58 protein-coding genes and 2 pseudogenes (1 of these 60 cut by a window edge) are annotated in these 56617 nt (G+C 53.7%); 44 read left to right on the forward strand and 16 right to left on the reverse strand.

The features are described 5' to 3' along the window. Positions 1 to 16: 16 nt before the first annotated feature. Positions 17 to 457, forward strand: a complete 441-nt coding sequence (locus tag CAF73_RS05135; RefSeq protein ID WP_139834808.1) for a hypothetical protein — start codon at positions 17 to 19, stop codon at positions 455 to 457. A 130-nt stretch (positions 458 to 587) separates the two neighbouring features. On the opposite strand, the gene CAF73_RS29615 is transcribed toward CAF73_RS05135, so the two are convergent. Genes CAF73_RS29615 through CAF73_RS05150 form a run of 3 tightly spaced genes read right to left on the reverse strand, consistent with a single transcriptional unit; the run spans position 588 to position 4290 of the window. Continuing rightward, entirely contained in the window at positions 588 to 1607 is a 1020-nt protein-coding gene (locus tag CAF73_RS29615) for a TniQ family protein (RefSeq protein ID WP_139834809.1), read from the reverse strand. Further along, positions 1607 to 2467, reverse strand: coding sequence for a TniB family NTP-binding protein (locus CAF73_RS05145; protein WP_085702122.1), 861 nt, complete (start codon positions 2465 to 2467; stop codon positions 1607 to 1609). Before CAF73_RS05145 ends, CAF73_RS29615 begins: the two co-directional genes overlap by 1 nt. Positions 2468 to 2472: 5 nt before the next feature. Further along, complete coding sequence (locus tag CAF73_RS05150) at positions 2473 to 4290, reverse strand: Mu transposase C-terminal domain-containing protein (protein WP_085702123.1); 1818 nt, start codon at positions 4288 to 4290, stop codon at positions 2473 to 2475. Positions 4291 to 5427: 1137 nt separating this feature from the next. Here CAF73_RS05150 and CAF73_RS05155 point away from each other — a divergent pair. Next, positions 5428 to 8652 (forward strand): autotransporter domain-containing protein, encoded by a 3225-nt coding sequence (locus CAF73_RS05155; protein WP_085702124.1) that lies wholly within the window; start codon positions 5428 to 5430, stop codon positions 8650 to 8652. 88 nt (positions 8653 to 8740) lie between these two features. Here the strand turns inward: CAF73_RS05155 and CAF73_RS05160 are convergent, their stop codons facing one another. The 6 genes from CAF73_RS05160 to CAF73_RS05185 form a co-directional block, all read right to left on the reverse strand. Next, positions 8741 to 9160, reverse strand: a complete 420-nt coding sequence (locus CAF73_RS05160; protein WP_085702125.1) for a DUF6691 family protein — start codon at positions 9158 to 9160, stop codon at positions 8741 to 8743. A 2-nt stretch (positions 9161 to 9162) separates the two neighbouring features. Beyond that, positions 9163 to 9597 (reverse strand): YeeE/YedE family protein, encoded by a 435-nt coding sequence (locus CAF73_RS05165; protein WP_085702126.1) that lies wholly within the window; start codon positions 9595 to 9597, stop codon positions 9163 to 9165. A 137-nt stretch (positions 9598 to 9734) separates the two neighbouring features. After that, positions 9735 to 11120 carry a GntP family permease gene (locus CAF73_RS05170; protein WP_085702127.1) on the reverse strand — a complete coding sequence of 462 codons (1386 nt, stop codon included), beginning with the start codon at positions 11118 to 11120 and terminating at the stop codon, positions 9735 to 9737. A gap of 293 nt (positions 11121 to 11413) precedes the next feature. Continuing rightward, entirely contained in the window at positions 11414 to 12259 is an 846-nt protein-coding gene (locus tag CAF73_RS05175; RefSeq protein ID WP_085702128.1) for an amidohydrolase, read from the reverse strand. Positions 12260 to 12288: 29 nt separating this feature from the next. Next, positions 12289 to 13578, reverse strand: coding sequence for an MFS transporter (locus tag CAF73_RS05180; protein ID WP_085702129.1), 1290 nt, complete (start codon positions 13576 to 13578; stop codon positions 12289 to 12291). Positions 13579 to 13710: 132 nt separating this feature from the next. Further along, entirely contained in the window at positions 13711 to 14442 is a 732-nt protein-coding gene (locus CAF73_RS05185) for a GntR family transcriptional regulator (protein WP_085702130.1), read from the reverse strand. Between the two features lie 450 nt (positions 14443 to 14892). Between CAF73_RS05185 and CAF73_RS30760 the strand changes: the two genes are divergently transcribed. Further along, positions 14893 to 14994 carry a hypothetical protein gene (locus CAF73_RS30760; RefSeq protein WP_371918959.1) on the forward strand — a complete coding sequence of 34 codons (102 nt, stop codon included), beginning with the start codon at positions 14893 to 14895 and terminating at the stop codon, positions 14992 to 14994. Here the strand turns inward: CAF73_RS30760 and CAF73_RS30425 are convergent. Then, positions 14975 to 15181: pseudogene (locus CAF73_RS30425) on the reverse strand (IS3 family transposase); the annotation flags it as partial. The gene CAF73_RS30760 and the pseudogene CAF73_RS30425 sit on opposite strands and share 20 nt — an antisense overlap. 357 nt (positions 15182 to 15538) lie before the next feature. Between CAF73_RS30425 and CAF73_RS05195 the strand changes: the two are divergent. The 3 genes from CAF73_RS05195 to CAF73_RS29620 all read left to right on the forward strand — a co-directional run bounded on the left by CAF73_RS05195 (position 15539) and on the right by CAF73_RS29620 (position 16851). Further along, positions 15539 to 15856 (forward strand): hypothetical protein, encoded by a 318-nt coding sequence (locus CAF73_RS05195; protein WP_085702132.1) that lies wholly within the window; start codon positions 15539 to 15541, stop codon positions 15854 to 15856. Positions 15857 to 16073: 217 nt separating this feature from the next. Further along, the gene (locus CAF73_RS05200; RefSeq protein ID WP_085702133.1) at positions 16074 to 16367 is read left to right on the forward strand and encodes a hypothetical protein; all 294 of its coding nucleotides are present in this window, start codon (positions 16074 to 16076) and stop codon (positions 16365 to 16367) included. Between the two features lie 112 nt (positions 16368 to 16479). After that, a complete protein-coding gene (locus tag CAF73_RS29620) occupies positions 16480 to 16851 on the forward strand; it encodes a hypothetical protein (RefSeq protein WP_139834810.1) in 372 nt (123 codons plus the stop codon). Between the two features lie 35 nt (positions 16852 to 16886). Here the strand turns inward: CAF73_RS29620 and CAF73_RS05205 are convergent, their stop codons facing one another. Continuing rightward, positions 16887 to 17696 (reverse strand): helix-turn-helix domain-containing protein, encoded by an 810-nt coding sequence (locus CAF73_RS05205; protein ID WP_085702134.1) that lies wholly within the window; start codon positions 17694 to 17696, stop codon positions 16887 to 16889. Positions 17697 to 17971: 275 nt separating this feature from the next. On the opposite strand from CAF73_RS05205, the gene CAF73_RS05210 reads away from it, so the two are divergent. The 21 genes from CAF73_RS05210 (at position 17972) to CAF73_RS05305 (ending at position 36089) form a co-directional block, all read left to right on the forward strand. Next, positions 17972 to 18226, forward strand: coding sequence for a hypothetical protein (locus CAF73_RS05210; RefSeq protein WP_085702135.1), 255 nt, complete (start codon positions 17972 to 17974; stop codon positions 18224 to 18226). 88 nt (positions 18227 to 18314) lie between these two features. Then, positions 18315 to 19241, forward strand: coding sequence for a LysR family transcriptional regulator (locus CAF73_RS05215; RefSeq protein ID WP_085702136.1), 927 nt, complete (start codon positions 18315 to 18317; stop codon positions 19239 to 19241). A gap of 214 nt (positions 19242 to 19455) precedes the next feature. Beyond that, positions 19456 to 20151 carry a hypothetical protein gene (locus CAF73_RS05220; RefSeq protein ID WP_085702137.1) on the forward strand — a complete coding sequence of 232 codons (696 nt, stop codon included), beginning with the start codon at positions 19456 to 19458 and terminating at the stop codon, positions 20149 to 20151. Positions 20152 to 20261: 110 nt separating this feature from the next. Continuing rightward, positions 20262 to 20480, forward strand: coding sequence for an AlpA family transcriptional regulator (locus CAF73_RS05225; protein WP_085702138.1), 219 nt, complete (start codon positions 20262 to 20264; stop codon positions 20478 to 20480). Between the two features lie 8 nt (positions 20481 to 20488). Beyond that, positions 20489 to 22054, forward strand: coding sequence for a ParB family protein (locus CAF73_RS05230; RefSeq protein ID WP_085702139.1), 1566 nt, complete (start codon positions 20489 to 20491; stop codon positions 22052 to 22054). Continuing rightward, a complete protein-coding gene (locus CAF73_RS05235) occupies positions 22051 to 22611 on the forward strand; it encodes a DUF2857 domain-containing protein (RefSeq protein WP_085702140.1) in 561 nt (186 codons plus the stop codon). The genes CAF73_RS05230 and CAF73_RS05235 overlap by 4 nt, the downstream gene beginning before the upstream one ends. Before the next feature lie 218 nt (positions 22612 to 22829). Then, entirely contained in the window at positions 22830 to 23624 is a 795-nt protein-coding gene (locus CAF73_RS05240) for a PFL_4669 family integrating conjugative element protein (protein ID WP_085702141.1), read from the forward strand. Beyond that, a complete protein-coding gene (locus tag CAF73_RS05245; RefSeq protein WP_085702142.1) occupies positions 23624 to 24136 on the forward strand; it encodes a DUF3158 family protein in 513 nt (170 codons plus the stop codon). Before CAF73_RS05240 ends, CAF73_RS05245 begins: the two co-directional genes overlap by 1 nt. After that, positions 24136 to 24513, forward strand: coding sequence for a single-stranded DNA-binding protein (locus CAF73_RS05250; protein ID WP_085702143.1), 378 nt, complete (start codon positions 24136 to 24138; stop codon positions 24511 to 24513). The genes CAF73_RS05245 and CAF73_RS05250 overlap by 1 nt, the downstream gene beginning before the upstream one ends. Positions 24514 to 24819: 306 nt before the next feature. Beyond that, positions 24820 to 26832 carry a DNA topoisomerase III gene (locus tag CAF73_RS05255; RefSeq protein ID WP_085702144.1) on the forward strand — a complete coding sequence of 671 codons (2013 nt, stop codon included), beginning with the start codon at positions 24820 to 24822 and terminating at the stop codon, positions 26830 to 26832. A 462-nt stretch (positions 26833 to 27294) separates the two neighbouring features. Beyond that, positions 27295 to 28527 (forward strand): DNA cytosine methyltransferase, encoded by a 1233-nt coding sequence (locus CAF73_RS05260; RefSeq protein WP_085702145.1) that lies wholly within the window; start codon positions 27295 to 27297, stop codon positions 28525 to 28527. Positions 28528 to 28756: 229 nt separating this feature from the next. Continuing rightward, positions 28757 to 29155, forward strand: a complete 399-nt coding sequence (locus tag CAF73_RS05265; protein WP_085702146.1) for a hypothetical protein — start codon at positions 28757 to 28759, stop codon at positions 29153 to 29155. A 105-nt stretch (positions 29156 to 29260) separates the two neighbouring features. Continuing rightward, positions 29261 to 29746: an STY4534 family ICE replication protein gene (locus CAF73_RS05270; RefSeq protein WP_085702147.1), complete on the forward strand. Its 486-nt coding sequence runs from the start codon at positions 29261 to 29263 to the stop codon at positions 29744 to 29746. Positions 29747 to 29879: 133 nt separating this feature from the next. Then, entirely contained in the window at positions 29880 to 30182 is a 303-nt protein-coding gene (locus tag CAF73_RS05275) for a hypothetical protein (protein WP_085702148.1), read from the forward strand. 162 nt (positions 30183 to 30344) lie between these two features. Then, entirely contained in the window at positions 30345 to 30857 is a 513-nt protein-coding gene (locus tag CAF73_RS05280; RefSeq protein WP_085702149.1) for a PilL N-terminal domain-containing protein, read from the forward strand. Further along, positions 30854 to 31498: a hypothetical protein gene (locus CAF73_RS05285; protein WP_085702150.1), complete on the forward strand. Its 645-nt coding sequence runs from the start codon at positions 30854 to 30856 to the stop codon at positions 31496 to 31498. Before CAF73_RS05280 ends, CAF73_RS05285 begins: the two co-directional genes overlap by 4 nt. Before the next feature lie 8 nt (positions 31499 to 31506). Next, positions 31507 to 32226, forward strand: coding sequence for a TIGR03759 family integrating conjugative element protein (locus tag CAF73_RS05290; RefSeq protein WP_085702151.1), 720 nt, complete (start codon positions 31507 to 31509; stop codon positions 32224 to 32226). A gap of 2 nt (positions 32227 to 32228) precedes the next feature. Next, positions 32229 to 32786, forward strand: coding sequence for a transglycosylase SLT domain-containing protein (locus tag CAF73_RS29625; RefSeq protein WP_139834817.1), 558 nt, complete (start codon positions 32229 to 32231; stop codon positions 32784 to 32786). 23 nt (positions 32787 to 32809) lie between these two features. Next, the gene (locus tag CAF73_RS29630; protein ID WP_256574623.1) at positions 32810 to 33211 is read left to right on the forward strand and encodes an integrating conjugative element protein; all 402 of its coding nucleotides are present in this window, start codon (positions 32810 to 32812) and stop codon (positions 33209 to 33211) included. Between the two features lie 2 nt (positions 33212 to 33213). After that, the gene (gene traD, locus CAF73_RS05300; RefSeq protein WP_085702152.1) at positions 33214 to 35343 is read left to right on the forward strand and encodes a type IV conjugative transfer system coupling protein TraD; all 2130 of its coding nucleotides are present in this window, start codon (positions 33214 to 33216) and stop codon (positions 35341 to 35343) included. Continuing rightward, complete coding sequence (locus tag CAF73_RS05305; protein ID WP_085702153.1) at positions 35340 to 36089, forward strand: TIGR03747 family integrating conjugative element membrane protein; 750 nt, start codon at positions 35340 to 35342, stop codon at positions 36087 to 36089. Before traD ends, CAF73_RS05305 begins: the two co-directional genes overlap by 4 nt. A gap of 28 nt (positions 36090 to 36117) precedes the next feature. Here the strand turns inward: CAF73_RS05305 and CAF73_RS05310 are convergent, their stop codons facing one another. Beyond that, the gene (locus CAF73_RS05310) at positions 36118 to 36879 is read right to left on the reverse strand and encodes a hypothetical protein (RefSeq protein WP_085702154.1); all 762 of its coding nucleotides are present in this window, start codon (positions 36877 to 36879) and stop codon (positions 36118 to 36120) included. Between the two features lie 170 nt (positions 36880 to 37049). Between CAF73_RS05310 and CAF73_RS05315 the strand changes: the two genes are divergently transcribed. From CAF73_RS05315 to CAF73_RS05355, 9 genes are read left to right on the forward strand one after another with little or no spacing between them, the layout of a single operon-like run. Further along, a complete protein-coding gene (locus tag CAF73_RS05315) occupies positions 37050 to 37388 on the forward strand; it encodes an RAQPRD family integrative conjugative element protein (protein ID WP_085702155.1) in 339 nt (112 codons plus the stop codon). Further along, positions 37385 to 37618 carry a TIGR03758 family integrating conjugative element protein gene (locus tag CAF73_RS05320; RefSeq protein ID WP_085702156.1) on the forward strand — a complete coding sequence of 78 codons (234 nt, stop codon included), beginning with the start codon at positions 37385 to 37387 and terminating at the stop codon, positions 37616 to 37618. Before CAF73_RS05315 ends, CAF73_RS05320 begins: the two co-directional genes overlap by 4 nt. 17 nt (positions 37619 to 37635) lie before the next feature. After that, the gene (locus CAF73_RS05325) at positions 37636 to 37995 is read left to right on the forward strand and encodes a TIGR03745 family integrating conjugative element membrane protein (protein ID WP_139834812.1); all 360 of its coding nucleotides are present in this window, start codon (positions 37636 to 37638) and stop codon (positions 37993 to 37995) included. Between the two features lie 12 nt (positions 37996 to 38007). Next, entirely contained in the window at positions 38008 to 38406 is a 399-nt protein-coding gene (locus tag CAF73_RS05330) for a TIGR03750 family conjugal transfer protein (protein WP_085702158.1), read from the forward strand. Beyond that, positions 38403 to 39086 (forward strand): PFL_4703 family integrating conjugative element protein, encoded by a 684-nt coding sequence (locus CAF73_RS05335; protein WP_085702159.1) that lies wholly within the window; start codon positions 38403 to 38405, stop codon positions 39084 to 39086. The genes CAF73_RS05330 and CAF73_RS05335 overlap by 4 nt, the downstream gene beginning before the upstream one ends. Continuing rightward, positions 39083 to 39967, forward strand: a complete 885-nt coding sequence (locus tag CAF73_RS05340) for a TIGR03749 family integrating conjugative element protein (protein WP_085702160.1) — start codon at positions 39083 to 39085, stop codon at positions 39965 to 39967. The genes CAF73_RS05335 and CAF73_RS05340 overlap by 4 nt, the downstream gene beginning before the upstream one ends. Then, on the forward strand, positions 39957 to 41387 hold the full coding sequence (locus tag CAF73_RS05345) for a TIGR03752 family integrating conjugative element protein (RefSeq protein ID WP_085702161.1): 1431 nt from the start codon (positions 39957 to 39959) through the stop codon (positions 41385 to 41387). Before CAF73_RS05340 ends, CAF73_RS05345 begins: the two co-directional genes overlap by 11 nt. Then, a complete protein-coding gene (locus tag CAF73_RS05350; RefSeq protein ID WP_085702162.1) occupies positions 41365 to 41790 on the forward strand; it encodes a TIGR03751 family conjugal transfer lipoprotein in 426 nt (141 codons plus the stop codon). The genes CAF73_RS05345 and CAF73_RS05350 overlap by 23 nt, the downstream gene beginning before the upstream one ends. After that, on the forward strand, positions 41790 to 44630 hold the full coding sequence (locus tag CAF73_RS05355; RefSeq protein ID WP_085702163.1) for a conjugative transfer ATPase: 2841 nt from the start codon (positions 41790 to 41792) through the stop codon (positions 44628 to 44630). Before CAF73_RS05350 ends, CAF73_RS05355 begins: the two co-directional genes overlap by 1 nt. A 307-nt stretch (positions 44631 to 44937) precedes the next feature. On the opposite strand, the gene CAF73_RS05360 is transcribed toward CAF73_RS05355, so the two are convergent. Both CAF73_RS05360 and CAF73_RS05365 read right to left on the reverse strand, forming a co-directional pair. Then, positions 44938 to 45396 carry an RES family NAD+ phosphorylase gene (locus CAF73_RS05360; RefSeq protein ID WP_085702164.1) on the reverse strand — a complete coding sequence of 153 codons (459 nt, stop codon included), beginning with the start codon at positions 45394 to 45396 and terminating at the stop codon, positions 44938 to 44940. Further along, positions 45396 to 45923 (reverse strand): antitoxin Xre/MbcA/ParS toxin-binding domain-containing protein, encoded by a 528-nt coding sequence (locus CAF73_RS05365; protein ID WP_256574625.1) that lies wholly within the window; start codon positions 45921 to 45923, stop codon positions 45396 to 45398. The genes CAF73_RS05360 and CAF73_RS05365 overlap by 1 nt, the downstream gene beginning before the upstream one ends. A gap of 292 nt (positions 45924 to 46215) precedes the next feature. Between CAF73_RS05365 and CAF73_RS05370 the strand changes: the two genes are divergently transcribed. The 5 genes from CAF73_RS05370 to CAF73_RS05390 all read left to right on the forward strand — a co-directional run bounded on the left by CAF73_RS05370 (position 46216) and on the right by CAF73_RS05390 (position 51080). Beyond that, on the forward strand, positions 46216 to 46710 hold the full coding sequence (locus tag CAF73_RS05370) for a JAB domain-containing protein (RefSeq protein WP_085702165.1): 495 nt from the start codon (positions 46216 to 46218) through the stop codon (positions 46708 to 46710). Positions 46711 to 46865: 155 nt separating this feature from the next. Further along, the gene (locus tag CAF73_RS05375; protein ID WP_085702166.1) at positions 46866 to 47819 is read left to right on the forward strand and encodes a TIGR03756 family integrating conjugative element protein; all 954 of its coding nucleotides are present in this window, start codon (positions 46866 to 46868) and stop codon (positions 47817 to 47819) included. Beyond that, complete coding sequence (locus tag CAF73_RS05380; protein WP_085702167.1) at positions 47816 to 49228, forward strand: integrating conjugative element protein; 1413 nt, start codon at positions 47816 to 47818, stop codon at positions 49226 to 49228. The genes CAF73_RS05375 and CAF73_RS05380 overlap by 4 nt, the downstream gene beginning before the upstream one ends. Beyond that, complete coding sequence (locus tag CAF73_RS05385; RefSeq protein WP_085702168.1) at positions 49225 to 49557, forward strand: hypothetical protein; 333 nt, start codon at positions 49225 to 49227, stop codon at positions 49555 to 49557. Before CAF73_RS05380 ends, CAF73_RS05385 begins: the two co-directional genes overlap by 4 nt. Before the next feature lie 17 nt (positions 49558 to 49574). Then, positions 49575 to 51080, forward strand: a complete 1506-nt coding sequence (locus tag CAF73_RS05390) for a conjugal transfer protein TraG N-terminal domain-containing protein (RefSeq protein WP_085702169.1) — start codon at positions 49575 to 49577, stop codon at positions 51078 to 51080. A 15-nt stretch (positions 51081 to 51095) separates the two neighbouring features. On the opposite strand, the gene CAF73_RS05395 is transcribed toward CAF73_RS05390, so the two are convergent. Next, entirely contained in the window at positions 51096 to 51512 is a 417-nt protein-coding gene (locus tag CAF73_RS05395) for a DUF3742 family protein (protein WP_139834813.1), read from the reverse strand. Between the two features lie 158 nt (positions 51513 to 51670). Between CAF73_RS05395 and mobH the strand changes: the two genes are divergently transcribed. The 3 genes and pseudogenes from mobH (at position 51671) to CAF73_RS05410 (ending at position 55154) form a co-directional block, all read left to right on the forward strand. After that, positions 51671 to 53503 carry a MobH family relaxase gene (gene mobH, locus CAF73_RS05400; RefSeq protein ID WP_085702171.1) on the forward strand — a complete coding sequence of 611 codons (1833 nt, stop codon included), beginning with the start codon at positions 51671 to 51673 and terminating at the stop codon, positions 53501 to 53503. A 254-nt stretch (positions 53504 to 53757) separates the two neighbouring features. Next, the gene (locus CAF73_RS05405) at positions 53758 to 53997 is read left to right on the forward strand and encodes a hypothetical protein (protein ID WP_085702197.1); all 240 of its coding nucleotides are present in this window, start codon (positions 53758 to 53760) and stop codon (positions 53995 to 53997) included. A 218-nt stretch (positions 53998 to 54215) separates the two neighbouring features. Further along, positions 54216 to 55154, forward strand: a pseudogene (locus CAF73_RS05410) (transposase). Positions 55155 to 55534: 380 nt separating this feature from the next. Here the strand turns inward: CAF73_RS05410 and CAF73_RS05415 are convergent. Next, a protein-coding gene (locus CAF73_RS05415; protein ID WP_085702172.1) for a UvrD-helicase domain-containing protein crosses the window boundary here: on the reverse strand, positions 55535 to 56617 show its 3' portion. The gene runs 636 nt beyond the window's last position; only the last 1083 of its 1719 coding nucleotides appear in the window; its start codon lies off the right edge, out of view; its stop codon occupies positions 55535 to 55537.

The raw sequence follows: 56617 nt of genomic DNA on the forward strand, positions 1-56617 counted from the left end.
TGGGGGGGGGATCATTATGTTTTTCACTTTTGACCATGCAGAGGCACCAGCCGGCGCACTGGTGCAGGGCGGCCACATGTGGCGCTATGTCGAATACCTGACCGAGCGTCCATGGTTCTATGTCACGTTGCTGGAGGCAGATGAGGAGTCGCCCCGCCAGGCCGTGTATCTAATACCAATGCTGGAGGACCTGCTCGAGTTGGCCAATGCAGGTGAGCAAGGTTGGACCCTACTCCAAGTCTTTATTGTCAGCCCAGGGCACTTGAATGGAACCGGCAATTGGAAAATGAACGAGCTAGTCAGCATTTCACAGGTCTACTCAAGCGTACGTTCCAGTCTGGCTTACCGGGTCTATCCTGATGTGGTCTACTTTGAAGATGAGCTCGCACGAAGCCAGCCTTGCGCCGAACCGGAAGTTATTTTTAACCTGCGCGATTGTGATTCAATGCGGTATTAGCCTCGTCCTTGCGGTATAGGTTAGTCGCGATCATTGCGACGGTGTTCACATACTGGCCAGGCAACTGTTTCGCACAATTGTGATCGGCATAGCGGAGCGGGTAACCAAGCCCCCTGAGAATCCCACTGTATCAGCGATACAAGCGCTTCTGAATTGCCATGAATTTCTCCAACCTCGGCCAGCAACCGTGACAAAATTCCCCCAGATACTCACAAAGATAGTTGTACTCATTTGGGCTGAGAGAGCCTAAATAAATCGCGTGTTCGAGACCTACCAACGGTGGAAAATATGCATTCGCTTGTTCGCAATAACGGATAAACGGAGACATTTGCGTTTCCGGAACAACACCCAACAAAACAGCGAGGAGCATGGCACTTCCAAGTCGGCTAGCTGGGTCACTTAGCTGAGGGCCAAGATGCAAATTTTCCTGAAATGTCAATAGGCTTGAAAAGTTTTGCACGCGACGGGCATTAAAAAATAAAGTTCGTGCCACGCCACCGCTATCAGCTTGTCGTGTGGGTAAAAACAAGAATACACGATACAGCTTCTTATATAGACTATATTCAACTGCCCGCTCTCCACCCACCCCCCTACGCAACTTCAGCCAACGCTCAATTCTTGTAAGATAGAGGTGGCGGAGTTCTACATAACGCTTCCCGCCCCATTGCGTCGAAAGGTCTTGCTTATTGCAGATTTGGACGAACGCGTCCCACGCTTTCTCGCAACCAGGTCGCGCTTCAAGCCTAATCGGTTCGACCAGATGAATACTGCAAAAAACAAAGGTGTCGTAGCACCAATTTTTGCGCCAGGCTGGCAAGCGACCTGCTTGCACATCACTTCGCAGGCATTGAGGGCAAAACCAGACTCGTCGATCCCAGTCCACTAAGTCGTCTGATAGGGGCCGAAATAAGTAACGGGCACTTGCCTCTTGAATATTTAATACATGGCAGGCCTTATGAAAAAAAACGGTTTCAAAGTCAAAGTCTGGATCTTCGGTGTTGGTAATATTGCCATTCACCTTCCAATCAGGCTGTGCATGCAGTGCGGCATTAGCATAAGTACTGCAGCGCCTATGCATGCTACACCGATACGCCCAGGAGCTGAAAACCTCGTCATAAACAGGGGCGGGAAGGTTAGGGAAGATTTTCATTAGTAGCCCCATGGACTTTTAGCCGCGCACTGAAGGCAATTGATATCAATGACTTCTTGGTTTTGCTTGATCGCATAACAGGCAGCACTGCGTAAGAGTTCGATAATCTTGTCCATACGACCAGACGTGATAGCCAAGATGTTTTTCACCATTTCTGCGGAATATAAATGGGAGGGGGCCTTAAGCGGCAGTAACTCTTCAACTTCGAGTAGAAATGAACGAAAGTCTTCGCTTTCCCTCCAATCTTCTAAGGACACTTCAAAAAAACGACGCTTGAACTCATCATTAGAGGATAATGCCCGCCTTGCGGTTACAGTGCCAAAGCCGAAAATGGCCAGTCCGTATGCAGGGCCGAGCAGTTTTTTTAGAATCGACATATTTATCCGTTGTTCTTGCCGGCTGCGAAGTAGCAAATCTTGGAGTTCATCAATAACCAGCCCCCAAATCCCTCGCAACCTAATAACTTCTCCGAGTTCATTGGGTACATCCTCTTTCATGGAGGTTTTGGATTTACCATAAGCTGGGACGCCAAGGGCGGCGGCCAACTCGAATCGAAGATTTTTTTGAGCGCTGATGTGTGGATCTTCCGCCATATCTATGAAGATAAGCCCCTTACTATTTTCCACTCTATGAGGAATTTGAGAGATGATGGCGCTTTTTCCAGAGCCTCCTGGACCAATAACTAAAAGTGCTGGAGCTGTATGACGCACAGGCGCATGAACCATATTGTTCATCATCCTGAAGACCGTTTCGCTTGGCTTGTAATCTACCCACACGTCTTGCTGGAGTGCTTTTATCCGTGTGTCGATATCTTCAGAAAGAAGGCGACGTCTATCTTCGCGCAGGTGTGATCCGTCCATCCGAATTACTCCTCAGGCATGAATTTTTTGGGCGGTTTCGAATAATCAGGTGTATCCACCTTGATCGCCGGGGAGGCTTGAGAGCTAGTTTCAGGATAAGCCAGGTCGTAGACGTCGGCTGCAGCTTGTTTGCGTCTGGCACGTTTCGTTAATATACGACTCTCATCTTCAATCGCTTGCTTCTCCCGATACAGTTTTGTGGCGTCTGGGTAGTCGAGCGATCCAGGGCGAATAGCCGTATTAAAGAAGCGATGTGCACGGTATTCTTCGTAGGTAAAATCCGCGTGCGTCAGGTCAGACAGGTTGATCGGATAAAAGCGCCCCTCTATCTTTACCCAAACGCGTCGCATGGAGAAAGGGTCAAATTTCACAATAACTTTGCCGTTCCCAACAAAAGGGGTAAGCACTGGATCCCAATATATTTGACCTTTAAACTCTATGCCGCTCGGCTGAATTTTCCGCTGCTCTTCTGGCATGAAAAATAACTTAAACTGATGCGGATCTGTTATTTGTGGCGGGAAAGGACAACCTCCAATTGGAGTGTAATAATTCAACCACTTTTTACGAGGGGACATTTTCAGTTCGGCATGCACCGTAGAATGGTATAGTGCGACTTCTCTTGCAAACCACGGACAAAAGTCGGCAAAGGTCATCACGGCTTTTTTTTCGCTATTCAAATTCCTCCTTGCCACTACATTGGACATGGTGGTGCCTTTTAAGAAATGCACCTTACTGGTCATTAAGGTGCCAATCAGCCGCTCGACATGGCCGCCGTAATGTTTTGCTCCCGGGGGTCTATATTTCGGCTCAATCCCAAATCGATGACAGCCTTGCTTCAGCTTTGCGCTCTGGAATTCAGATGCATTGTCCATGTATAAAACCTTTGGAACGCCATGATATGGATAATCCTCTATATTTAAAGCAAGAAGCTTCACGAACTCATCTTTGCGTAGTACAGCATGCGTTAATGCGCAGGCTACCGAAAGTGCGGAGGGGGCATGAAGACTTAAGTAATAGCCGAGCAATACTCTGGTATTTACATCAATCAGCACCGTCAGCCAAGGTCGGCCTATGACATGGAGGCGATCATCCGACAGAAGTAACAAGTCTACTAATGTATGGTCTATTTCGACCCAATCAAGTGGACATTCAGGCTTGAATTTACCAGGGCGCGGTTGATGCTTCTGATTTGCTGCATCAGCACCAAATTTGATTCGATCACGCTCAAAATCTGTAAGTATTGATCGTACTCTTTTTGTCACTGTTCTTCTGGCAGGCACTGGAAGTCCGCGTTCGAGACAACTAATTTCAACTTCTTTCCATACCGCGCTAAAAGTAGCCGCACGGGAGGTGTATGTTTTACGAGTAGCGTTTGAAATTACAAATTCTACGGCCTCGCTCAGTAATGTACTTCCTGATTTTCTACCGCGCCTATCCAGAAGCATCGAGATCGCACCAAGCTCCTCCTGGTATCGCCTGGATATTTTATAAAGGTAGTTTTTTGTTACATTCAGTGCATGGGCTGCCTGAGTCAACGAGAGTTCGCCCCCTCTCCACCTTGTAATAACTTCAAAACGGGTAGTGGCAGCCTCTAACTCAGCGAGAGTGGCTTCCGCGGCTAGGCGGGTTAATTCAGCACTTTCAAAAACGACGTTGTCTTCGTTTGAACTTTTCAGGAACTCGATTTCGTTTAGCTCTACCTTGGCGATCTCCCCATTTTTAGAAAACATCACTTCAACAGCATTGGCGTCGATTGCTCTGTGCACAGTCGCTACCATGCCCTTGGCAACGACTTGCATACCAATTTTTATGGACACGGGCATGGCTGCACCTTAGTCGACATGAGCGATTATCTTTCTATAGAAGAAAGCCATGGAATTTCAACCTGACTTTGGGGTAATTTCCGGAAACCCATAATTTCAACAAACTTCTTATAGAAGAAAGCTCGTAAATTTCAACCTGACTTTGGGGTAAATAATGCGAGCCAATAGCACGTCGAGATTATTTGTAGAAAAAACATAACGGAGCCTCCGACCTTGTACTGACCTAACCAGCACAAACGTTGCGAGGGAGAATTTGCTAGAACGGAAAGCCCATTGTTAAAAAAAAATGTGCATTTTCGATGTTTTTTAGAGTTTATCTAGCCATGCTGGGAGAACGAACTACAGGCGATATTGATCGACAGTGCCCCTGCTCCTTGGGTGGCGAGCACAAGTCTTTCGTCATGTTCGGTGATAAATTATGAATTTTCGCATAATTGCGCATAAAACTATTTTATTAGAATCATCCACCCGAACATCACGTTGCATTGAGCGTAAAATCGATTTTTCTGTCGTTTTCCGCTCGTTTCATGTGGAGCCTGGCTCCAGCGATGCGTTTGTCCTGATGTGACGCCCTCCTCCAATCAAAAACCAATGAGCAGCAATTGGCTGCAAAATTCGCCCCACTTAGCTATCCCCTTGCTTAGCGCCCCATAATTTTGCAGTTCATCTTGCTATCGAAAAATCTGATTTGACCCGTACGCTTCTTAACCACGTTCGGTAGAGACTCGCCAATTTTTTCTCGCTTGCATCTCACAGAACCAGCGAAACCGACTGCTTTCCCGGGAGTGATTAAGCGTTCAAAAATGATAGAAAACCCATTTTTACGATTCCTTTTTATCTTTTTTAAGAAGTAATCCCATAACTATTTGGTTTTTATACAATTTTCTTTTATCTGTTTTAGCTATCGGTCACAAGAAACCTATTCGGTCAAACAAGGCGCCGCTCTGGGCGATAGTGATGTCCGGAGCATCCTTTAGAGCGGCGCTCTGCGCTTTCACCTCTTCCCCGCTGCCATTCAGATTCACGCAAGTCACCTCTAACTACGGGTTAAAGACTCATTCTGCGCAGTCGATATCGTACGAGTCGCCAGAATGGGCAGCATCGCGCGCGCTCCGCCTCTGAATCAGGTTTCTCTGCATGTATTCAACGCAAAAGCTTGTCTGCAAAACAACGGTACTGAACGGTCGGTACGTTTCATTCAGGGTTTCCAGATTTTTTGTGTTCATGGCACTCGCCATTTGCAGCCTGCTGTTTGATTCATCTTCGGCGTACGCGTTATCGGCCAGCTGCACGACGCTCAACGGTTTGAGCGGTTCGGGTAGCTTTTCTCGCTCCTTTCCTGCTGGTTCCTTTTCTGCCGGCGAGAGCGTCTCGGTCACGTTCAGTGACAACGGCGGCAACGTCGGCAACAGCAATCCGTCGTCCGCCGATAACGTGATCCTGCGCAACCCGACCACGTTCTCGCCCTATTTCGACTACCGCAGCAACACCGGCAGTGCAGGTAGTCATGCGGGCAGTGCTTCGGCTGCAAATCTGACCAACGGGCTGTTCATCAGCACCAAGGTCGGCACCTACCTGAGCACGGTGACCATCAACTGTGGTGCGGCGGTTTCCAGCGATGCCACCCTGTCGAACCTGATCCCTTCAGCCGGTACCTTGTCGCCTTCATTTTCATCGGGCACCAGTACCTACAATGTCGCGGTCGCGAGCAACGTATCTTCAATCACCTTCACGCCGACGGCCTCCGACAGTAACGCTACGATCACGATCAACGGAATGAGTGTGGGCTCGGGTGCTACATCGCCAGCAATCAGCCTGAACACGGGGTCGAACACGATCAGCGTATTGGGTACTGCCCAGGACGGGAGTACCACGCACCTGTACACCATCACGGTCACTCGGGCCGTCGCTGCGCCGGATGCGAGCAATGTCTCCGCGACCGTGGCTTCCAACAGTTCCGGCAATCCGATCACTTTGGCCCTCTCAGGCGGCACTGCGACGTCGGTTGCCGTTGCATCCGCCCCTTTACACGGGCTTGCCACCGCCAGCGGCACCTCCATCAGCTATACGCCGGCATCAGGTTACTCAGGCCCAGATAGCTTCACCTACACCGCCAGTAACTTGTCGGGCACCTCCTCCCCCGCGACGGTCACGCTAACGGTGACGGCGCCGACACTGGTGTTGACCCCGGCCGCTGGTGCGTTGCCTGCCGGTCAGGTGGGAACGGCCTACAGTCAATCATTCAGCTCGACCGGGGGCTCGGCGCCGTATAGCTATACAAGCTCCGGAGTTCCCGCAGGGCTGACTCTCGATGCAGCCAGTGGCGTTCTGAGTGGTACGCCCGCCAGTCCTGGCAGCTACAACCTCTCTGTCAGCGTGACGGATCAACATGGCGCCGTCGGCAATGCCAATTACACGCTGAGTATTGCCGGTGGGCCAGTGCCTGTGGCCAACCCGGTTTCCGCCGCCATCGCTGCCAATAGCAGCGGCAGCATTGCGCTGTCTCTGGCGGGGGGAACAGCCACGTCGGTAGCGGTTGTCACTGCACCAATGCACGGCAGTGCGATGGCCCGAGGTCTGACGATCACCTATACGCCAGTCGCCGGGTTCTCCGGGACGGACAGCTTCACCTACACCGCCAGTAATGCCTCAGGCACCTCGCCGGCAGCGACGGTCAATCTGACGATTTCAGCCCCTACCCTGATCGTTTCCCCCGCCGCCGGATCGCTGCCAGCGGCAACAATCGGTGCCCGTTACTCACAAGCATTGAGCGTAAGCGGTGGCGGCAGCCCCTATCGTTTCAGCGCCACCGGTCTGCCGTCGGGCCTGAACATCGATGCCTCCTCCGGGACAATTTCCGGCACACCTTCGGAAGCAGGCTCGGCGACCATTGCCGTGCAAATCACGGACGCCACCGGTGCGACGCTCAATGTCGCTTACAGCCTGAGCATCGGCGGCACGTTGCCAAGCGGCGCCGACCGCAGCGCATCCTTGTACGCCGGGCAGGCAGTCACCGTGAACCTGGCGGATGGCATCAGCGGCGGGCCATTCACCGGCGCGGCATTGGTGGACACGCCTTCCAAAGCCATGGGACAGACGACGCTCAGCGGGACGAGTCTGACATTTGTGGCTGCCGCACAAGCTTCAGGCGCTGCGATCATCCGTTACACCCTCAGCAATCGCTGGGGCGCGTCGCAACCCATCACCCTGACGCTGCAAGTGGCCGGACGTTCCGACCCGAGCAAAGACCAGGAAGTGATCGGCATGCTCGGCGCCCAAGCGCAAAGTGCCGCACGTTTTGCCCGCGCGCAGATCGACAACTTCAACGACCGCCTCGAACGACTGCACGACAAAGAGAACCGTCGTGGCAGCAGCTTCAACTTGCAACTCGGCTTGCCGCAATCGCGCCAGTCACGTACCGGCAATACCAGCGCCTCGGAGATGTACCAGGCGCTGTCGTCACTCAGTGGCAGCGATCGCACAGCCTCCCCACAATTGTCCGCAGCCCCCGGCTCAAACAGCGGATTGCTGGGAGATGAGAACCTGTCGTTCTGGAGTGGTGGCTACGTCAACGTCAGTGATACCCGCCGAGACGACGTGAAGCTCGACAGTACCATGGTCGGCATGAGCGCCGGCGTCGACTATCGCTTCTTTGATGCCTTCACCGCCGGCATCGGTTTCGGGTATGGCCGGGACTCCAGCGATATCGGTTCCCAAGGCAGCCACAGCAAAGGAGACTCCTTCAGCGGTGCAATCTACGGCAGTTTCCACCCGGGTCGCGTATTCATCGACGGTTTACTCGGGTACAGCAACCTGTCGTTCGACAGTCGCCGCTATGTGACCGACAACGGCGGATACGCCAAGGGCTCGCGTGATGGCGATCAGATCTTCGGCTCGCTCAGCTCGGGTTATGAATTCAGGGAAGACACCTGGCGTATCGCACCCTATGGCCGTGTCGACGTGTCATCGACGAAGCTCGATGGATTTCGCGAATCCGGCAGCGGCGCGTTCGACCTGGCATACGCGGCACAACGCATGAGCGTGTTGTCCGGAACCGGTGGTTTGCGGGGGCAATATGGCTTGTCGCTGAAGCCGACGGAACTGACGCTGCGTGGTCGCCTCGAATACAGCCACACCTTCAGCGGTGACAGCACGGCGCGCATGGGGTACGCCGACATCAGTGACGCCACCTATGGCGTATCCACCCAGGGACAAAGCGAAAACCTGATGACCGTCGCGCTGGGAGCTGACTTCTCACTGCCAGGAGGCTTGACGACAGGCGTGACCTATCAAGGGTCATACGGATTGGGGGACGACTCCAGATCTCATGCGCTGATGCTCAGACTCGGAACGCGATTCTGATATCAGGGAGCGGCGTCTCAATAGAACACTCGGCTGGTGCAGGTATCTGACAGCGTTTCCGTCATTTACGTCCATGGTTATCACCTGATCAACACACGCGTCGGCTTTCTAATACAGAGAACAAATACATACCGGCCAACATAGCCAACACGAAAATGATTATTTGCCAGTGCCCCGTCAGCAGAGTAGCTACAGCCGGCCCAGGGCAAATCCCCGCAATTCCCCAACCAACACCGAACACTAGACTGCCGCCAATCAAGCGGGGATCCAGCTCTCGCTTTACGGGTAACTGCATGCGGGCACCCAGCAAGGATTGCTTGTTCTTGCGCGCCCAATTCAGGGGAATAACCGCCACTGCAATGGCCCCTCCCATCACCAGAGCAAGTGACGGATCCCAAGCTCCGGCGACATCAAGAAAAGCCAATACCTTGGCAGGGTTCGCCATGCCTGCCAGGAGTAGACCTAAGCCAAAGATCAACCCTGCAAAAAATGCGCTCAACTTGATCATCTTCAAGCTCCCAAAACATGACGAATGACGTACACCGTTGCGAAGCCGGCGGTCATAAAACACACCGTTGCCACGATGGAGCGAGGAGACAACCGGGAGATCCCGCACACGCCGTGACCACTCGTACAGCCCGAGCCGTAACGGGTTCCCACGCCGACGAGCAGCCCCGCAATAATCAGGGCCGGCCACTCTGTCTTGATCTCTATTTCCGGCAAAACGGTCAACGCTCCCCACAACAAGGGCGCAAGTAAAAGACCAAGAAGAAACAACGCCTTTTCGCTCCAGCCTTCACTATCAAATTGCATCACGCTACCTAGCAAGCCGCTGATGCCCGCGATACGACCATTAGCGAGAACGAACAAGCTGGCCGCCAGCCCTATCAAGGCGCCGCCGCCTAATGACGTCCAGGGTGTGAAGTTGATCCAATCGATGTGCATTTTGTATCTCCTGTACACAAGTGCTGGTAAAGCCTGAGCCCGAAGAGCAAGTGTCTGCTCCTGTGGTAGAGGAGCCTGTACCTGACCCCTCGACTGACTCGCTCGGGCACGGTTGCTATCTGCGAACAGATCCTGACTCAAGTCACCGTGACAGCCGCATTCAACATCAACACCACAATCAAACCGACCACGGCTACGATGGATTGAACCACCGAAATGGTTTTGGTGGCTTCGCCCATAGTCATGCCAAAGGATTCCTTCACCATCCAGAAGCCCGCATGGTTCGCATAGTTGAAGAACAGCGAGCCACAGCCTATGGACAAGGCTAGCAGCGGCAGGTTGAGGCTGGGATCAGCACCTGCAAGCGGCGCCAGCAAACCAGCAGCACCAACGATACCTACAGTGGCTGAACCGGTAGATACCGAGAGCAGCATCGCGATCAACCAACCCAGGATCAGCGGAGGGAACGCAGACTGCTGGGTCAGGTGCACAATGGCATCGCCTACCTTGGCGCTGGTCAGCAGTTCCTGAAAGGCACCACCGCCGGCGATGATCATGATGATTGAAGCGATGGGCTTGAGGCTCTTGCCCAGGGATTCGCGCAATTGCCCTGCATCGCCGCCCCGCACGAGTACCAGACTCGCCCCTGCGAACAGAACGCCCAGAAGCATGGCTATCAGGGGATTGCCCAAGAAACTGGCCATCTTCAGGATTGTATTGCCCTTGGGTAATAGCATCTCGGCGACGGCATGAATCAGCATCAGGATCGCCGGTAGCAAGGCTGCCAGCACACCAAGCCATACGCTGGTGCTTGGTTGATCGTCGGCTTTTTCAGCCAGGGTGAACTGATCCAGCAAAACCTGATCCGGCCGGGTGCTCATACGCGGCGAAATGAATGCGCCATAAAGCGGGCCGCCCAAAATCATTGCAGGAATTGCGGCAAGGAAGCCATAGAGCATTGTCGGCCCAACCGAGGTTTTGAGCGCGGCGATGGCCGTCAAGGGGCCAGGGTGCGGCGGTACCATCCCGTGCATGGCTGCAAGTGCCGCAATCACCGGAACACCCACATACACATACGCTGAACCTTTGAAGCGAGCCTGGCTTTCCAGTTTTCGCGCCACGCTGAATATCAGCGGCAGCATGATCACCAGGCCTACCTCGAAAAACATGGGAATACCAATTACAAATGCAACCATCATCATGGCCCAAGGGATCATCCGATCCGATGTCCGCTTGAGGATGACCTCGGCGATCTGCTCTGTGACACCTGCGTCAGCAAGAATTTTGCCCAGCATCGCTCCAAGCGCGATGACCACCCCTACTGCACCCAGTGTCTTTCCGGCGCCGGTGATCACGTGGGAGACGATGGATTCCGGCTCCATTCCGGTTGCAAAGCCAACGCCCACGGAAACCACCAGCAAGGCCAAGAGCGGGTGCATTTTGAGACGCGACACGATGAGCCCCACCAGCACCAGGACGCTCACCAATGCGGTCAGTAACAGGTCTATATCTAAGGGGGTCATGAAAGGATCTCGGTTGGGCCGACGCAAAAACTGCACTCGGATTTGAAAGAAAAGTTTGAAACCGTAACGCCTGTCGGTGCATGTAATAAGCGAAGCTTCGTTTGGGTGGGTTCAATTTCGATTTCGGATGACATGTTCATGGAATCTGCTCTTTTGTAATTGGAATCAGCTGCTACACAAAACGTCCCGATGAGGCACGGCAGGTTTTAATGCAACGTCGCACGTCGAACGTTCTGTAGGTATTGATTTAAATGGGAGAGATGAATGGGCATTTGCGAATGCAGGCGCAAGTTTCAGCTTTTGCCTTTCGCAAAACCGAACAACCTTCGAGGGGCTTGCACCAGAAGCGAATAGCTAACCTGCGGCGAACACTCCAGGGCTTTTAACTGATCGACTACGGTACGAAAACCGGTGCTTTGCTCATGCTGCGTATGCGGCCAGTCGCTACCCCACACCAACTGGCGAACGCCAAAACTTTGTTCCAGCAGCGGTAATGCCATTCGAGCGAAATTGATGTTCTGTTGCGGCGTACCTCCCAAACGATAGATTCCCGATACCTTCATCCAGATCGAACCTTTCGACCCCAACTCCAGTAACTCGCAAAAACCGGGCTGATCGACGCCCGAATTGGCATCCGGCCGGCCAAAGTGATCGATCACCAACTTCAAACCGAACGGGGCCAATTGATGAATCAGCCCAGGCAGATCCTTTACCTCCCGATGCAATTCGACATGCCAGTCAAGATCAGCAATGTGGCTGAAAAACGCTCTCCAGGCACTATTACGAAAATCAGGTAACGCCTTGCCCATCAGGTTCAAGCGAACGCCGACCACGCCCAGGCGATCCATGTCATTCAACATAGCGCGACTGACGCCTGGCTCCAGCACAACCACGCCTCGCAACTGATCCGGCGCTTGCCTCAACGCCGCCAGCAAGTAGCTATTGTCAGTACCGAGAAAGCTCGGTTGCACCAATACGCCATGGCTTAGGCCATGAGCGTGCAAGTGCGTCAGATACTGCTCAAGCGTGGCGTCGTAATCAGGGGTATAGCGCCGTTCACCGATCAAATTCAGATCACGACTAAACACATGAGCATGGGAGTCGATGCCGGTGATCGGTTTAGAGCAGGTATCAGTCATAGCATTCATCTAATAGAAGGTAATGGGCATCAGGCCCGCGCACTCTCGTTGCCGTTGATCGCCACTGCCACCGATGTATTCGAAGCTTCGAGGCTGCGTCCACGGGTTTCCGGCAGACAAAGTGCCGCAATCACCGCCACGCCATAGGCGATCCCGGCATCGATACCAATCGCAGAGCCAAGGGACATGGAGTCGCTCATGTGACCGACCAGGAACGGGAACACCGCGGAAAGCACTCGGCCAAAGTTGTAGCAGAAGCCCACACCGGCACCGCGCACGTCTGCCGGGTATAGCTCGTTGAATAACGCGCCAAGGCTTGCGGGAATACCGGCCGCAAAAAAGCCGAGCGGGAACCCCAGGAACAGCATCTGGGTATTGGTCAGTGGCAGGAACACGTAACACTGCACAGTGACGACACAGCACAACGCGAACAGCACGATGTTTTTACGACGGCCAATGCGGTCGATCAAAAATCCACTGACCACGCATCCGCACCAAAAGGCGAAGATGATCACTGCGAGGTAACCACCAGAGTTCAGCACCGAGAGGTTACGCTCGCTCTTGAGGAACGTCGGCAGCCAGGTCATCACTGCGTGGTAACCACCGTGCGCGCCCAAGCCCAACAGACCACCGAATAGCGTCACGCGAATCAGTTCAGGACGGAAGATACCTGCCAGGGATTTGAAGAAACTTTGCGGGATGGCTTTTTCTTTTTGCAGGCGCTGGAAACTATCAGGCTCCTCAACATTGCGCCGTACCCAGATAATCAGGAACGACGGCAGCAAGCCAACGATAAACATCACACGCCAGGCCATATCCTGCGGCACGAACGAATAAATCAACGCAAACACACCGACCGCCAGGCCCCAACCCACAGCCCAGGCGCTTTGCACCGTACCCATTACCTTGCCACGAAGTCCAGGGTTGATGGTCTCGGCCATCAGCACCGCGCCGGCCGCCCACTCACCGCCAATGCCGAAGCCTTGAAGTGCTTTGACGATCAGCAACTGATGGAAACCAGTGACGAACGCCGACAGAAAGGTGAAGAACGAGAACCACAAGATCATCCATTGCAGCGTGCGTACCCGGCCGTAGCGGTCGGACAATGTCCCCCCTACCCATCCGCCGATGGCCGAAGTAACCAGCGTAACGCCACTGATTAGCCCCGCGTCACCCTTTGTCAGGGCGAATGCGGCGATCAGCGCCGGAATCGCCAAGCCAAACATTTGTACTTCCAGTGCGTCGAGCGACCATCCGCCGAAGCAGGCCCAAAACGTTTTGCGCTCCCGAGGAGTGATTTGGCGATACCAGCTGAACATGATTCTTATCCTTATAAGTGGAACTTAAGGCAGCCGAAAGCGAACCGCTCCGCTACAGGGCCATTTTTGGCAATAAACAGGAAACCAGCGGCGACTTACTCGCCGCTCAACGATTCACTACACAGGTAGGTGCTAGCGGATATCCACGCTGTATCGGAAGTGCTCCGCATGCCCACGGGAACGACGCCACTCCAGTGGTGTGCCGGCGTAATCACGAGCCAATCGCTCGATCACTACCACTGGGCTGCTGACCGGTACCTGCAGCAGTCGAGCATGCACCTCACTCGCCGATTCAGCCGTGAGTGTCTCTTCGGCGTAGGCGACGACCTGACCGCAGATTTCTTCGTAGATCGGATATAGCAGTGGGCCTTTCCGGCTGAGGTCAACTTCCAGCAGTGCTTGAAAGCGGTTGCGCGGCAGCCAGATTTCTTCGGCAAGCACGGGCTGAACTTCAAGCAATCGAACACGGACAATGCGGATAACCGGCGCTTCGACCGGTAACCCTAAGGCTTGGGCTACAGCTGAAGGCGCGGCCACTGCTTCGATGGACAGAATGCGACTCTCCGGTACTTGGCGTTCGCCGGCAGCGGTTTGAAAACGAAAGAATCGAAACAACGACGATTGAAACTGGGGTCGGCGAACGAAAGTGCCTCGGCCTTGTTGCCGCTCAAGAATTCCCTCGCTGACCAACGAATCGACTGCTTTGCGCACGGTGCCAGTAGACAACTGGTATTCCGCTGACAGTGCGGCCTCAGTGGGAATGGCCTCCCCTGGACGCCAGCGGTTGTTAGCAATCTGTTCAGCCAAGTGGTCACGCAGGCGTTGGTAAAGCGGCAGGCGAGCATCACTGGAAAGAGAATTCATTGACTTTATTCACCTTGTTATCTAGTCATCTATATGAATCTTGAGGCGAGTATTTGCTCAGATACCTCGGCTGTCAATAACGGTTCATGCATTTTGCTGACGAATGGTGAGAAGGACATTGTGAGAAAAATTGCGTTCGTCGCCGCCCCTGAAGCCCTCATCCCGAGCATGATTGCGAGTGACCTGGTGAGATCGACGCCAGTAAGTTTCAGGCAGTCGCTTCCTGCTACGGCAACTTGAAGGGACGAAACCTGCAACCGCCCAGGCCGTTAGCGCGCACAGCTTCAAGCTGGCGATCAGTTTCTTGGGCGCCAAGAAATGGATGCAACTGAAGAGGTCAACTAGTCCAGGCCGGTGCCGCGCGCAGGCGTCCCTGACCGATGCAAGACCCTGCTCGCCAGCGTCCACCTTCCGGAACGCACCCTAGCTACTCTGAAGACCGGCCAGGACATGCAATTGGTGGTCGACACTTATCCGGGGCGGCAATTTCACGGCAAGGTGAGCACCATCGAGACACTGATCGACTCGGTTACGCGCTGGGTTGTTTGCTGACTGAAGTCAGTTTTTGCATCAGGCCACGCACCGTTAATCGTCCGATTGGCTCGTCATCTACCTTTATCATCGACACTATGCTGCGGTTGCCGGCAGCGCTTCGAATCTGCGTGAACAGCTCATTGACTCGACTACGTAACCGAAGTCGTTCAGCGTCCAGACTTCGACGCCTGAGGCGATGGCTGTATTAGCACGCGAGTGATATCAAATATCTTTCCGCGAAAAGTAGACAGAGAGTACTCTGCTAACGCTTCATTGCATTTCTCGACTACGGTAAGAAACACGAAGTAATCAGCAACTGATTGACAGCCCGTCCGTGGATCCGCATTTTGAGACCGTGTTTTGCTGACATGATCAGCTACATGCCCAGCCGTCAGGATCTTTCAGTCGGCGCTGCGAATTTCCGCAGGATCCTGCCCAATGTTCGCTAAGCTTTCGGAAGTGTGAACAGTCGACACCTTGTCGATGGAAGCATGATTCATCTATCCCACGACGGGCCTGCCCCGTTATGGGGGCAGGCCTTTTTGTTTTTTTGTAGGCCTCAATGAAAATGGATCTGGCTCTGTACCAGGCACTGGTTTCGATCAACGTATCTGAGCCCAAAGCTGTAGCAGTCATCCAAGCACTGGAGTCCGATTTGAATACTCTCCTTGCAACGAAGTCAGACCTGACCACACTCCGTGGCGATGTGAAGGCTGACCTCACCGCACTACGTAACGACGTGAAATCTGATATGACCACTCTCCGCAGTGATGTCAAAGCAGACCTATCCCAACTAGAGCTGAAGCTCACTGTCCGGATGGGCGTCATGATGTCTGCTCTGGCCGGCATTCTTATCGCAGGAATAAAGTTCATTCACTGATGGACTCCTTGACACCAATACAGTTAACAATCCCTCGTCCAAATACGAGTGACTCTTCCGGTTGAAACGGCAGTACATCTGATCGTTTGATTTCCGCAATGATTGCAACAGCTTCCCCTAATGGTCAGTCGACTACATGTCCATGGAAGCATGCTTTCCCACCCACGACGGGTCTTCCCCGTCATGGGGAAGACCTCTTTACCGATTGGAGGTCTTAATGAAAACAGAGCTGGCTCTGTACCGCGCGCTTATCGCAATCAACATTCCTGAAGCCAAAGCCCATGCTTTTGCTGAAGCCATGGAGTCGGATATGCGTACTCTTCTTGCGACCAAATTTGACGTCATGAAGGCTCATGACGGCCTGATGTCCGAAAATTTGAAGTTGCAGTCGGAAATTGATCGAACTCGGCTGGAAATTGCTCATCTGGCTGAGACGCTAACTGTCCGGATCGCAACAATGATGGTCGTTACAGTCATTGCGATTGTAGGAGCGATGAGTCTGCTCAACTGATTCATCTTCCATTAGAGAAATCCGTTGAAGCCACCTGTACAGGTGGCTTCTTCTTTAAGGATTGGCCGAAAAACGAGTTTCTGTGCTGTCCAAACATACCCACGCAGGCTGATTGCTATTCGGTACTTCGCCAAGCATCGCCAATATCGTTGTCGCCGGGCGCGAACTGGGACAGTGCGACTCCAAGCTGCCCTACTGCTTTCTCTCCTTCATCGTCACCCTCTATCTGGTCGGCGGAATCAAAATATCCTTCATTAGCGATGGCACCACCCTGTTCGATTCCGCCTTCAACCACGAGACCACCAAAGGCCCCGCGAACTTTTACAGCCAGGGTCGCGAGACTACCGCCAAAGCGAATTACAACTGGTCAGGAGGCACGTCATCCTTTTCGTCATATACGAAGCGGTACCCGCTATACCTCGGGCGCCGTCAACTCGGCCGTCAATCGTCGAGACGAGTAAAGTCGTTCGGCGATTGGGTATGAGGAGTGATGCCTAAGAAGTTCGAAGCCCTACTCGCTTAAATTATACGAAACAACCCATCAATGACCTGTGCATTGGCCAGTCGTGCCTTCAAATCAGAATCGAGTTCCTGATCGTCATCTTGGTATTCCCGAACCTTTCGAAAGGCCTCCTGGCTACACGCCCTTGTACCTAATGAGTTCCACACCACTCGGGAGCAGACGGGAACTCGATGATCACATGAAGTGACCCCCATTTTCAGTCCGTTGAGCCTCGCATTTCTGGTCTTGAGGCTGGGAACCAGAATGGTTTGATTGATTTCACTCGTAGCGAACGATTCGTAGTCGATCAGAAACAGCCGATCTCCGAGGTAGTAGGCAACCCCCTGATAGCGGTGGCAATTGGTGCTGTTGAGGTCGTTGTTGTGATTTGCTGACGGTTCTACTCGCTCATAGACAAAATGCCCATCGAGCTCTTCGACGCTCACCAACGAACATAAGATGCGGCCTTGATGCGACATTGAATAGGCGTACTCATGGTAGTGGCCTACCAAGTCCTGAAGGCGGGATGAGGAACGTTGGCGCAAATGCTCAACGGCCTTCTGTGGTGCCGTAATCATTGACAAGGTTGGCTTGGGTGTTCGGCTGCTCACCAATCGTAGAAATTGCTCTGGTGGCAGGTTGATTTCGTGCGCCTCTACACCAAAAAAATCACAGATGTGCTTAAGGTTGAAGGGCGATGGGAAGCTGCTTCCGGCCAGGTATTTATTGAATTGTCCACGATGGATTTTCAGCCTGTTGCACACATCTGAAATGGACCGGTAGTGGCTGCAGAGGTGTTTCAAATTTGAAGAGAGATACTGACGCATTCGTTCGTTACTAAGTCGCGATACCGCAGATTGGCGCAAAAGTAGCAGTAAATAGCGTCCGTTTCGAACTACTCGCGCAATTGCGCCGCATCGGACAATGACCAAATATTACTTACGAATCAGCGAGCTAATCGTCCACTCATCGCAAGACGAATTCCCCTACCACTTGGATTGAAAAATCCTACAGAAGTCGAGGCCAAATCCCCCTCGCACCTTCATCTCACACGCTGCTCTCTCTTGAGCAGGCATGCCGTAAACCAAGGAGTTGTTGAAACATGGATCGTTATCGCCCACTCAAAGCCAACGCCACTCTCGCGTCTGTACTCTGGATAGACAGTGCTGCAGATGCCTCACAGCTTCTCGAAAATGCGCTCCTCAGGATTCGCGCCGGCACCGGTCTGCTCGAGACCTTGACGTCGTTGCCGTTACAGCATGCGCACTGTGATGACTTTTATCGTTTGATTCTATCCGCCTACCTTCCTTTGCAGGACGGGCTGGATCTGCTCGAGCAGCTTCGATCGCGATCGTGAACTCCCGCACAACCTCGTAGCAATACATGTGATCAAACACGCCCGCTCAATTTGCTTCTGCAGTTGAGCGATGGCCAAGGAGCCATTTTTGGAACTTCGACATCTACGCGGCTTTCTGGCTGTTGCAGAGGAGCTTCATTTCGCACGTGCGGCAGAACGTTTGCATATCGAGCAATCGCCGCTTTCAAGAACCATCAAGGAGCTGGAATCTGAGTTCGGCACTCAACTGTTTGATCGCGGACCACGTGGTACTCGACTCACATGGCCAGGTGAAGTGCTCGCCACAGATGTTCGGCGGATTTTCCTCGCCGTGGAACAAGCACGCAGGAACGTACAAGCCGCGGTAGCCGGCTATCGCAGAACGTTGCGCATTGCGATCTCTGACGGAGTATTGCCCCAGCGATTGTCCGCCCTCCTCGCCCGTTGTCGAGAGGAGGAGCCAGAGATGGAAATTCGCCTTTACGAGGTGTCACTTACCCAGCAACTCAGAGGCCTTCGGGAGGACTCATTCGATGTGGGGTTTGCACGTTCGAAAGAAGTCGGCGAGGGCTTGGCTGCAACTGCTGTATGGCAGACGCCTCTGACTGTCGCTATGCCTGCGCGTCATCCATTACTGGCGCGCAAGCAGATCCCACTGAAAGAAGCCATGCGCTATCCCCTCGTGCTGTTTGACCCCAAGACACACGCAGGATTGTCAGAGCAAATCGAACATTTGCTTCATCAAGTGCACGTACCTGTAATCGTGGCTGAACGTGTGTCCAGCCACGAAGTCATGCTCTCGTTGGTAGCAGCAGGTTACGGCCTGGGGCTGGCATGCAAGGCACAAATGGCTCTCTGCCAGAGCTCCGAAATTGTCACCCGCCCCTTGGCGGGAGAGCCTCCTTTGCTCACGAGTTATTTGCTCTACGTCAACCATAGCCCCAGCGAACACCTGCGCCGTTTTATCGCCAGAGTGACCGAATCTGATTTCGAGTTGGGTATCGAGCCGCCGAGCCGTTCAGTTCAATGTGACTGATTAGGTCTCAGGCAAGACTGAAAAAGGGTCAAGCTGACGACAACCCAGAGCTACCGGGCACTCGTGCTCCACAATGTGCTGGCGAATGACTTCTGACCCAGCAGGTCTTGATCTGTCCAGCATCAAAGTGAGCAAGACTGAAGACCTATTAAGTCTTTCACCAAATCACGGCCGAGAGTTCCATGGACAGGTATCGCAAGCCATGGAACGACTCATGAACCAATTTACCCCCCTCAATGCAACCAAGGTCTTCTACAACCCGATAGAAGTGGCGGTTCGCTGGAGCGATTTGCTTGAGCACGAGCCTGAGATTCTCGAGCAAGTGTCGCAAGGCACTGCCCTCACAGCCGGAGTTTCCGGCGATTGGCCGCTACTGAATTTGAATCTCGAACGCCTTCTCGATGCGATGCGGCATGGGGAGTTGCCCTACGGCAAAGCCGGTATAACCCAAAACGATTCTGCCTTACTGACGTCGCCTGAACTGACAGTTCGACACGTGGACGTGAAGCGCTGGATAGCATTGGCTTACCCGGCTCAAAAACCGGCGTTCCTGTTCGACGAGTCAGAACGTTTGCCGATAAAGGCCATCGATCAGGCAGCCGCTCAAGTGCTCTTGCAGCAAATTCACTCACTCACGTCGCGATCTGTGACTCGTCAGAGAACCAGCCAGGAAGAGTCTCAGCTTCGATTGAACAGCAGAGCTGAAACCACCTACCTGAACATCATTGGAGCCTTGTTGACGCTGTTGCTGGGGCACTCACCCGGCGGCATCCGTTATTCGGTCTTCAACACGCTCGAATCAGTCATCAGCGCATTGATCGCGCACCACAGTGGCCGCCAGGGTATTACGGAGCGCACGTTGTGGGCCAAATTCGCGGACGCCAAACGTCAATTGAGCGCTTATTCATGAAGAAGGCAAATACAGATAGCTCCACTGCATCTGCAGTGACTTGCCTTTTCTCGATGCGTTGAATGTGCACACTTTCATCAGTTGCTTCTGAACATAAAGGAGATTCTGTGATGTCGTTGAATACTGAGCAGCCGCCCTCACTTCCAGAGCGTCGCATTCTACGGCGCCTGGACGTTGAACAAAAAACCGGCCTGAAACGAGCATTTATCTATGTCCTCATGGGTCAAGGGAAATTCCCGAAGTCTGTGCGGCTCGGTGCCAGGGCTGTCGGGTGGGATGCAATGGAAGTTGATCAATGGATTGCCGATCGACTTAAAGAGCGTGGCTGAGGAAGGTCATGAGCGTCTCACCGCAATCGACTTCCTTCAATAAGCCACCAGCAAGCGTGCCGGAGGTAGTTGGTACTAGACAATCTCACGTCATGGCTGACCCTGAGGTCGACACCCCCATGATCGTAACGCTCGATCAATTGAGTCCCTATGACCTCAACCCCAGGGTCACGCGCAATCCGAAATACGATGAGATCAAAGCCTCCATACGGGAGCGAGGACTTGACGCCCCTCCTCCCATTACTCGACGCCCAGGTGAGCATTGCTTTCGTATTCGAAACGGTGGCAATACCCGGTTATCGATTCTGCGCGAACTCTGGTCTGAGACCAGAAACGACCGGTATTTTCACCTGTCATGCTTGTTCCGACCCTGGTCAAAACGTGGTGAGATTTTGGCGTTAACCGGGCACCTGGCTGAAAATGAACTGCGTGGTGGACTGACCTTCATCGAACGCGCGCTTGGCGTGGAAAAGGCCAAAGAACTGTACGAACAGGAGTGCGGTACACGTCTCTCTCAATCCGAACTTTCCAGGCGACTAACGGCGGACGGGTATCCAGTGCAGCAATCTCATATCAGCCGCATGCGTGATGCCGTCGATTTTTTGCTGCCTGCAATACCTAACGTGTTGTATGCAGGGCTTGGTCGTCATCAGGTGGAGCGCTTGGCGGTTATGCGTCGATCCTACTTCAGAATTTGGGAGAAGCACGTCAAGGGAAAGAGCGTTGGGACCGATTTCTCATCACTTTTTCATGATGTCTTGTTGATGTTTGACGACCGCACCTGCGAGTTCAACAGCGCGCGTGTAGAGGATGAGATCGTCGGCCAGATGGCTGAGTTTCTCGGCATGGACTACGACACATTGGTGCTCGAATCGGAGTCGAGCGCAACGCGTGAACAGGCGTTAATGGCTGCGCCTCCATCTAAACCAATACCAGAACAGCTGGCGCTGAGTTCGGATGATCCCGGTCATAACAAGGCGACGTTGTCCGCCCCTGAGCAATGTGCTGATAACCCTGTGCCTGTTGATTCGCCTGATTGCAGCATTCCCAAAAATTGCGAGGGTGCTGCTTCGGCCCTGATAGCTGTCGAAAAATGCGTCTCGGGAGAGTCCTCACCGGCCGCTGACATCCATCCCTTTTCACAAGGAAGTCTGTTCCCGATTTCGGACATCTGGGACATCGAACCAGACCTGGATGAGCCGAAGCGGCTAAGAACCCATATCAGCCAATTTGCTCGCGAGATTTGCCAGGACATGGCAAAGGTCGACCTCATCACTGAAGTCGACGAGGGCATCGGATTTCGCTGTGACCGCGATGAAGCACCCGACCAAATATCGGCCTCAAGTTTGGTCGACTTACTGCAAACATTGACAACAGGAGTGGCCTCGTCCTTGGCCCCTGTAAACATCGGGCCACTTTTGGTGGGCTCTACACAATCCGCTTCTCATTCAGATCGCTTGAGCGACGCGAGCCTGGTAAAGCTTTTTCGTCTGATTCGACTGGCCCGCCGCCTTATTGATCACAAGTCAGAAGCGGGCCCTACAGCCACGATGTATTCAAAGGAGGACGTGTGACTTCACCTCACCCCATCAATCAGGCCGTCATTGCTCAAGCGCTACACGATCTGCGTAACGGCCAGCTACGTCGTTGCAAGACAATGGGATTCGCTGATGAAGATCTGGCGGCTCTAAAGGAACCGGCGTTACTCAGCGTTCTTCTGAACGCACGAGTGCCCTGGTGCACTGTTCAAATCAACCGCAATGTTTTGCAGCGGATTCTCACGCAGGTAGAGGGTGTAGAGAAGGAAATCTTTATCGTTGATCGAATGCTGCGTCTGGGTGCCAGCACAGAAATGGTGAGCAAGTTCTACGGACTGACCCACCAGGAAGTGGCGCTTCGACGAGATGTGCTTGGACTGCCCAAACGCAAGGGGCGGCACCCGGCACTCAGCGAGGAACAAGACACGCTGCTTTGGCAGCAATGGCATCCACAGTTGAAAGCCCGTCGTATCGATCTGCAGGACGACGCTGCCATGCTGGACCTTGCGCTCGACTTGGCCCAAGAGCTTTCGCTGCCCGCCTCAGTGATCTGGTCAACTGTTCAGGATTGGATCGCTCAGGGGTTGGTCTGATGCTGGCTTCGGGAGCACAGCACGTATACCTATCGTGTGTGGATCATCCCGCGACCGTTTAAAGAGTGGGCGCGTTGACGTCGGATGCTGACCACTCTGGTACCTATCCCCTGGGGATAGCTAAATCAGGCTTGGGCGGCTTGCACTTTGTTCACAGACAGCGCCGGCCGGCACCCTAAAGCTGGGCACCCTTCCATTGTTCCGTGGGTGTTCTTTCTATGGCGAATGATCTGCAACTGAACCTGGGTACGTTGCGCAGCAGCATGCAACTGACGCTGCATACCCATCACGCATCTCGAATTTGGCATGGCCGCGACGCCTCGCAGGGTCGGGCCACAATCATTGGGCTCAATGGCTTCATCGCCGTCATGAACAAAATGAAGCGCGCCGCCGAATTGGATGATCCCTACGCGGATGTGTGGATGCTTCGAATCGAAGAAAAACTGAATGTCACCAAAGCATCTATCCAAGTGCTTCGTGAACAAATTGATCTTGCACTTTCCGAAGTTCCTGAAGCCCTGAGCATGGGAGAAAACCTCAATGTGCACCCGGTCCGACTGCCTCTTTTCGTCAATGCACAGCTTGGTTTCATGGCCGTGTACTTACTGGCGGACTATGACGACCTAGCACGACGCCTGATTCTAGCCCATCACACTGCACTGATAGATCGTCGAACCCTTGAGCACCTGCTCAACGAAGGCGCTCATGCGCTACGCAGTCTGTTCAGTCTGGCTCAGCAATTCAAAGCCTCAGGCGTGAAGCGTGGCGATTACATATCCAATAACCCAGCGGCGCTAAAGGCCAGAGAGCGTTTTGGCGATGTGCCTCAGGACGTGCTTGAGGGATCAGCGCGCTCGCGGTTCGCCCCGCCGCTGGTGCGGCCTCCTGCTGCTGATGCGAAGCATCCAGACACTAATGAGGCCGATGTTGACGCGCCAACTGGCAGCTTTGATCAAACCCGTGTCTTAGAACATGACGCTCAGGTAGTTATCCCGACACAGGAGCAGCGCTGATGGGACTTCACTACTTTCGCCCATTGCAACAAAGCGACTTTGAGCAACTGGAACAGACAGCCTACCTAAAAGGCCTTTTCGAGCCGTTTAAAGGTAAGGGGGATCTGGAGGACTGGGCCAGTCGATGCATTGGCATTCGTGACGGGCTGATCAGGCTGGCGATGGAAAGTGTCCTGGTACAAGCGCGTCACTATCCATTCAACCTGCTGCAGGCCCAGCTCACGCCTCACATGACGGGCGCAGGGTTGACCTACCTGCGCTGGCGAAACCCCGAGCGAACGACCATGGGCGTCGAGCTTTGGATACGATGCATGGAGAACAAGGAAACACCAAACCTGTTGATTGATGACCTCTATGCGATGGAGCAACAACGGATCTTGCTCAACATGCAAATCAGTCTGACCCATACACTGGCCCGCCAGGCTCAGGACTGCGCCAACAAGATGGCGGAGGCAGCAGCGATCTATCAAGGCTGCCTCAATGAACGCGCAATTACATCGGAGAACAACTGATGAGCACCCATTTTTTTGGTGAAGGCAATATTGGTTCCGTGCCCGAGTTTCGGGAGTTCAACAATCGAAACGACGAGCCACGGCGTCTGCTTCGCCTGAATATCTACTTCGATAATCCTGTACCGAACAAGGACAAGTTTGAAGACCGGGGCGGATTCTGGGCGCCTGTCGAAATCTGGCATCGCGATGCGGAGCGTTGGAGCAGCCTGTATCAAAAAGGGATGCGTGTTCTGGTCGAGGGCCGCACGGTCAAAGAAGAATGGGAGGACGCGGACGAGAATACTCGGGTGACGTTCAAAATCGAGGCTCGGCGGGTGGGCATACTGCCCTATCGGTTAGAAACCGTGACGCTCGGGACAAAACCGTCCGATTGCTGAGAGCGGCGAACAGCCGCATTGATTCAACACTTTCTCACGTGAGCGACTGGACCAGCGAACAGTCGCTCCATTGCCCCATCTGCCCTCCTTCTGCACGGCCATCAGTCCACCGACGTCCATGCTCGTTCGCGCCGCGGCACAGGACGAAGCTTCTGTTGCAAGGACTCTCGACTGTTTTTCATACCCCACGGATGACCGCTACTGCCTGACATGAATGGGGCACAGCGAATTTCATTTTCATCCTCGCTACCAATCCCCACACGCGGTGAACTTCGTACGTCATTCAGTGAAAACTCAGGTCATGACATGCGACTTTTTCTGTGTGAAAAACCCTCTCAGGGCAAAGATATCGCCCGTGTGGTGGGCGCCAATCAACGGGGCAACGGATGCTACAACGGTAATGCCGTCGCAGTGACCTGGTGCATCGGACACTTGGTTGAAGCAGCGCCACCGGAAGCTTATGACAAGCGCTTCAAGCGCTGGTCAATCGATGACTTGCCGATTATTCCCACGACCTGGCGCGTCGAGGTAAAAAAAGACACTGCCGTTCAATACAAGATCGTCAAACAGATGCTGTCTCAGTCGCGTGAGCTTGTCATCGCAACAGACGCCGATCGGGAAGGTGAAATGATCGCTCGGGAGTTGCTTGATCTGTTCCAGTACAAGGGCACAGTATTTCGCTTGTGGCTGTCGGCGCTCAATGACGCTTCTATACGTAAGGCGCTTTCTTGTTTGAGGCCAGCCGGTGAAACCCTGCCGCTCTACCACTCTGCATTAGCCCGCGCACGCGCAGACTGGCTGATCGGGATGAATATGAGCCGGTTGTTCACATTGCTAGGTCGGCGCAGTGGTCTTGAGGGTGTTTTATCAGTGGGGCGAGTGCAGACACCAACGTTAAGAATGGTGGTCGATCGTGATCGTGAAATTGAACGCTTTGTACCCGCGCCTTTTTGGAGCATTGAGATTCAGTTGTGCTTTGCTGGAACAATCTTTTCGGCACAGTGGATGGTCCCCGAGAGTGCTGCCGACAGCTCTGGTCGCTGTATCCGGCAAGCTGTAGCACAAGCCGCCCTTCAAGATCTGAAGCAGGCTCAAAATTCCAAGGTTTTGGCCGTAGAGACGGACAGAGTTCGTGAAGCTCCGCCGCTACCGTTCAATCTCAGTACGTTGCAACAAGTTTGTTCACGTCGATTTGGTTTTGGTGTGCAGGAAACGTTAGATATTGCTCAATCGCTCTATGAGTCCCACAAGGCAATCACCTATCCCAGAACTGACTCAGGCTACCTGCCTGAAAGCATGTTGGCTGAAGCAAAAGATGTCTTAAAGGCGATGGTCAGTAGCGACCCGAGTCTTCGAGAGCTGGCTCAGTCTGCGAATATTCAGCAACGCTCTCGCGCTTGGGATGACGGAAAAATAGGTGCTCACCACGGCATCATCCCAACACTTGAGCCTGTACGTTTAGAGTATCTGAACGAGAAAGAACGCTTGGTATACGGTCTGGTCGGTGCTCACTTCCTGGTCCAGTTCCTGCCCCACTACGAATATGACCGAACCTGTGCACAACTGGTTTGCAAAGGCCATGGGTTGCAAGCTTACGGCAAGCGCATCGTGGTCAAGGGCTGGCGTAATGCAATGGAGGGGTTGATCGTCGATGAGAATGACGCAGCCGAGCGTGGGCAGGTATTGCCAGCACTGACTGTTGATGATCAATGCTTGATCCAGTGCTTCCAGCTCCACGCACTCAAGACAAGGGCGCCCAGAGCCTATACCCAGGGTGAACTGGTCAAGGCCATGAAAAACGTGGCCAAGCTCGTAACGGATCCTCGGTTTAAGCAAACGTTGAAGGACACCGCGGGCATAGGTACTGAGGCAACACGTGCGAACGTCATCAGCGGACTTTTGAACCGTGGTTATCTCTACACAAAGGGGCGTTCAATACACGCAGCGGACGCCGCGTACACCGTCATCGATGCAGTACCCGCGGCTATTGCAGATCCGGCCACTACCGCGATATGGGAGCAGGCATTCGATAAAATTGAAGCCGGCCAACTGACGCTGGAGTGTTTTGTCGCCAAGCAAACCGTCTGGGTCACGCAACTTGTTGAGCACTATCGAACAACAACACTGTCGCTCCACACGCCGGGTGGACCGAATTGCCCTCTTTGTGGGGCAAGCATGCGACAGCGAAACGGCAAACATGGAGCGTTCTGGTCATGCTGTCGTTACCCGGATTGCCACGGTGTTTTACCGATTGCCAAGCAAACACTGACCACAACTCACCGTAGAACGCGTCGTCGCTCACCGCCTAAAGGTGGCTGAGCGATTTTGCCCTAGCACGCGCTTCCTTTCTGAAATGGCGTGCACGCCTACTATGCCGTTGGCAGTAACGGCGGGAAAGGCTTTTCAGTCCTAGCTGTGCCAGCAGCTTATCGAAGTTGGTTGAAGCTGACCTGAAAGGTCTCCTCATGGCCTCCAGTACAGAAGGCCATAAGGAGACCCTTCAGGGAAGACGTAATCAGTGCCGGTACCCACCGGTCAAACAACGGGTGCCTTTTGTACGCGGATGTGTGCCTCACGATACCGACTCAAGCCATTAGAGGAGTCGGGCATGACATCTGTAACAGCGTATGGAAATGACGCCCGCTATGCGTTGTGCAGCTCATGGGTGGCTCCTTGGTTCCGAGCCGAAGCTCAATTCGGCCCCTTTTTCCCTTCTCTCCCACTGCGCCGTATCGGCACTGCAAAGGCTGAAAACGACGCGCAACAGCGAAGGAATAGCATATGAAATACCCTAAGAATTACCCCCAGTACGCAAGCGTGTGTAGTGGCATTGAAGCAGTAAGCGTCGCCTGGCAGCCGCTCGGATTGAAGCCCGTCTGGTTCTCTGAAATCGATGCCTTCCCCAGTGCAGTATTGGCCCATCACTACCCGGGTGTTCCGAATCTGGGTGACATGACGCTACTCAGCGACAAGGTACTCAATGAAACCATACCGGCTCCACCCGTTCTCATCGGCGGTACTCCCTGTCAAGACTTCAGCGTGGCAGGGTTTCGTGCAGGTCTTTCAGCAGCCAGAGGCGCGTTGAGTTTGAAGTTTGTGGAGCTTGCTAATGCCATCGATGAAGTCCGAAACCGCCGTCGAGAACCCAAGTCAATTGTTGTCTGGGAAAACGTCCCCGGCGTGCTCAGTGACAAGCGAAACGCCTTCGGCTGCCTTCTTGGAGCATTGGCTGGTGAAGAATGCGAACTGCATCCGCCAAGGGCGACATGGTCGCACGCAGGTATTGTGTTTGGTCCACAAAGAACAGTCGCGTGGCGCATCTTGGATGCCCAATATTTCGGCGTGGCCCAACGACGCCGTCGTGTGTTTCTTGTCGCAAGTGCTCGAAAGGACTTCGATCCCGCCGCGGTACTTTTTGAGTCCGAAAGCCCGCGCCGGGATATTGCGCCGGACCGCACGCCGCAAACGGATGCTCCCGGCGATTCTGAAACAAGCACTCACGCACACGGAGATGGACTAGAGGTACGGGCATTCACCAACTCCTATGGAATGTCGAGCGGTCAGGGCGGCGCGGAAGCAAACCTTGAGTGCTGCCCTACCCTGACATGCAACCACGATGTTGCGATTGTTGTTTGTTCAAGCGTTGATACAGCAAGCATTCCAACTGATGGTGGAATAGATCGCAATGCCTCAACAAACAGCTCTGCGATCCTCAAAAGGATTCGTCATAGAGCACGGCGATTACTGCCTCAGGAATGCGAGCGCCTTCAAGGACTACCCAGTGGCTACACACGTATCCCTCGCCGTCATTACGCGCAAAAGCGCGTTAGCCGCAGCCGCCCCGAGGATGTTTGGGAGCCTACAGAAACCGGCTGGATATTGATGGCTGCCGATGGCCCTCGTTATACCGCCATCGGCAACACCATGGCCGTACCTTGCCTTGTCTGGATCGGTAAACGGCTGCTGGCAGAACTATCAAAATCCGGGAATGAAGCTGAAGGCATTGATCGCTGACACCTGAAAACGCGAGAAGCATTCTTGGGCCTCGCATCACTGATTCTGGATCAGTGTCTGCCCAGGCAGCCGAGGTCTTCAAGGCTGCGACGTGAGAACTTCACGCCGACCTTGCCCAGTCCGCTCAGCATCATTTTTGCGGATGTACGCCTTAATCGGCGTTGATGCCTGTCTCTCGCAGCGCAAGCCCTTTTGGATAGCGCTTCATTTGATCTTCAGGAGTTAACCCATGAAAACGTCCCTGTCCCAACTCTCCACGCAATCGCTGCAAACGCCCGTGAACAGACCTTCCGTCTGCAGTCCCTCGGTCGCTTTCTTCTTTGCCTGGAAAAAGGGTGTTGGAATCGCTGGTCTTCGCTTCTTTGGCGATGGCAGTCAAGAAGGATTCAAAAAATCCGACTGCAGGTGGCATTTGCGTCCCAACATGCAAGTGGTCAAGAACAACTTCGAGATTTTGACTCACCAAGAGCGGGTTTTCCTCGCAGCATTGGTCAGCTTTTTCAACGCGGAGGAAGGAAGCAGCCTGCTCAAGCAGTCGGGTGTCAGAGGTTTATCTGACCTTGGAGTTTTGACCTTTGAACAGCGCGATGTCATCGCCGGGCTGATCATGCACTACCACGCCTGGTAGTTCAAAACATCATTTTCCAGGGTCATCTGACCCATTTACCCACTGGGGGCTGTCGTCCCCTATCGGGATCGAAGCCTCCATAACTTTTTAATCTGGAGGCATATCTTGAGTAATCCAATCGGCGACGAGTCGTACTTCGATCTTCATATCACAGGTGTTGGTTATCTCAATCGCATACGCGAGGTGAAGGTTAAGAAAGGTCAATCATTCCTAGCGTGCGACATTGTTGCTCTAAACGGCCCCATTAGTAGTCCGGAGTATCGTCGGTTCGATCTACGGGTCACCGGTGAGGAGGCAAAACAATTGGTCCGCGGATGTGCCAAAGCGCTCGAAGAAAACATGAAAGTACTGGTGGGCTTTCGTCTTGGTGACCCTTGGCTGGATACGTTCACATACTCCAAAGGCACTAACGCAGGGCAGTTGGGAGTGAGTTTCAAAGCTCGACTGCTGCTCCTGAATTGGATCAAAGTCGACGGTATTTTGATATTCAAGCACAAGCCAACTGAATCTGACGGCAACCCTGACAATGAAACATCTCAAGCACTCAAGCTCCAGCCCGATCCAGCAGGTCCTGGTGCTCCCTATACCTGATTTCAGATCCGAAAACGGGTCTTGGTTTTTACTTAGCGTCGTCTATTGACTGACGTTTTACTTCCCCCCCCCCCTCTTGGGCACTGACGCCCAAGGGGGATGTCATGGCCCAAGTTAGAACAGGCAGCAGACCATGATTGTTATCAAATTCAGCGAATCAGCAAAACCTATGTCCGAGTTGGGTGCCTTGGTTATTACACAAGGCGTCGACGCACTGATGCGAGCGCACCGATTAGATCCATTCCACTATTTCGGCCGGCACATGCAGGGCGACTGGGGAGACGTCTGCGATGAAGATCGTCAGCTCAACGAGGACGCACTGATAGACGGCAATCGACTGATGTCGGTTTACAACATCAATGCGGAACTGAAGATCTGGATCATCACCGAAGCTGATCGCAGTGTGACCACCATCCTTCTTCCTGAAGAGTATTGAGACCTGCGGTCAGGTCGCAAGTAACACTTCAAATCTTCATCACAACGGCCTCCTTTGAGGCCGTTTTTTTTCCCAATCCGGTGACGAGCAATTACCGATTGATCGCTGCGAGCGCCCTACTTGATTGAGATCTTTTGATGATCACATTCAGGAGTCCGGCCTATGCCAGCTGTTCACAAATGCCTAATTGCTCTCACGCTAATGAGCATATCGCTCGTTGGTTGCCATACCGCGGAGCCGTTACCCGACGCGCCAATCAATACATCTGTGGTTGAACATCCTTCAATACACCACATTCCTGTTCAACGGTATGGACGCTACACCTTGGTAGAGCTCAAACCGGATGCTGCGAAACAAGATCTTCTGCTGCAAGTCATCGACATCGATCTTCCCGGGAACTGGGTCATCTCCGTCGGTGATGCATTGCACTATGCCCTTTTACGCACTGGCTATCGCCTCTGTGAACGAACAAGCGAAAACGCAGCCCTGTTTGCACTCCCGCTTCCCGCCGCGCATTTGAAGCTGGGACCAATTGCCCTGCGTGACGCTCTTCATCTGCTTGTCGGGACAGCCTGGACATTACAAACCGATGAGCAACTCAGGCATGTCTGCTTCACCAAAGCGACCAGCAGTATCCCTGCACCCCAGTCTGCGACTCTGGAGGCACTCCAATGATTTACACCCTTTCAAACAGAGCAAACCTACGCACTCGCGCGACTCGCTGGGCGTCTCCCATCATCGTTTCAATGACGTTTTGCGCGCTTTCTGCGAACCAAATCTATCTCTTCGGATTGACTCAACGTTTAGAGGCTAAGGCTGACCTTACCGATCAGCAACATCTGACCAATCGAGTCATGACCTTGGAGGCAGATGTTGCGCGGGCGCCACACTTCCAGAGTGACGTCAGCTATTCAGATCTCAATTTGGTGAACGACAGCCTCAATGATCGGCTCACTGAACTCGCGAACGTGATAACGGGCGTAGCCACTCAAACCGACTTGGCAACGTTACTGCAGCGCTTGCAACAGCTTGAATCGAATCAAAATCAGCCACCGGCACAGACAGTCGTCGCCCCCCCTAAGCACAAACCTCGCAAACCGAAAAAACCACAGGTACTCCTATTTCAGATACTGGGGCAAGAACTACGCGGTGATGAGCACTTCCTGTCCGTCGGGCCACTAGAGACTCAATCACTTGAGCAGTGCCAACTCATCAGGCGTGGCGAGAGCTACGCCGGATGGAGATTTGAGGCAATCCAGGAACAGAGCGCTGTGTTCACGGCTAATGGCCAAACACTCCGTCTGACTATTCGATAGGTGCCTCCATGGTCTACATGAAATTACTGCCGTATCTGCTGTGGCCAGTGTATTTCGCCGCTCAAGCCCAGGAACCGGTGAAGCAGGTTTGCGTCGAGGCAAACTCCCAGCTTCGCTCTGTCACAACCAAGGAAGAAATGAACTCTGCACTGGCCCAGCAGTGGGGGTTGAAGCTAGAAGAATTACAACGGTTCCGCGATTTGATGCAGGGGCCGCTGGGCACTTACTCCCCTAATTTGGATCCTCTGAGCGCATTGGGTATTGAAGCTTCCACGGACGCAGAGCGACAACGCTACGCACTACTCCAAGTCCAAGCAGAAGCCACTCGAGTTGAAAAACTGCTCGCCTACCAACGTGCGTATGACCAAGCTTGGAAACAACGCTACCCAGAGTTGGCACTGGTCAACCTTTCGCCAATCGCCAGTCCGTTGATGAGCAAATCCAAAACCAGACAGGCCGTCTTTGTTCAGTACGACTGCCCAGAGTGCGAAACGACAGTCAGACAGCTACAAGCCTCTGGCACACCCTTCGACCTCTACGTTGTGAACAGCCATCAGGATGACAATCGCATTCGTCAGTGGGCGCAAAAGGCTGGGATTCACCCGAGCAACGTCCGCGACGGGATCATATCTATCAATCATGACAATGGCCGATGGTCTTCAACCGCTACTAAAGGTCCATTGCCAGCAATCATGCGCAAGGTCAATGGCAAATGGGTACGGCAGTGAAGATGCGCAGCCCAGTGCTGCGACTGGCCACATGTCTTTCACTTTTAAATTTTGCTCCGTGGTGCCTGGCGCAATACGCACAGTTTCCACCTCCGGCGTATAGCATTGTGGCCAAACGGATGGGGGTCCCAGTGAACGTTCTTTTTGCGGTGGCGCTGCAGGAGAGTGCAGTGAGCCTGCGAGGGCAAAGCATTCCGTGGCCTTGGACACTGAATATCGCCGGCCAAGCACGATATTTCTCCAGTCAGGCTGATGCTTGTCACGCACTTCGAGTGGCGCTGATACAGGTGCCAGATTATCGAATTGACGCTGGCCTCACTCAAATCAATCTTCGACACCAACGGCGTTTCTATCGGCATCCTTGCGACTTATTGCAACCTCAAAACAATCTCGAAATTGCGGCGACCATACTGCGCGAGCAGCACCGCGCAGGAGAGAACTGGCTGTCCGCAGCCGGTCGTTTCCACCGTCCCGCAGGTGGGCCAATTGCAGCTCGATATCGACACCATATCGCTCAGCACCTAGATCAATTGGCTGTAGTCGATGGGAGTCGACCATGAGGATGAGGCTTGTATGGGGGGCCGTGGCATGGGCGTTCTTTTGTGGCACGAGTACAGCTGAGACTATCGCCCCCCGCTATGCAGATGCCCGCTATAGCGAAGAGGATTTTTTGCCAGTCCTCTCGAAAGTTTTAACGCCCGGCGCCGTCAAATCTCGAGCACTGGGGGCAGCAGGACTGCCGACTTTCTTCCTGGTCGGTGATGATCCTTTGTCCAAGTCGTGGTTGAAACAGCGTTACTCACGATTGACAGCACTCAAAGCAGTCGGTCTGGTCGTCAATGTCCAATCCAAAGCGGAGCTGGAGCATTTGCGCCGGATCGCGCCGGGATTGATGCTGTCGCCCGTGTCAGCGGATGATCTTGCACAACGATTGAAACTTCAGCACTACCCGGTCCTGATCACCGCTGACCGACTTGAGCAATAACGGTGGCACAGCATCATGCCGTTGAAACACTACTGCGACCTGCGGTTGAACTGTACAGCGTGGCAGCCTGCAGTTCAGCTGCCGTTCTCTGTCTGATAGCGCCCTGGTCATTGGCACTGACGCCCTCCATTGGCGTTGGGGCCGCTTGCAGTTGTGCGGCCCTGGCTGCAATCCGCCTCAAGCAGGCATGTGTCGTGCTGCGGTATCGCCGACAAATGAGGCGATTACCGCGCTACGTAATGACCAGTCGAGATATCCCGGTCAGTCATCAGCGTCTATTTGTTGGCAAAGGCTTTCGGTGGGATCAGCGTCATACCCATAGGTTGATGCAGACTTACAGGCCCGAGTTTCGGCGATATGTCGAACCATCGGTGATGTATCAGATGGCGCGTCGACTCGAAGCAGGATTGGAATTTGCTCCTTATCCGCTGCGACAGCTGCCCCGCCTCACCGGCTGGGACCATCCACTGAATCCAGTCAGACCACTGCCTCCAGTTGGCGGTCTGCCCAGGCTGCATGCTGTTGAGCCTAGCGAGGTCGATGTAACCCTCCCCTTGGCTGAAAGGGTCGGTCATACACTCGTGCTGGGCACGACTCGGGTCGGCAAGACCCGGCTAGCCGAGTTGTTCATCACTCAGGATATTCGTCGTGGTGAGGTTTGCATTGTATTTGATCCCAAGGGCGATGCAGATCTCCTGAAGCGAATGTACGTTGAAGCCAAGCGTGCAGGACGTGACGGCGAGTTCTATGTGTTCCATCTGGGACAGCCTTCGATCTCGTCCCGCTACAACGCAATCGGCCGATTCGGACGAATCACTGAGGTTGCATCCCGTATCGCCGGGCAACTGTCTGGGGAGGGAAACTCTGCGGCATTTCGAGAATTTGCGTGGCGCTTCGTCAACATCATCGCCCGGGCACTCGTGGAGCTGGGGCAGCGTCCAGACTATCTGCTGATCCAGCGTCATGTGATCAACATTGATGCGTTATTCATTGAGTACGCGGCTTACTTCTTTGCCCAGCACGATCGCAAGGCGTGGGATGTGATTGTTCAGCTGGAAGCCAAGATCAATGAGAAGAACACGCCTCGACACATGATGGGCCGCGAAAAACGAGTGGTGGCGATCGAGCAGTATCTGCAACACGCCAGATTGTATGACCCTGTACTTGACGGGTTACGCTCCGCGGTACGTTACGATCGAACCTACTTCGACAAAATTGTCGCGTCCCTCCTCCCCTTACTGGAAAAACTCACCACCGGCGACATCGCGCAGCTTCTGGCCCCGGATTACATAGACCTGGATGATCCTCGGCCGATCTTTGACTGGATGCAGGTGATCCGCAAACGAGCCATCGTGTACGTGGGCCTGGATGCACTTTCAGACTCTGAGGTGGCCTCGGCAGTAGGCAACTCCATGTTCGCGGATCTGGTGTCTGTCGCAGGACACATCTACAAATTTGGAGTCGACGACGGTCTGCCAGATGCTGAGCCTGGCAAAAAAATCCCAATCAACGTCCATGCCGACGAATTCAATGAACTGATGGGAGACGAATTCATTCCGATGATCAATAAAGGTGGCGGCGCTGGCATCCAAGTCACGGCCTACACCCAGACGCTCAGTGACATCGAAGCACGAATTGGTAATCGAGCGAAAGCGGGTCAGGTCATCGGCAACTTCAACAACCTGTTCATGCTGCGGGTTCGCGAGACTGCAACTGCCGAGCTACTGACCAAACAGTTGCCGAATGTCGATGTTTACGCCACGTCCGTAATGAGTGCTGCCACCGACAGTTCAGACCCGCACGGCGACACGGCTTTCACGTCGAATACACAGGACAGGGTCACGACGACCAGCGTTCCTATGATCGAACCAGCTCATGTCGTGGCATTGCCCAAGGGCCAGGCTTTTGGATTGATCGAAGGTGGCCAGCTCTGGAAGATTCGGATGCCCCTCCCCGCTCCGGATCCTGATGAGGCAATGCCGAAGGATCTTCAAGAGATGGCCCATTACATGCGTCAGCGCTATGTGCCGGCAAATGATTGGTGGAACCCAGTGATGGTCCAGGATCAGAGCGCGCCTCTCCCGAGCGATTTACTGAATCAAGACGCGCCACGTGAGTCCGCAGTCCAATGAGCGAACCTGCATCAACAGCTCAACGTCAGCAACTGCAACAGAGAGGTCTGTTCGTTGGGCTGCTGACATTGCCTTTTCGATTTGCAGCCGTGCTGTTTGGCTCGTTGCTGTTGAGCATCGTGATTGAGTGCGTTGGCATGTATGTCTTTTGGCCAGAAGAAGGATGGCGCCATGCGCAACGGATGTACGAATTCGAACTGGGACAGCTGTCCAAGGATTTTAAGCGTAGTGCGCTGGTACGAGAGCCGGGACGTTCTGCTGGCCAATTGATCCGGTTAGCCTATCAGTCAGTGATGGTTGAAACAGGGATCGAAAAATCAGTGCAAATCACATCTTGGAAGGCTTCAGAAGTACATTCAGAGGGGCCGCGTAACGCGCGCTACTATGTGGGCACACTTTACACGCACATTGAGAAAAATTTGATCGCAGCAGCCTTTACAGTGCTCGTGTTCGTGGTTCGACTGCTCGTGCTGTTTCTATCACTACCGCTATTCATCATTGCGACATTTATCGGATTGGTAGATGGACTTGTATGCAGAGACATCAGACGATTCGGTGCAGGTAGGGAGTCGGGGTATCTCTACCACCGGGCTAAGGCATGTCTGCTGCCTTTGGCAACGCTGCCTTGGATCCTCTATCTTGCCGTTCCAATGAGCGTTGATGCTGGACTGATCCTTGTGCCGGGGGCCGCCTGCCTGGGCACGGCCGTGGCTCTTACATCCCGAAGCTTCAAGAAATACCTCTAGCCCGAACAATGGCGCAGAAACTATCTGATCACCTCAACCCGTTCCTTGCCCACCAATAGTAAGCCGCCATTTCTACATCCGCCGGCGTCCAGCATTTCATCTGACTCGTGACAGGACACTGGAAAGCATGCTTGGTGTGGTTTAGAAAATTGGCTAGACGCTCAAGCAGCGGCAGGTAAACGTCGATGTATTCACTCAGGTTTCGACGGTGCCTAGAAGCTGTGTAAGCTGCCAACCGGCTACCAGTTCGAGCCTTACTTGACCACTCACGCACAAACGACGTACCAAAGCCAGTTCTCGAAAGGGAGTTGAAGAAATAGGAAGCGTGGCGATCCACTGCGGCCCCCTCCCAAGGTTTGAGAAATCTGTAAATTTTGGAAGCGATCACCAAACGCAGTCCCGGCAAGCGAGAAAGTGCATCGATCCCCTCTTGAGCGCGACCTGGTATTAGACATAGCTGGATTGCGCGTAACATCGCTCGCTTTTCAGCAGCTGAGGCGTTCCAAATCCTAATCTTCGCTCGCAGATTGTTTCCTGCCCAGCAAGACACCCTACAAACAATTTGATGAGCGGTGTTTTCATTCAAACAGGACAGCCACTTCGCGACGTCAACCTCAACCTGAAGTACCTCACTTTGACTGTCTATCGCGCCAGTGCCGAAGGGCCAGTCGTAGTCTTCTCGGGCCTTGGTAAGAAGCAAAACCAGATCGGTACTCGGCAGTATCAATCCGGCAACCTGATTTAGGCTGACTCCCGCAGGAAAGCAGTTCGCATCATTGGGTATCGCCATTGGACTCTCCTTGAGTCAAACGCCTTAATGAATGGAGGCATATTGCCATGCCCCGTCGAGCATCTGCACGTACTCAATCCGATCACCTGGCAGAACGGTTTGATTGAGGCAGTACCTCCTGGTTGATCCCACCATCGAGCCGTCTGACAGGATCAAACGAGCTCAACCTTATGGCTAATCGGCTTCGCAAAAAACACCTGCTTTTCCTCATGCTCAATTGCGCTTTCGGGGGACAAAACACAGCAACAGCACATGGGCTGGCTGAAGAGAACGTCCGCTTGGCGACATTGATAAGAGAGCTGAATGCAATCGAACGGATTGCAACCGCCGGCGACACTGTTCTGGATCTAAATACCTCACGCTACCACTTCAACTACAGCCGCCTGCGTGCAGATATCCACCGAGTCCGGACGGGTATCCAGCAATACCTGTCTCCTCAGCGCGCGGTACCACGGGACGAGGTAGCTCTGCACGCAAACTATCGCGATGAAACGGTCTCAGCCGAATGAACGCTAGCCAGATCACAGCGTTTCAGGCAAACGGCGGCATGAGCCCTTCGATTACAGCTTCGGTGCTGACCTCCCTGGTTTTCGCAGCATTGTTGCTATGGGGTGCCTGGGCTATCCGAACCGCGTACTCCGGCTGGGCTGAGCAACGCCTGAATCAACGCCAATTTATGGGTGTGGTGATTCGCTTTATCGCGATGTACCTGGCCCTGACGTTTGTTCTCCTTTCATGAGCCACAGGAATCTCCCCATGTATTGGAACTCACTCTGCACAAGCAGAATTATCGCGCTGCTTTCGATTCATACAACGATGCTTCCCTCCCTCGCACAAGCCAAGGGGAAATTGCCAACCATGGAGGATCCATCCCGTGGCGCCGGCAAAGGCATTATGGAGACGATGCAGAACTACGGCTACGACATCGTCATGCTCGTGGCACTTCTGGTCGTTGCCTCCATGTTCATCGGAGTCTGCTACCACGCCTATACGCGCTACTCCGAGATTCATACAGGTAAATCCACTTGGGGTCAGTTCGGTCTGAGTATCGCAGTAGGTGCAATCATGCTGGTTGTCGGAATTTGGCTGCTGACCAAAGCCACCGGCATTTTGTGAGGGCATTGCGCTATGGATACCCCACATCTAAATACCGCTGACGGCACAATCTCCTTCCTACCTCATCGACTGAATCGACAACCCGTTGTTGTCCGCGGACTGACCGCTGACGAGCTTTGGATCTGTACCGGCCTGTCTGCAATAGCGGGCTTGGGACTCGGAATCCCTTTCGCCTGGTTGACCAGCAGCCTTGCAGTCATACCCACCACAATTGTCGTTTTGATTGCAGCTGGCCTTTTCATTGTTGGCGGATTGCTTCGGCGCCATAAACGTGGCAAGCCCGAAACCTGGCTCTACCGACAACTCCAATGGAGGATCGCTCAGAATTGCCCCGCATTGGCCTGTCAACTCGGCGCAGGGAACTTGATCACCCGCACCGGTTTCTGGGCAGTACGCCGAGGTGATGCATGAGCCGATTCAAGAACGAGGTTCTGCACCTGCAATCTCATGTGCGAACGTTACGGTTGGGGGCGGCAGGCATACTCATCGTAGCGCTGGGACTTGGTGCCGGATGGTGGAGTGCACCCAGAGATCTCACGATCCATGTGCCTCCAGATTTGCGTTCGGGAAGTACACGCAAATGGTGGGAAGTCCCTCCTGAGTCTGTCTACGCATTCACTTTCTACATATTCCAACAGCTCAACCGCTGGCCAACGGATGGTGAAGAAGATTACAGCCGCAATCTTCAATCATTGTCGGCTTACCTGACGCCTGAATGTCGTACGTTCTTTCAGCATGACTACGAGTCACGCAGACGCTCCGGTGAGCTTAGAAAGCGTACTCGCGGGGTCTACGAAATACCTGGGCGAGGCTATGGAGACGATCCGGATAACCGCGTCAAAGTGGTCTCCGATCAAGACTGGATTGTCACCCTCGATCTCAACGCAGACGAGTACTACGGCGCAGAACATATCAAACGTGCTCTCGTGCGATACCCCATCAAGGTCGTGCGCCTGGACATGGATCCTGAACTAAACCCCTTCGGCCTGGTACTGGACTGCTACGACGGCGCGCCACAACGCATTGTCATGCCCGCAACGCCTGCACCGGCTTCTGGCAAAGCGGATAGTCCATTGGGAGATGCCTCATGAAACGATCCCTGATTGCAGCGTTATCAGGAATTGCCCTCCCCCTCGCCGTCTCCACGGCTTCAGCCCTCGAGGTCATGCGCTGGGAGCGCCTCCCCTTGGCGGTACCGTTACAGATCGGCCAAGAACGCGTGGTCTTCGTCGAGCGCAACGTTCGCGTGGGCGTACCCGCCACAGTAGGTGATCGGCTACGGGTACAAAGTGCAGCAGGGACTGTATACCTACTGGCCAAAGAGCCCATAGAGCCGACCCGGTTGCAGTTGCAGGACGCCGTTACGGGAGAACTGATCCTGCTCGACATCGCGGCACAGGACACCCCCACGGGACAGTCAAAGCTGGAAGACATCAGAATCATTGAAGCACCACAACGCGAACATCTAGCGCCGTCCAGTGCGTCAGAACGGCCTTCCCTCAATCAGGCCCCGAAACAACGCCCCACTATTTCCGTTCTGTTGACGCGTTACGCCGCTCAAAATCTCTACGCCCCGTTGAGAACGGTAGAGCCTTTGCCGGGTGTGCGTAGAGTCAATGTCGCGACTGATCTTTCTCTTGATCTGCTCATACCCAGTTTGCCGGTCACCACAAAAGTACTTGCGGCTTGGCGTCTTGAGGATCTTTGGGTGACCGCAGTCCGCTTGAGCAACCAGACCACACTCACCCTTGATCTGGATGCCCGGCAGTTACTGGGAGACTTTGTCACAGCTACCTTCCAGCATTCCTACCTTGGACCTAAAGGCTCCAGCCTGGACACCTCCGTGGTTTACGTCACAACTCGAGGACACGGTCTGGCGCAATCACTCCTGCCCACTATCAGCCCGGTCGACGCCGCTCTCAACTTGCCGACTGATAAGGCTGCAGCCCAGGAGGTGATCCATGAAAAGTAATGGTTTGCTCAAGTGGTTGATGGTTCCGCTGCTACTCGCTGTGCTCCTGATAATCGTGAAGCTATTGCCCAACAGTAAATCCACGTCCACTGATCCGGTGGAAATCGAAAGCCAACTTACCCCCGAGGAAATGAAGGCTCTCGGCCTCGAAGGTGACACACCTAGCGATACAGTCGCCACGTTGGTGGCCCAAGTACGGCAGCTTCGTGCCGAATTGCGGAACGTCCAAAACGAGGATCAGCGATCTGGTGATTCTCTGTCACTACGTCGGTTTGAAGAAACCTTGGAGCAACGTATCCGGCTCGCGCTGGAGCAGGAACGTCATCGGATGCATGACGAACGCGCTGAGTCGAACAGCGACACTGAAACCCAAAGCTTGCTGCAAGAGATTCAACGTCGACTGGATTCCCTCGGTCATCAAAGGGCCGAAATGGATGTTCCTGTCGGATTCGGTCTTGAAGATGGTGATGGAGCGCGCGTCAGCAATAGTGTGCGCTGGATCGAGCCTGAAGATGCCAAACCCCAAGATCCATCAGGCTCCAACGAAACGGGAATCCATTTCCCTACTCAATTCGGTCCTGCACGAGAGACTCTGGGTGAAATGGCCGACTCAATCGTTTCGCAAGCCTCAGGCGGCTTGGAACGACCGTATGCTACGCCAACATACACGGTACCTCCCAATGCAACGCTCATGGGTTCCGTGGCAATGACAGCCCTCATAGGACGCATACCCATCGATGGCACCGTCAATGACCCCTACCCGTTCAAGGTGCTGATTGGAGCAGACAACCTGACGGCCAATGGCATCGACTTGCCTGAGATCGCCGGAGCGGTTGTCAGCGGCACGGCATCCGGTGACTGGACGCTTTCCTGCGTCAGAGGACAAATCCGTTCAATCACATTCGTGTTCCAAGACGGCACCATCCGAACGTTGCCGGGCGACAGTGACAACGACTCCCGAGACAGCAAGCAAAACTCGTCCAACAGTGGTGCAACTCAAGAAGGCTTGGGCTGGATCAGCGACAAGCACGGGATACCTTGCGTAGCTGGCAAACGTCGGAGCAACGCACAGCAATATTTGGGGACGCAGGCGTTGATAACCGCCGCCGGAGTCGGGGTCGCCTCAATGATCAAATCCAACGGTAACAACACAGTCTATGCCGGCAACCAGAGCGGTTCACTGGGCACTGTGGGTGTTTCTGGAAGTGAGGCTATGAACCGACTTTTGGCCAGTGGCGTGCAAGACATCTCACAGTGGGTCAACAAACTCTATGGCCAGGCCTTCGCCGCCGTCTATGTCGATCCTGGTGCACAGGTGGCTGTGCACATCGAACAACCCCTCACTTTCGATTACGACGCTCAAGGGCGCAAAGTCGATCACACCCTTGGAGGTCGCCATGTCACTACGGAACTGGATTGAAACAAGCGTCGTAAGCTTGATCGTTGCGACCCTGTCGGGCTGCGCAACAAATACCGAAGATCTGCTGACCCATGACGGCCACACGATGATGGACGTCTGGAACCAGCAAACCAGTGGTGCTCAAAACGGGCTGGCTGGCCAGCAACTGCTGGATGCCAGGCAAGCGCTAAGACGAGCACTGACTGAGCCGTTAGTGCCGTCCACAACAGAGCCGTATACGCGGACTGCTCAAACAGAAATCCAGCGTCAGTTTCATCGGCTGCCCAATCCAGATTTGGTCATGTACGTATTTCCACACCGGGCTGGAACAGAAGCTGTGCCGGTGCCTGGCTACAGCACCGTTTTTCCACTGCATCAGCGTGTGCAATACGCCATGCCAGGTGAACGTTTGGAGGATTACTGATGAACGGGTTCTTCAGACGTAGACGCAATGATCCAGCCCCTGATGTGCAGGAGTCCAACGTATGGCATCAATACATCGCAAAGCTCGCGAAATGCGGTGTACCCGAGCCCGGAGTGGGTCACCGAAGACCTGTAACCGAAACAGAGGACGACGTGTTCTACAGCACCATCCCATCCTTCGTCGATCGACTGCCATGGGTGGAGTATCTGCCGCACAGCCGGTGCATGTTGCTCGAAGACGGCCAATCGGTCGCCGCCTTTTTCGAGCTGACGCCCCTGGGTACCGAAGGACGCGAGAGTGCATGGCTGACTGAAGCAAGGGATGCTCTGGAAAATGTTCTGCAAGATAGTTTCGAAGAACTAGACAACAACCCTTGGGTCGTACAGCTTTATGCTCAGGACGAAACCAACTGGGATCGCTACCTTCAGACATTGCGCCAATACTTTCAGCCTAGGGCAAAAGGCACCGCCTTCAGCGACTTCTATCTGCGTTTTTTTGCGCATCACTTAGATGCTATCGCCAAGCCCGGTGGTCTGTTTGAGGACACCACCCTCACCCGCCTGCCTTGGCGAGGTCAGAACCGCCGCGTGCGTATGGTCGTCTACCGTCGAGCTACCGATACAGCCTCAATGAAACGGGGGCAGACAGCCGAACAAGCCCTAGATCTGGTGTGTGAAAGGTTAACGGCCGGGCTGACCAGTACAGGGATCAAATCTCAGCGCCTTGATGCAGCAGGCATCCACAACTGGATGTTACGTTGGTTCAACCCCAACCCAACGCTGCTGGGTGAATCCCCTACTGACCGGGAACGCTTCTATCAGTTGACCGCTTACCCTGACGAAACCGAAGCAGGTGAATTCGAGCTGGCCAGTGGCACTGACTTTTCTCAAAGAATGTTCTTCAGCCAACCACGCTCTGATGCAGAACAAGGTGTTTGGTACTTTGATGGCATGCCTCACCGAGTCATGCTGATGGATCGTTTGCGAAATGCGCCTCACACCGGGCACCTGACCGGTGAGACGCGCAAAGGCGACGCCATCAATACCTACTTCGACCAGATGCCTGAAGACACGTTGATGTGCCTTACGCTTATAGCGACGCCTCAGGATGTTCTGGAGGCTCATCTCAATCATCTGAGCAAGAAGTCCGTTGGTGAAACGCTAGACTCAGAGCAAACGCGTCAGGACGTTTCTCAAGCCCGTTCAATCATTGGAAGCTCGCACAAACTCTACCGAGGAACACTGGCGTTCTATCTGCGTGGTAAAGACATGCAGGAGCTCGACGCCCGCGGCATGCAATTGGCCAACGTGATGTTGAATGCAGGTTTGCAGCCTGTGCGTGAAGATGACGAAGTAGCGCCGCTGAATAGCTACCTGCGTTGGTTGCCGTGTGTTTTTGATCCAGCAAAGGACAAACGCCAGTGGTACAGCCAACTGATGTTTGCTCAGCACGCTGCCAATCTCGCACCGGTCTGGGGAAGAAGTCAGGGTACGGGGCATCCGGGCATTACGTTCTTCAATCGCGGTGGTGGCCCCCTCTCCTTCGATCCGCTGAACCGGTTGGATCGACAGATGAACGCGCACCTCTTTCTGTTCGGCCCCACTGGCTCAGGCAAATCCGCAACACTCAATAACATCCTCAACCAGATCACGGCGATCTACCGGCCTCGACTGTTCATCGTCGAGGCCGGCAATTCCTTCGGTCTATTTGCGCAATTCGCCAAGCGTTTGGGGCTAGCAGTTCACCATGTGAAGTTGTCGCCTGGCGCCGGTGTGAGTTTGGCCCCATTTGCAGATGCTCGCCGCTTGGTCGAAACACCGGAGCAAATTGAGACACTGGACGCTGATCAGTTAGACGAGGCAGCGAAGACCTATGAGGGCGACGAGCAACGCGACGTTTTAGGTGAGCTGGAGATTACCGCGCGCCTGATGATCACAGGAGGCGAGGAAAAAGAAGAAGCAAGGCTGACCCGTGCCGATCGCAGCTTGATTCGACAGAGCATTCTGGATGCCGCTCAGCGCTGTGCCTATCATGACCGAACTGTCCTGACGCAAGACGTCAGAGATGCATTGCGAGCCCGTGGTTCTGATACAGCACTGCCAGAGGGCCGGCGTACCCGCGTGCTGGAGATGGCTGAAGCAATGGATCTCTTCTGCCAAGGCCTGGATGGTGAACTCTTCAACCGCACAGGCACACCATGGCCGGAAGCCGACATCACAATCGTCGACTTGGCCACGTTCGCACGCGAAGGCTACAACGCCCAACTCTCGATCGCGTATCTATCGCTGCTCAATACCGTCAACAACATCGCTGAGCGGGATCAGTTTTTAGGACGGCCCATCATCAACGTCACGGACGAAGGTCACATCATCACCAAGAACCCCCTACTCGCTCCCTACGTGGTCAAGATCACCAAGATGTGGCGAAAGCTCGGTGCATGGTTCTGGCTGGCGACACAAAACCTGGACGATCTGCCAAAGGCGGCTGAACCCATGTTGAACATGATCGAGTGGTGGATCTGCCTGAGTATGCCGCCAGATGAAGTGGAGAAAATTGCAAGGTTCCGCGAACTCAATCCAGCGCAGAAAGCCTTGATGATGTCGGCAAGGAAAGAGTCGGGTAAATATTGTGAAGGTGTCGTGCTCTCCAAATCAATGGAGGCCTTGTTTCGTGCTGTCCCTCCAAGCTTATACCTGGCCATGGCCATGACCGAACCAGAGGAGAAAGCAGCTCGGTTCAAGCTCATGCAGGAGCATGGCATCAACGAGTTGGATGCAGCCATTCAAATGGCCGAGAATATTGATCGTACTCGCGGCATTGAACCACTTAGATACGAATAACATATTTAATATTTAATATTTAATATTTAATATTTAATATTTAATATTTAAATTTCAAGCTTCACGGTCGCGATTATCAATTATTTACCGCTTTAACAAACCTGCTATTAATTACGGCCCTTCCAAAATGACACATTTTAGAATGATCATTGTTTTGCGACTGCCAAGGCTCACTATTGCAGCTACTCGGATTATCCCTACGATATTCAGCCTTGCACGCACTGCCAAACACTGTCCAGGCATCTGGCGAACAATCTGGCGTTAGTTGCTCTATATAATAAAGCAAACCATGAGCACTTCTCGCCGCCTATTTAAACATCCGCGCATCATAAATAAAATCAAACACATCAACCACTTTGATCTGGCTCAAAGCAGGATGATTGGGATTGACCACGATATTTCTCTCAAGCACTAGGACCACAGAAGGTACAATCAAACCTAAATGTGTGTTTGCTTTCAGCCAACTGGAACCGAAATCCATACTGGGACGATCTGCGGGAAGACTGGCCCATCCATCCGGTAGCATCAGAGGGTCAGGCTCGAAATAGAGCGATGGATCCTCAGGTAGCTCGAAACAGGTGATTTTCATCGGCATCGTGGGTTCGCCAGATGCATGCACAAAGGTTTCCAGGCAGCAAATTGCAGGGGTCAGTCCCATATAAACCGCAGGCAAATCCTGATCATTCCAACGACCGCCTTCAATTGCAGCCCCTTTCCCAGAAAGATCCATTGCACGCTTTGCCTTAGCAATCCTCCATGCCCGCATCAGGCTGCGCCTCCCCACTCCAAGGCATGAAGGACGCGACGGACCTGCTTGGCTCCAATCTCAGTTTCGCAAAGCATGACTGGAGCATCCCCACCAAGTGCTTTGTTTGGCGTTGACATCCACTGCGCCGCAGCTTCACGACTCTCGAACACTTCTTCAGCCAGTCCGCAGACTGCTGCAATACGATCAAGACGCTCAGAAGCAACAGAATCGAGTTTTTTATGCTCACGGCGTCTTCTATCAAGCGTAGAGGTCGATGCATTCATCAGAATCTCGACGCTTCGCTCGTGCAGGCAGAATGCCGCTCGCAAGCCTTGAACTAATGCTGCGGAGAACCCTTCCTTGATTTGTTCAAGACGCTCCGAATCCCTGAGTGAATCTCGATTCGTACTGAAACTCCAAAACGCCTCGACACCCTCCTCACGAAGATCATTCTGTTTTTTGGTAGATCGCAGGGCCGTAGCTGCAGTGACCATCAAGAGCTCCGTCAAATGATTGGTTTTCTCTGTCAAATGACTATAAAACATTATCACTCGAGTGGGTACCACCACTGAGCGAGATCTGTTTCAAATAGGGAGAGTCGTTCGTCCGCATTCCAGACTGACTTGAAATCGAAGCCTCTCCAGAATGTTACTTGCACTACCTACTGCTCAAGTTCAGCAGCAAACCCAGGTGACCAAGGTCTTTGAGGTCACGATACAGCGAAACTGTATGGATCCAACCTCGTAACCAGCTCCACCGCCGAGCCTTCCTTTCCAACATTCCCTTGGGGTTCCTCCCCAAAGGGCTGGAGCCTCCCCTTCGTCAATGGAGACTCCTATGGAAACAAGCGTCCCACCAACCCCAGTCCTCCAAACTGAATTCAACGCACGCGATCAGGAGGATCTGAGCATCCAGAAAGCCATTTCAATATTGGAAGAACGGATGTTCAAACGAGGCCCTCATCTAACGATGCCTTTGGATGTTCAGAACTACCTGAGACTTCAGCTTGCACAGGAAATCAGAGAGGTTTTCAGTTGCATTTTTCTCGACTCAAGTCATCGCATACTCGCGTATGAGCCATTGTTCTTTGGAACCATAGACACCACATCGGCACATCCAAGGATAATCCTGCAGAGAGCATTGGAACATAACAGCTCTGCCGTGATCCTGGCGCACAACCACCCTTCGGGTGTTGTCACTCCCAGTGAGAGCGATATATCTCTTACTAAGCACCTTCGGATGGTTCTCTCGCATGTGGATGTACGGCTCCTCGATCATTTCATTATCGGTCAGGGAGAGCCTTACTCATTCGCTTCGGCTGGATTGCTTTAGTTTGCTGAGGCTCACCTATCCATAAAGCGCCCTGCGGGCGCTTTTTTTTCAACTGACCGGTCTATCAATAAGGTGAAAGCCCGAATCGGATTGAAGAAGGTCAGTCTGCAACCTCACTGGTTCACTGCGCCCCTAGCCATGCGCAGGATCAAACTATGCATCATCGTCACTCCTTGAGTTTTCAACTCATAGCCATTGCCACAGCAGTGGCACTTCCTGCTTCAACGCTTGCCCTCGGCACAGCGGAAATCGTGTCCTCAAGCCTATCTCCTGACTGCATCGCTTACAGCGTTGTAGGCGTCTGCTACTGGCTGCGCTGCACCAATCTTGGTTGCGACGTTGAGGAGTCTTCCAAAATCCGCCATTACGTCCCTGATGCGGTGGTGTCGAGCTATGCCAATACAGGTGAAAACCCGTGGACTGAAGTGCGCATGATGAGTCCGGCCAACTCGAAAGCGCGAAGCGGTGGCGACGGCAGTGCAGGAATTGCAACCGAGAACGATCTCGCCAAATTCAAGAATGCTGATGTGATCGGTCATCCAGGTGGCGCGGTCTTCAGCCAGTTCGTCGGACAGTCTGGCTACGGCTGTAAAGGCGCAGGGCAAATACTCATGCCCTACTTCCTCAGCACAATGGACATCCTGGCCTGGCGATACAACATTCCTGAAGCCGTATTTCCGGAAGCTCTCACCCTAGGCATGCGTGAGATCGGTAGCCGCACTCAAGGCAATCTGTGGGGCTCGATCTATCCGCGCGGTGGTTTCTTGCACGGTGTGGACGATCACAAGTGTGCTGCTGTGGTTGCTCAACGCGTCGGCGACATCGTGACTCGCCGCGGGCAAATACACGTGTACCAACCCTTGCTGGCCAAAGCTCAGCCTGGGTACTGGCCCGCTGGCCCTCTCAAGGAAAGTGAGCCTGAAACCGGAAAGTGGCAGGAACTGACTCCCACCCAATCTAAAACCTGCGTGACGTTTCCGAATACCGGATCACACGCACAATCTCCGAGAGGCGACTACGCCTGGGCCCTTTGGCGCCCATATACCTGCTGCGAGCGTAAGGGCCAAACCTTTCTAGGTAGTACCGACGTGAGTGGAGCAGAGCAATGAGACCTTCACAAAAGCACGCTTCGACCCTCTTCCGATGCGCATTACCGAACTTGTTTGTAGCCGCCCTGCTCGCAACTCATGTACCCACTCATGCAGCGCAGACCCAGATCAACAAAGACGGGGTCCATCACAGTGGCACAGTCATTGGTGATGACGTGCTCTATAGCATTGGCGGTGGCCGTGCAGTGTCCATGGGTGGTGCAGCCAGCATGGACAGCATCAGCGTAGGGGCCGCTTGGGATACCAACCTCATCTGTGGAGACATGAACCTAAACACCACAATACAAAATCAACTTAACGGTGCCACAAAAGGGTTCAAGTCGATCATGAGCAACGTGATCCAGAATGCTACAGGCGCAGTGGCCTCACTCCCTGCCCTGATTATTCAGCGCGCCGATCCCGGGCTCTACAATCTGCTTACCAATGGCATTCTGCAAGCGCGCCTCGACTTCGATCGCTCCAAGTCCACCTGCAAAGCGATCGCCGATCGCATGGCCAACATTGTCGGCGGCCAACTGGAATGGGGCCAATTGGCAGAAGGGGTCGCGCTCTCCAAAACTGTAGCAAGCAAAGATGCCGTAGCCGCCATCGAACAAGCCGAGACTCGTCGCGGCAATCAAGGCGTTCCTTGGGTCGGAGGGCGTTCGGCCGGCGGTTCAGGCCAAGCTCCAATCAGAGTCATGTCCGATGTAACCCGATCGGGCTACAACCTGCTCAATGGCCGAGATGTCAGTGATCGATCTGCTATCCCCAAAAGCACCTGCGGCAACCGTCTGAGTTGTCAGACGTGGTCCAGTCCACAGGAGGCTGAGGCTTGGGCAACAAGAGTCTTGGGTGAACGTGAACATCAGACCTGCGATCACTGCACCAAAACACAATCCAAACCCGGTGTCGGACTGACTCCACTCATTCAGGAAGAATTCGAGGCCAAGCTACAAGCCCTCGACGCACTGATCAAAGGCAACAAACCCACCACAACTGAAAATCTTCTTGAGGCCAGCAGCCAATCACTCACCGTTACTCGGGGAGTCATCGAGGCGCTGCGCGATGAACCGGATCAAGAATTGCTGGCTCAGCGACTGGCCTCAGAAGTCGCTCTGTCGAGCGTGCTGGAGAAAGCACTGCTGTTGCAGCGCACACTGCTGACTGGACGCAAGGAGCCGAACGTGGCATCCAATCAACTGGCTCAGCAAGCGATCAGTACCGAAAGCAGCCTCCTGACTCAGGAAATCAACAGCCTCAAAACCGAACTTGAGCTGCGACAAACGCTCGCCGGCAACTCACCCTTGATGTTGATTCAACGCCAGGCCAACAGGGCTGCCGGATCGCGTGGCATCTTTCAGGGTGACCCCGTGCGTAATCGTCTGGATCTGATCCAGCGAGCCGTACCAGAGGGTCAGCAACGATGAGCCGCCCTCCTTTCACCCGAACCCTTTTTGCCCTTGTTCTTTTTTGGGGCGTGGTGCTCAGCCTCGCCGTCATCATTCTTGGACTGATTGCCGTTGATGGCATGGGCAACATCAAGGAATGGAATACTTGGATGCGCTCAAACCAAGCCGCGCTTCTGGCGTGGCGAATGCCCCTTTACGCACTCACAGTTTATGGCTGGTATCGGATGCGTTTGAGCTTGGCGAAGCGTGGCTTCAGCCCTTATCAGAATCAGCGGCTGTTTTACGCGGAAGTCGCTGCAATCGCCGTGCTCGGCCTTCTCGAATTGCTGACCTTCCGAACAAACTGACGAGCAAGGACGATCTCATGACGCTCTACACGAACGACTACCTGGAGTACTACCTGACCCTCGTCGGATGGATCGTGAATAACGGCATCTGGGAGATGCTGGTTGCCAGCGGTGTGTTCACGTTGCCGTTCCTGGTGATCATTGTTCAGGAATGGCTCAGAGCCCGAAGCGAAGGCGCCGATGAAGGGAACAAAGGTGTGTTGTCTTCACTCAGGATTGAAAATCGTGTGTGGGTGGCCATCGCGGTGATCATGTTCGCAGGCATACCGTTTATTGATGTTGATCTCGATACGATCGAGTTCAACACTACGCGTTCGACACAGTGCCAGGTCGATGTGGCCACCCCGCAAGAAACTCGCTGGTCCAATACTTTCACGACGCTCAATAACCAAAGCGCAAAAGTCCCGGTGTGGTGGTTCTTCATGCACTCGCTGTCCAAGGCCCTCACCGGCGGCGCCACTGCAGCAATCCCCTGCGGTACTGACCTGAGACAGATCCGTATCGACATCGATGCTGCCCGAATCGACGATCCAATTCTGGCTCAAGAAGTCGCCGACTTTAGTCAGGACTGCTACGGCCCCGCCCGTGCCAAGCTCTTCATGAACCGTCCAGCACTCAGTGACAGCCAATTGGATGACATCAACTGGATTGGCTCAAGCCACCTGCTCAACACCAACGGTTACTATGATGCCTATCATTCAAAAACGCCCCGCACCTCATGGCCATTCAATCCCGTGCGAGATGCGGGCCTAACGAAAGTGCCCGCCGGCGGAGGCTACCCGACGTGTAAGCAGTGGTGGACAGATGGAAGCTATGGCTTGCGCACCCGGCTGCTGAAGCAAGTCGATCCGAACCTGCTCTTTCGTATAACTCAATGGGCACGTTTTCTGAACATGGAGCAGGCTGAAGACGCGATCGTCCGCTCAGTCATATCTCCGCGTCAGCAAACACTGAACCAAGGCCAGGTTTACTCAAGTTATGCCGGCCAGATCGACATGTCCGCATCCAACATTGCAGCCCGTGCCGCTTCGGACCTAGGCTTGACGATGGGATCGCTCGCCTACTTTCCTGCCATGGATGTCGTGCGCCAAGCACTCCCCATGGTGCTGTCCTTCCTCAAGATGGCACTGACTATCTGCATCCCACTCATCCTGGTCGTCGGCACCTACGACCTCAAAGCGCTCATGACCATCAGCTGCGTTCAGTTCGCGTTGTTCTTCGTCGACTTCTGGTTTCAACTCGCACGCTGGCTCGACAGCACCATCCTCGATGCTCTGTACGGCTGGCACTCTCCCCACAGCAACTTCAACGTACTGCTCGGGGCGAACAACTCATTTGGAGACATGCTGTTGAATTATGTAATGGGCAGCTTATTCATTGTTTTGCCTACATTCTGGGTTGCATCTTTAACTTGGGTAGGACTGCGAGTAGGCGGAGCCCTGCACGGTCTAGGAGAGGCCACCAGTGCTGCCGGCCAAGCAGGTTCAAAGGGCGTAGATACAGGGTTCAGACTGTTCAAGTGAGCTTGAAACAGCAACTCAACGCTCATCGAACCGTGGATCATCGGGATCAGAATAGTTAATCGGATCATAGAATCCGCTATCCCGATGCTTCATTTGATCGCCAACAACCCACTCTCCAGGCTCTTGGCTAACGCGATTGAAGTTCCTAACCGCTAAAAAAATAAGGCCACTGATAGCCAAGATCAGGAGGCCTAAGCAAAGTACCAGGAGAAGGAGACCAATGTGACTCGTCCATTTTAAGCAATCAATCACAGCGCTTGGCATCCCTTTTTCTGAGAGCCAATCAGAGATTCTTTTTCCAAACTTTAGATAGCTTCTAAAGCCTCCACCAAGCCACTCACCGAATTTGGAAAACTTAGTAGGTTGCTCGCTTATGGTCATCGTCCCCACCTCTCGATCCATGAAAGTTTCAACCGGTAAAAAGGCGGTCACTCGGCACCTGGCTCATAGAGCCGATAGCCCAACGTCCCGCCGCAGCCTGAAAAGGTAAATGGAAAAAGGGACCAAACCAAGGGAATGGAGCCGAAGAGGAAAGGCCCTACCCAACAAACAGAAAAGGCCTTCCTACAAGCCAATCGACAGGACCCATCATGTTCTCGCTGTTCCTTCGCAAGACTCGACCTGCATCCACTTCTGCTGCTCCAGCCAAGCCAACATCCTCAGTAGGATTAACCGCTCCTCAATCTGTTAAGACGCTCTTGGATACCCCCCGACGACAGAAATTGCTGGAGCAGATCTGGCAGCGTACCGCCCTCTCACGCGCTCAATTTGAAAAGCTCTACCTCGATCCCATCAGCCGGTACGCGGAGTTGGTCCAATTGCTTCCCGCATCGGAAAGCCACCACCATGCCTACCTTGGAGGAATGCTGGACCATGGCCTTGAGGTCATCGCCTATGCTCTGAAACTTCGGCAATCGCATCTGCTTCCTTCAAGCGCCCAACCAGAAGTACAGATCGCTCAGGCAGAGGCATGGACCGCTGCCCTCGCCTACGCAGGCCTTGGCCATGATCTTGGAAAGATCGCCGTGGATGTGCATGTCGAATATGCAGATAGTAAAACCTGGCACCCATGGCATGGCCCCCTCACAAGCCCCTATCGTTTTCGATATCGGAAAGACCGGCAATACCGACTGCACAGCGCGGCATCGGGGCTACTGATCCATCAGCTACTGAATCGAGAGATTCTGGATTGGCTCTGCACCTTCCCAGAGTTATGGACGTCTCTGATATTCAGCTTGGCAGGCCAAAGCGAACACGCCGGCGAACTCGGCACACTTATCACGCAAGCAGACCAAGCCTCCGTAGCCCAAGCACTCGGCGGTGATCCTGCCAAAGCAATGTCCGCCCCTAAGCACGCATTACAACGCAAGCTGTTGGAAGGTTTGCGCTACCTACTCGGCTCAGAGCTGAAACTCAACCAACCCCAGGCCTCTGATGGCTGGCTCACCCAAGAAGCCTTGTGGCTGGTTAGCAAAACTGTCTCTGACAAGCTTCGTGCTCACCTGCTCTCACAAGGAGTCGAAGGCATACCAGAAAGTAACATCGCCGTGTTCAACGTCCTGCAGGAGCACGGCATCGCGCTACCCAGTTCCGACGGCAAGGCAATATGGAACGCAACTGTGACAAGTGAAACAGGCTGGTCCCACAGCTTCACTTTTCTGAAGCTGTCTCCCGCATTGATCTGGGATGCTGCAGCACGCCCAGCAGCCTTCTCCGGCACGGTTATTGTCGATACCACAAAGCAACCGCCAATCGCCCCAGGCCCTCCCTTGAACACATCATGCTTAGCGAGGGGAAATGCATCAGAAAAAGCAACTTCAAGCCATGATTCGTTTGGCCCATTGCCACGCGCGGACGCTCCGCCGGTACCAGACTCCCTCGACCTTCTGATGGATCTGTTCGGCGGGCCTCCTACCCTCCCGGAAGATTTCGAGACAGTGCCATTCCAGGAACCTGAGTTGGCTATATCGTCATCAGTCGAAGGAGCCATTGAATTCTCCGGCAAGCACTTCATGGACTGGCTCACTCTAGGCGTGCGCTCCCACCGCATCATCATCAATGACAAGAAAGCCTTGGTTCACACCGTCGGCGACACAATGTTCCTGGTCACGCCTGGGCTCTTCCAGAGATACGGTCAAGAGCACCCACAGCTAGCCTGGATCGCCAAAAAAGAGAGCCTTCAAGACTGGCAATGGATACAGAAACGCTTTGAGGAGTTGAGGCTGCACCGTAAACAACCGAACGGCCTGAACATCTGGATATGCGAGGTGAGCGGCGCACGCAAAACCCAATACCTGCATGGTTATCTGCTCAACGAACACGGCGGATTGATGAACGATCTGGCCCTGAACAACCCGTATCTCAAAGTCGTTGATCAGATACCAAGAAAGAAACCGAGGCCAACAATAGGAAACACTCGGTAACCGGTTTGCGGATTGACAGAAACCACCCAGCATCGCAATTTAGCGTTGTGTCTTGCTGACAGGTTCAGCTACATGCCAGCCGCCAGGATCTTACAGACGGCGCTGCGGTTATCCGCAGGATCCTCCCAATGTTCGCATCGCTTCCGGAAGCGCGAACAGTCGACCTAAAGGTCGAAGGAAGTACTGATTTTCCCACCCACGACGGGCCTAACCCCGTCGTGGGGATAGGCCTTTTTAGTTTTTTGGAGGCCTTAATGAAAATGGATCTGGCTCTGTATCAAGCACTGATGTCAATCAACGTGCCCGAGCCGAAAGCCAACGCAGTCATCGAAGCATTGGAGACAGACTTGCAGACATTACTTGCAACCAAATCAGACGTAGCGCTACTACGGGCAGAGCTTGCTCAGCTTGAAATAAAGCTCACGATCCGAATGGGTGTAATGCTCTCAGCTACTATCGGCATTTTGATTGCCGCAATGAAGTTCATTCACTGAAATCCACACCGTAAACCAACAGTCCCAGCCACCTGTCCCTGACAGGTGGCCTTTGGTCTTTCTTTTAGTTTTAGAGAGACGCCTAAACACTTACGTTCACTATCGGCCGTTAGCTGGTTTTTGTGAGCGTTAGCAATCGGCCGATTCTGTTGAAAAAGTAGCTCCCCTGTCTGGCCTGCGGCAAAATCTTCGCATCGGCCAGCAGGGAAGCACGCAGCATGATGGGACAGTTATCGAGTGGGCAGGAGCGGCTGTTTTACTCGTTCAACCTTGAAGATCACATCCTCGCCAATCACCTTCTGCGCAGCATTGATCAGTGTCTCGATCTGAGCGACCTGCGCCATCACCTCGCTGATTTCTATAGCCCGATTGGGCGTCCGTCGATTGATCCCGAACTGATGATCCGCATGCTGATCGTCGGCTATTGCTACGGCATTCGCTCAGAGCGGCGGTTGTGCGAAGAGGTTCATTTGAACCTGGCGTATCGCTGGTTCTGCCGGCTGAGCCTTGAAGATGAAGTTCCCAACCACTCGACCTTTTCCAAGAACCGACACGGCCGTTTCCGGGACAGCGATCTGTTTCGCTGGTTGTTCAATGAAGTGCTGCGTCGCTGCATGGATGCAGGCCTGGATGGTGGAGGAAAAAGACATCGAGCCGCATGTGCGGGTGTGGGACAAAACCGAGCGTAAGAACAACAGTTTCTCGAGCAACGATTTCCATTGGAATGAAGAGGCTGAGGAATACCTCTCCCCGGCAGGCAACGCATTACGCAGCGAATGGCGAGCCTTCAAGAACGAGCGCTCGCACGTCACGAAAGCCACCATCATCTTCCGATCTCGGCAGACCGACTGCGTTGCCTGTCCGATGAAAGCCAAGTGCTGCCCGAATACTGCGTTCCGCAAGATCGCTCGCAGCGTCCATGAAGCCGCTCGTGATGTGGCACGACGCATCGCAGCGACGGCGCAGTACGTGCGCTCTCGCCACGAACGTAAAAAGGTCGAAATGTTGTTTGCCCACCTCAAGCGCATCCTGAAACTGGATCGCCTGAGACTACGTGGCATGGTGGCGCGACTGATGAGTTCACGCTGGCCGCTGCGGTACAAAACCTGCGACGGCTGGCCAAATTTACCTCTCAAGGGCCACCGGTCACGGGATAGGTGCGTCTGCACTAAGCAAAAAACCTCAAACCAACCCACTAACAGAGCAGCAAAGGTCAACGAAGGGTCGAAAAACCACTCAATGTGGTGGGTCGGTTCTCCGCTGATGGCCGTGCCTGAGTTCAGGCGAACTGAAAATCCGACTTTTTCAACAGAATCGGCCAAAAACGGACACTCAAAGATGCTAACGAAAACAGGGAACGTAATCCTCCTCGACGCCAGTAGGGTCTCTGGGCAGGAATGCGCTTTCTCCACTACCTATCATCGCCTCCTCGGCACTGATGTCCAGCTATGCCTTACTATGGCTGACTAGGCCTACATCTCTTTTAAATGACCTAGCTTAAACCAGTAATTATAGGTCATGACAATCGACGCATTACTTAGAGCAAATGGCTTCTTCGCCGTCCTTTTGGAGTCAGAATTGTTGCTCGCTGCATCGCTCGAGTTACGGCTACTCTCATAGTCAAGCGGGCTTGCCTTTCGCGCTCAGCGGAGGGATTGTCAGTCAGGTATCGGCCTTTCATCAGCCCTTCGTAAAGAAGGACTTCGGTGAACTCCTTGCCTTTCGACTTATGCATAGTCATCAGGTGGATACCTTTCCACTCCTTTGTCGCAGCTTGAAAATGCTCCTGCAGGAGTGCATCTCGAACGAAGCTCTCGGCACCAATATAGCTCTGCGTGCTCCTCCAAACTTCCCCTAGACGGCCACGCAACAGAGTTCCTTTACCGAGTAATCGAACAAAGCGACCATCAGCTGCGATCTGTTTGATTTCAGCGCAGGCACTGTCATCCAAAAGCTTGCGCACGGCAATCCAGTCGGCAGCAGGATCGCCTGACAGTTCTAGCTGCATACGCTGCTGCGAGATTTCCTGTGCAGCCGCCAACACCCTTTTATGGGCAATTTTCTTCAGCTCCTGCCCTGCAGCCACACCGTCTATCGCGTCGACAAGATCTAAGTTTGGCTTGCTTGGTTTTTTTTCACCTCGCCGGCCACGAACGTGGGCACACAGATTCCCAAGTAGTTTCAATGTGATCAATTCAGCGTGCGCCCCCCCCTCTAGGAGGGCCGCAATAGTCACAGCGGCCAGGGCAGCAGCTTCTTGGTCGAACGCCACGTCATGGGGAATGCGTGGTAGCTCATCAGCGTCGCTGGAGAGGTAAGCGGATACCTCTGCCATGAAGTCTTTGCTCGGTACCAAGATGGTCAAGGACCAATTTCTACCGCCCTTGAACAAGCGGCGTATGATGCCGAGCACCACCCTCTTGAAGTCCAGGTGCAACTGGCCTTTGCGGGGTGTATACGTTTGCACCGCGACATTATTGTACGCCTTGCCCTTATTCACCCCATTCATTAAGTCGTTTCCGAACTGCACGATGTCCGTTCCGTTGCTTCGGTGGTTCTCTAATCCAAAGTTGAAAACGGCCGGATTGAAAGCATCTTGGTATTCCTGTATCCGGGCCGC

This window comes from Pseudomonas sp. B15(2017) (assembly GCF_002113215.1).
In the GTDB taxonomy this organism is placed as follows: Bacteria; Pseudomonadota; Gammaproteobacteria; order Pseudomonadales; family Pseudomonadaceae; genus Aquipseudomonas.

Excerpts from the sequence above, each read along its gene's own strand:
- CAF73_RS05330 (WP_085702158.1), top strand. The coding sequence starts at position 38,008 with ATGGATACCCCACATCTAAATACCGCTGACGGCACAATCTCCTTCCTA.
- CAF73_RS05150 (WP_085702123.1), bottom strand. The coding sequence starts at position 4,290 with ATGCCCGTGTCCATAAAAATTGGTATGCAAGTCGTTGCCAAGGGCATG.
- CAF73_RS05155 (WP_085702124.1), top strand. The coding sequence starts at position 5,428 with ATGTATTCAACGCAAAAGCTTGTCTGCAAAACAACGGTACTGAACGGT.
- CAF73_RS05200 (WP_085702133.1), top strand. The coding sequence starts at position 16,074 with ATGAAAACAGAGCTGGCTCTGTACCGCGCGCTTATCGCAATCAACATT.
- CAF73_RS05195 (WP_085702132.1), top strand. The coding sequence starts at position 15,539 with ATGAAAATGGATCTGGCTCTGTACCAGGCACTGGTTTCGATCAACGTA.
- CAF73_RS05145 (WP_085702122.1), bottom strand. The coding sequence starts at position 2,467 with ATGGACGGATCACACCTGCGCGAAGATAGACGTCGCCTTCTTTCTGAA.
- CAF73_RS05265 (WP_085702146.1), top strand. The coding sequence starts at position 28,757 with ATGAAAACGTCCCTGTCCCAACTCTCCACGCAATCGCTGCAAACGCCC.
- CAF73_RS05335 (WP_085702159.1), top strand. The coding sequence starts at position 38,403 with ATGAGCCGATTCAAGAACGAGGTTCTGCACCTGCAATCTCATGTGCGA.
- CAF73_RS05185 (WP_085702130.1), bottom strand. The coding sequence starts at position 14,442 with ATGAATTCTCTTTCCAGTGATGCTCGCCTGCCGCTTTACCAACGCCTG.
- CAF73_RS05305 (WP_085702153.1), top strand. The coding sequence starts at position 35,340 with ATGAGCGAACCTGCATCAACAGCTCAACGTCAGCAACTGCAACAGAGA.
- CAF73_RS05315 (WP_085702155.1), top strand. The coding sequence starts at position 37,050 with ATGGCTAATCGGCTTCGCAAAAAACACCTGCTTTTCCTCATGCTCAAT.
- CAF73_RS05160 (WP_085702125.1), bottom strand. The coding sequence starts at position 9,160 with ATGATCAAGTTGAGCGCATTTTTTGCAGGGTTGATCTTTGGCTTAGGT.
- CAF73_RS05320 (WP_085702156.1), top strand. The coding sequence starts at position 37,385 with ATGAACGCTAGCCAGATCACAGCGTTTCAGGCAAACGGCGGCATGAGC.
- CAF73_RS30760 (WP_371918959.1), top strand. The coding sequence starts at position 14,893 with ATGCAATTGGTGGTCGACACTTATCCGGGGCGGCAATTTCACGGCAAG.
- CAF73_RS05255 (WP_085702144.1), top strand. The coding sequence starts at position 24,820 with ATGCGACTTTTTCTGTGTGAAAAACCCTCTCAGGGCAAAGATATCGCC.
- CAF73_RS05135 (WP_139834808.1), top strand. The coding sequence starts at position 17 with ATGTTTTTCACTTTTGACCATGCAGAGGCACCAGCCGGCGCACTGGTG.
- mobH (WP_085702171.1), top strand. The coding sequence starts at position 51,671 with ATGTTCTCGCTGTTCCTTCGCAAGACTCGACCTGCATCCACTTCTGCT.
- CAF73_RS05220 (WP_085702137.1), top strand. The coding sequence starts at position 19,456 with ATGAACCAATTTACCCCCCTCAATGCAACCAAGGTCTTCTACAACCCG.
- CAF73_RS05385 (WP_085702168.1), top strand. The coding sequence starts at position 49,225 with ATGAGCCGCCCTCCTTTCACCCGAACCCTTTTTGCCCTTGTTCTTTTT.
- CAF73_RS05390 (WP_085702169.1), top strand. The coding sequence starts at position 49,575 with ATGACGCTCTACACGAACGACTACCTGGAGTACTACCTGACCCTCGTC.
- CAF73_RS05345 (WP_085702161.1), top strand. The coding sequence starts at position 39,957 with ATGAAAAGTAATGGTTTGCTCAAGTGGTTGATGGTTCCGCTGCTACTC.
- CAF73_RS05175 (WP_085702128.1), bottom strand. The coding sequence starts at position 12,259 with ATGACTGATACCTGCTCTAAACCGATCACCGGCATCGACTCCCATGCT.
- CAF73_RS05380 (WP_085702167.1), top strand. The coding sequence starts at position 47,816 with ATGAGACCTTCACAAAAGCACGCTTCGACCCTCTTCCGATGCGCATTA.
- CAF73_RS05165 (WP_085702126.1), bottom strand. The coding sequence starts at position 9,597 with ATGCACATCGATTGGATCAACTTCACACCCTGGACGTCATTAGGCGGC.
- CAF73_RS05360 (WP_085702164.1), bottom strand. The coding sequence starts at position 45,396 with ATGCGGGCATGGAGGATTGCTAAGGCAAAGCGTGCAATGGATCTTTCT.
- CAF73_RS05370 (WP_085702165.1), top strand. The coding sequence starts at position 46,216 with ATGGAAACAAGCGTCCCACCAACCCCAGTCCTCCAAACTGAATTCAAC.
- CAF73_RS05170 (WP_085702127.1), bottom strand. The coding sequence starts at position 11,120 with ATGACCCCCTTAGATATAGACCTGTTACTGACCGCATTGGTGAGCGTC.
- CAF73_RS05340 (WP_085702160.1), top strand. The coding sequence starts at position 39,083 with ATGAAACGATCCCTGATTGCAGCGTTATCAGGAATTGCCCTCCCCCTC.
- CAF73_RS05205 (WP_085702134.1), bottom strand. The coding sequence starts at position 17,696 with ATGCGTCAGTATCTCTCTTCAAATTTGAAACACCTCTGCAGCCACTAC.
- CAF73_RS05285 (WP_085702150.1), top strand. The coding sequence starts at position 30,854 with ATGATTTACACCCTTTCAAACAGAGCAAACCTACGCACTCGCGCGACT.
- CAF73_RS05240 (WP_085702141.1), top strand. The coding sequence starts at position 22,830 with ATGGCGAATGATCTGCAACTGAACCTGGGTACGTTGCGCAGCAGCATG.
- CAF73_RS29615 (WP_139834809.1), bottom strand. The coding sequence starts at position 1,607 with ATGAAAATCTTCCCTAACCTTCCCGCCCCTGTTTATGACGAGGTTTTC.
- CAF73_RS05260 (WP_085702145.1), top strand. The coding sequence starts at position 27,295 with ATGAAATACCCTAAGAATTACCCCCAGTACGCAAGCGTGTGTAGTGGC.
- CAF73_RS05180 (WP_085702129.1), bottom strand. The coding sequence starts at position 13,578 with ATGTTCAGCTGGTATCGCCAAATCACTCCTCGGGAGCGCAAAACGTTT.
- CAF73_RS05210 (WP_085702135.1), top strand. The coding sequence starts at position 17,972 with ATGGATCGTTATCGCCCACTCAAAGCCAACGCCACTCTCGCGTCTGTA.
- CAF73_RS05405 (WP_085702197.1), top strand. The coding sequence starts at position 53,758 with ATGAAAATGGATCTGGCTCTGTATCAAGCACTGATGTCAATCAACGTG.
- CAF73_RS05325 (WP_139834812.1), top strand. The coding sequence starts at position 37,636 with ATGTATTGGAACTCACTCTGCACAAGCAGAATTATCGCGCTGCTTTCG.
- CAF73_RS05230 (WP_085702139.1), top strand. The coding sequence starts at position 20,489 with ATGAGCGTCTCACCGCAATCGACTTCCTTCAATAAGCCACCAGCAAGC.
- CAF73_RS05290 (WP_085702151.1), top strand. The coding sequence starts at position 31,507 with ATGGTCTACATGAAATTACTGCCGTATCTGCTGTGGCCAGTGTATTTC.
- CAF73_RS05250 (WP_085702143.1), top strand. The coding sequence starts at position 24,136 with ATGAGCACCCATTTTTTTGGTGAAGGCAATATTGGTTCCGTGCCCGAG.
- CAF73_RS05275 (WP_085702148.1), top strand. The coding sequence starts at position 29,880 with ATGATTGTTATCAAATTCAGCGAATCAGCAAAACCTATGTCCGAGTTG.
- CAF73_RS05355 (WP_085702163.1), top strand. The coding sequence starts at position 41,790 with ATGAACGGGTTCTTCAGACGTAGACGCAATGATCCAGCCCCTGATGTG.
- CAF73_RS05375 (WP_085702166.1), top strand. The coding sequence starts at position 46,866 with ATGCATCATCGTCACTCCTTGAGTTTTCAACTCATAGCCATTGCCACA.
- CAF73_RS05310 (WP_085702154.1), bottom strand. The coding sequence starts at position 36,879 with ATGGCGATACCCAATGATGCGAACTGCTTTCCTGCGGGAGTCAGCCTA.
- CAF73_RS29625 (WP_139834817.1), top strand. The coding sequence starts at position 32,229 with ATGCGCAGCCCAGTGCTGCGACTGGCCACATGTCTTTCACTTTTAAAT.
- CAF73_RS05365 (WP_256574625.1), bottom strand. The coding sequence starts at position 45,923 with ATGTTTTATAGTCATTTGACAGAGAAAACCAATCATTTGACGGAGCTC.
- CAF73_RS05280 (WP_085702149.1), top strand. The coding sequence starts at position 30,345 with ATGCCAGCTGTTCACAAATGCCTAATTGCTCTCACGCTAATGAGCATA.
- CAF73_RS05225 (WP_085702138.1), top strand. The coding sequence starts at position 20,262 with ATGTCGTTGAATACTGAGCAGCCGCCCTCACTTCCAGAGCGTCGCATT.
- CAF73_RS05350 (WP_085702162.1), top strand. The coding sequence starts at position 41,365 with ATGTCACTACGGAACTGGATTGAAACAAGCGTCGTAAGCTTGATCGTT.
- CAF73_RS05245 (WP_085702142.1), top strand. The coding sequence starts at position 23,624 with ATGGGACTTCACTACTTTCGCCCATTGCAACAAAGCGACTTTGAGCAA.